The organism is Plantibacter sp. CFBP 8804, from assembly GCF_014841225.1.
Classification (GTDB): Bacteria; Actinomycetota; Actinomycetes; order Actinomycetales; family Microbacteriaceae; genus Plantibacter; species Plantibacter auratus.
The window spans coordinates 343199-400052 of the sequence record NZ_JACYTU010000001.1 but is presented as its reverse complement, the minus strand read 5'-3'; the positions used below and the strand labels follow the sequence as shown (position 1 = coordinate 400052).

51 protein-coding genes and 1 other RNA gene (2 of these 52 cut by a window edge) are annotated in these 56854 nt (G+C 70.3%); 27 read left to right on the top strand and 25 right to left on the bottom strand.

Annotated elements, in window-relative coordinates; translation table 11 throughout:
- Positions 1 to 196: the 3' end of a glycoside hydrolase family 13 protein gene (locus IFU11_RS01860; RefSeq protein WP_192018011.1), read on the top strand. 1493 nt of this gene lie to the left of the window's left edge; only the last 196 of its 1689 coding nucleotides appear in the window; its start codon lies off the left edge, out of view; the stop codon is at positions 194 to 196.
- Positions 197 to 226: 30 nt separating this feature from the next.
- On the opposite strand, the gene IFU11_RS01855 is transcribed toward IFU11_RS01860, so the two are convergent.
- The 9 genes from IFU11_RS01855 to IFU11_RS01815 form a co-directional block, all read right to left on the bottom strand.
- Positions 227 to 1117 carry a siderophore-interacting protein gene (locus IFU11_RS01855; RefSeq protein ID WP_192018010.1) on the bottom strand — a complete coding sequence of 297 codons (891 nt, stop codon included), beginning with the start codon at positions 1115 to 1117 and terminating at the stop codon, positions 227 to 229.
- Entirely contained in the window at positions 1114 to 2925 is a 1812-nt protein-coding gene (locus IFU11_RS01850) for an ABC transporter ATP-binding protein (protein ID WP_192018009.1), read from the bottom strand. The genes IFU11_RS01855 and IFU11_RS01850 overlap by 4 nt, the downstream gene beginning before the upstream one ends.
- On the bottom strand, positions 2918 to 4570 hold the full coding sequence (locus tag IFU11_RS01845; protein ID WP_199862092.1) for an ABC transporter transmembrane domain-containing protein: 1653 nt from the start codon (positions 4568 to 4570) through the stop codon (positions 2918 to 2920). Before IFU11_RS01845 ends, IFU11_RS01850 begins: the two co-directional genes overlap by 8 nt.
- Positions 4567 to 5355, bottom strand: a complete 789-nt coding sequence (locus IFU11_RS01840; RefSeq protein WP_085510797.1) for an ABC transporter ATP-binding protein — start codon at positions 5353 to 5355, stop codon at positions 4567 to 4569. The genes IFU11_RS01845 and IFU11_RS01840 overlap by 4 nt, the downstream gene beginning before the upstream one ends.
- Before the next feature lie 11 nt (positions 5356 to 5366).
- Positions 5367 to 6413 (bottom strand): FecCD family ABC transporter permease, encoded by a 1047-nt coding sequence (locus tag IFU11_RS01835; RefSeq protein WP_192018008.1) that lies wholly within the window; start codon positions 6411 to 6413, stop codon positions 5367 to 5369.
- The gene (locus IFU11_RS01830; RefSeq protein ID WP_192018348.1) at positions 6410 to 7447 is read right to left on the bottom strand and encodes a FecCD family ABC transporter permease; all 1038 of its coding nucleotides are present in this window, start codon (positions 7445 to 7447) and stop codon (positions 6410 to 6412) included. Before IFU11_RS01830 ends, IFU11_RS01835 begins: the two co-directional genes overlap by 4 nt.
- 68 nt (positions 7448 to 7515) lie before the next feature.
- Positions 7516 to 8577, bottom strand: coding sequence for an ABC transporter substrate-binding protein (locus IFU11_RS01825; RefSeq protein WP_192018007.1), 1062 nt, complete (start codon positions 8575 to 8577; stop codon positions 7516 to 7518).
- 161 nt (positions 8578 to 8738) lie between these two features.
- Positions 8739 to 9581, bottom strand: coding sequence for a helix-turn-helix transcriptional regulator (locus IFU11_RS01820; RefSeq protein WP_192018006.1), 843 nt, complete (start codon positions 9579 to 9581; stop codon positions 8739 to 8741).
- A complete protein-coding gene (locus IFU11_RS01815) occupies positions 9578 to 9958 on the bottom strand; it encodes a hypothetical protein (protein ID WP_192018005.1) in 381 nt (126 codons plus the stop codon). The genes IFU11_RS01820 and IFU11_RS01815 overlap by 4 nt, the downstream gene beginning before the upstream one ends.
- A 143-nt stretch (positions 9959 to 10101) precedes the next feature.
- Between IFU11_RS01815 and IFU11_RS01810 the strand changes: the two genes are divergently transcribed.
- Entirely contained in the window at positions 10102 to 10968 is an 867-nt protein-coding gene (locus IFU11_RS01810; RefSeq protein WP_192018004.1) for a DUF2510 domain-containing protein, read from the top strand.
- Positions 10969 to 11063: 95 nt separating this feature from the next.
- Positions 11064 to 11441 (top strand): thioredoxin, encoded by a 378-nt coding sequence (gene trxA, locus IFU11_RS01805; protein WP_086473368.1) that lies wholly within the window; start codon positions 11064 to 11066, stop codon positions 11439 to 11441.
- A gap of 20 nt (positions 11442 to 11461) precedes the next feature.
- On the opposite strand, the gene IFU11_RS01800 is transcribed toward trxA, so the two are convergent.
- The 5 genes from IFU11_RS01800 to IFU11_RS01780 are packed head-to-tail and all read right to left on the bottom strand — an operon-like array spanning position 11462 to position 19981.
- Positions 11462 to 13852, bottom strand: coding sequence for a glycosyl hydrolase family 95 catalytic domain-containing protein (locus tag IFU11_RS01800; RefSeq protein WP_192018003.1), 2391 nt, complete (start codon positions 13850 to 13852; stop codon positions 11462 to 11464).
- Positions 13852 to 15150 carry a glycoside hydrolase family 27 protein gene (locus IFU11_RS01795; protein ID WP_244631616.1) on the bottom strand — a complete coding sequence of 433 codons (1299 nt, stop codon included), beginning with the start codon at positions 15148 to 15150 and terminating at the stop codon, positions 13852 to 13854. The genes IFU11_RS01800 and IFU11_RS01795 overlap by 1 nt, the downstream gene beginning before the upstream one ends.
- The gene (locus IFU11_RS01790) at positions 15147 to 16682 is read right to left on the bottom strand and encodes an alpha-N-arabinofuranosidase (RefSeq protein ID WP_124769270.1); all 1536 of its coding nucleotides are present in this window, start codon (positions 16680 to 16682) and stop codon (positions 15147 to 15149) included. Before IFU11_RS01790 ends, IFU11_RS01795 begins: the two co-directional genes overlap by 4 nt.
- Positions 16683 to 16719: 37 nt before the next feature.
- Positions 16720 to 18930 (bottom strand): alpha-galactosidase, encoded by a 2211-nt coding sequence (locus tag IFU11_RS01785; RefSeq protein ID WP_192018002.1) that lies wholly within the window; start codon positions 18928 to 18930, stop codon positions 16720 to 16722.
- A gap of 52 nt (positions 18931 to 18982) precedes the next feature.
- Positions 18983 to 19981 (bottom strand): LacI family DNA-binding transcriptional regulator, encoded by a 999-nt coding sequence (locus tag IFU11_RS01780; RefSeq protein ID WP_192018001.1) that lies wholly within the window; start codon positions 19979 to 19981, stop codon positions 18983 to 18985.
- 258 nt (positions 19982 to 20239) lie between these two features.
- Between IFU11_RS01780 and IFU11_RS01775 the strand changes: the two genes are divergently transcribed.
- The 7 genes from IFU11_RS01775 to IFU11_RS01745 all read left to right on the top strand — a co-directional run bounded on the left by IFU11_RS01775 (position 20240) and on the right by IFU11_RS01745 (position 29847).
- Entirely contained in the window at positions 20240 to 21499 is a 1260-nt protein-coding gene (locus tag IFU11_RS01775) for an ABC transporter substrate-binding protein (RefSeq protein ID WP_192018000.1), read from the top strand.
- 82 nt (positions 21500 to 21581) lie between these two features.
- Positions 21582 to 22541, top strand: a complete 960-nt coding sequence (locus IFU11_RS01770; protein ID WP_079705845.1) for a carbohydrate ABC transporter permease — start codon at positions 21582 to 21584, stop codon at positions 22539 to 22541.
- Positions 22541 to 23434, top strand: a complete 894-nt coding sequence (locus IFU11_RS01765; protein ID WP_162852288.1) for a carbohydrate ABC transporter permease — start codon at positions 22541 to 22543, stop codon at positions 23432 to 23434. Before IFU11_RS01770 ends, IFU11_RS01765 begins: the two co-directional genes overlap by 1 nt.
- The gene (locus IFU11_RS01760) at positions 23431 to 25791 is read left to right on the top strand and encodes a beta-glucosidase family protein (protein ID WP_192017999.1); all 2361 of its coding nucleotides are present in this window, start codon (positions 23431 to 23433) and stop codon (positions 25789 to 25791) included. Before IFU11_RS01765 ends, IFU11_RS01760 begins: the two co-directional genes overlap by 4 nt.
- 2 nt (positions 25792 to 25793) lie before the next feature.
- Complete coding sequence (locus IFU11_RS01755; RefSeq protein WP_192017998.1) at positions 25794 to 28046, top strand: beta-L-arabinofuranosidase domain-containing protein; 2253 nt, start codon at positions 25794 to 25796, stop codon at positions 28044 to 28046.
- 49 nt (positions 28047 to 28095) lie between these two features.
- A complete protein-coding gene (locus tag IFU11_RS01750) occupies positions 28096 to 29106 on the top strand; it encodes a LacI family DNA-binding transcriptional regulator (protein WP_192017997.1) in 1011 nt (336 codons plus the stop codon).
- 36 nt (positions 29107 to 29142) lie between these two features.
- Positions 29143 to 29847 carry a cyclodeaminase/cyclohydrolase family protein gene (locus IFU11_RS01745; RefSeq protein WP_192017996.1) on the top strand — a complete coding sequence of 235 codons (705 nt, stop codon included), beginning with the start codon at positions 29143 to 29145 and terminating at the stop codon, positions 29845 to 29847.
- Positions 29848 to 29854: 7 nt separating this feature from the next.
- Here the strand turns inward: IFU11_RS01745 and IFU11_RS01740 are convergent, their stop codons facing one another.
- The gene (locus IFU11_RS01740; RefSeq protein ID WP_371742693.1) at positions 29855 to 30862 is read right to left on the bottom strand and encodes a diacylglycerol/lipid kinase family protein; all 1008 of its coding nucleotides are present in this window, start codon (positions 30860 to 30862) and stop codon (positions 29855 to 29857) included.
- Between the two features lie 79 nt (positions 30863 to 30941).
- Between IFU11_RS01740 and arfB the strand changes: the two genes are divergently transcribed.
- Both arfB and IFU11_RS01730 read left to right on the top strand, forming a co-directional pair.
- Positions 30942 to 31364: an alternative ribosome rescue aminoacyl-tRNA hydrolase ArfB gene (gene arfB / locus IFU11_RS01735; RefSeq protein ID WP_192017994.1), complete on the top strand. Its 423-nt coding sequence runs from the start codon at positions 30942 to 30944 to the stop codon at positions 31362 to 31364.
- Positions 31365 to 31475: 111 nt separating this feature from the next.
- Entirely contained in the window at positions 31476 to 32462 is a 987-nt protein-coding gene (locus tag IFU11_RS01730; RefSeq protein WP_192017993.1) for an NAD-dependent epimerase/dehydratase family protein, read from the top strand.
- Between the two features lie 12 nt (positions 32463 to 32474).
- On the opposite strand, the gene IFU11_RS01725 is transcribed toward IFU11_RS01730, so the two are convergent.
- Positions 32475 to 33806 carry an LLM class flavin-dependent oxidoreductase gene (locus IFU11_RS01725; protein WP_192017992.1) on the bottom strand — a complete coding sequence of 444 codons (1332 nt, stop codon included), beginning with the start codon at positions 33804 to 33806 and terminating at the stop codon, positions 32475 to 32477.
- Positions 33803 to 35158, bottom strand: a complete 1356-nt coding sequence (locus IFU11_RS01720; protein ID WP_137241734.1) for an O-acetylhomoserine aminocarboxypropyltransferase/cysteine synthase family protein — start codon at positions 35156 to 35158, stop codon at positions 33803 to 33805. Before IFU11_RS01720 ends, IFU11_RS01725 begins: the two co-directional genes overlap by 4 nt.
- A gap of 211 nt (positions 35159 to 35369) precedes the next feature.
- Between IFU11_RS01720 and IFU11_RS01715 the strand changes: the two genes are divergently transcribed.
- The 4 genes from IFU11_RS01715 (at position 35370) to IFU11_RS01700 (ending at position 38473) form a co-directional block, all read left to right on the top strand.
- Positions 35370 to 36029: a ThuA domain-containing protein gene (locus tag IFU11_RS01715; RefSeq protein ID WP_240043868.1), complete on the top strand. Its 660-nt coding sequence runs from the start codon at positions 35370 to 35372 to the stop codon at positions 36027 to 36029.
- A 177-nt stretch (positions 36030 to 36206) separates the two neighbouring features.
- A complete protein-coding gene (locus tag IFU11_RS01710; RefSeq protein ID WP_079705855.1) occupies positions 36207 to 36557 on the top strand; it encodes a hypothetical protein in 351 nt (116 codons plus the stop codon).
- A 50-nt stretch (positions 36558 to 36607) separates the two neighbouring features.
- Positions 36608 to 37651 carry an LLM class flavin-dependent oxidoreductase gene (locus IFU11_RS01705; protein ID WP_124769283.1) on the top strand — a complete coding sequence of 348 codons (1044 nt, stop codon included), beginning with the start codon at positions 36608 to 36610 and terminating at the stop codon, positions 37649 to 37651.
- Between the two features lie 45 nt (positions 37652 to 37696).
- A complete protein-coding gene (locus IFU11_RS01700; RefSeq protein ID WP_085510819.1) occupies positions 37697 to 38473 on the top strand; it encodes an SGNH/GDSL hydrolase family protein in 777 nt (258 codons plus the stop codon).
- Between the two features lie 24 nt (positions 38474 to 38497).
- Here the strand turns inward: IFU11_RS01700 and IFU11_RS01695 are convergent, their stop codons facing one another.
- On the bottom strand, positions 38498 to 40069 hold the full coding sequence (locus IFU11_RS01695) for a molybdopterin-dependent oxidoreductase (RefSeq protein WP_124769284.1): 1572 nt from the start codon (positions 40067 to 40069) through the stop codon (positions 38498 to 38500).
- A gap of 90 nt (positions 40070 to 40159) precedes the next feature.
- Positions 40160 to 40804, bottom strand: coding sequence for an FMN-dependent NADH-azoreductase (locus tag IFU11_RS01690; RefSeq protein WP_192017991.1), 645 nt, complete (start codon positions 40802 to 40804; stop codon positions 40160 to 40162).
- 71 nt (positions 40805 to 40875) lie between these two features.
- Between IFU11_RS01690 and IFU11_RS01685 the strand changes: the two genes are divergently transcribed.
- From IFU11_RS01685 to IFU11_RS01675, 3 genes are all read left to right on the top strand, one after another.
- Positions 40876 to 42174 (top strand): kynureninase, encoded by a 1299-nt coding sequence (locus tag IFU11_RS01685; protein WP_192017990.1) that lies wholly within the window; start codon positions 40876 to 40878, stop codon positions 42172 to 42174.
- Between the two features lie 10 nt (positions 42175 to 42184).
- Positions 42185 to 43111 (top strand): aldose 1-epimerase family protein, encoded by a 927-nt coding sequence (locus tag IFU11_RS01680; protein ID WP_192017989.1) that lies wholly within the window; start codon positions 42185 to 42187, stop codon positions 43109 to 43111.
- A 133-nt stretch (positions 43112 to 43244) separates the two neighbouring features.
- Positions 43245 to 43484: a hypothetical protein gene (locus tag IFU11_RS01675; protein ID WP_192017988.1), complete on the top strand. Its 240-nt coding sequence runs from the start codon at positions 43245 to 43247 to the stop codon at positions 43482 to 43484.
- 14 nt (positions 43485 to 43498) lie between these two features.
- Here IFU11_RS01675 and IFU11_RS01670 read toward each other — a convergent pair whose 3' ends face one another.
- From IFU11_RS01670 to IFU11_RS01660, 3 genes are all read right to left on the bottom strand, one after another.
- The gene (locus IFU11_RS01670) at positions 43499 to 43663 is read right to left on the bottom strand and encodes a hypothetical protein (protein ID WP_165766994.1); all 165 of its coding nucleotides are present in this window, start codon (positions 43661 to 43663) and stop codon (positions 43499 to 43501) included.
- 80 nt (positions 43664 to 43743) lie between these two features.
- Complete coding sequence (locus tag IFU11_RS01665) at positions 43744 to 44163, bottom strand: organic hydroperoxide resistance protein (protein WP_064293757.1); 420 nt, start codon at positions 44161 to 44163, stop codon at positions 43744 to 43746.
- A 63-nt stretch (positions 44164 to 44226) separates the two neighbouring features.
- Positions 44227 to 45123 (bottom strand): LysR family transcriptional regulator ArgP, encoded by an 897-nt coding sequence (locus IFU11_RS01660; protein WP_371742691.1) that lies wholly within the window; start codon positions 45121 to 45123, stop codon positions 44227 to 44229.
- 71 nt (positions 45124 to 45194) lie between these two features.
- Between IFU11_RS01660 and IFU11_RS01655 the strand changes: the two genes are divergently transcribed.
- From IFU11_RS01655 to rnpB, 4 genes are all read left to right on the top strand, one after another.
- On the top strand, positions 45195 to 45812 hold the full coding sequence (locus IFU11_RS01655) for a LysE/ArgO family amino acid transporter (RefSeq protein WP_192017987.1): 618 nt from the start codon (positions 45195 to 45197) through the stop codon (positions 45810 to 45812).
- A gap of 36 nt (positions 45813 to 45848) precedes the next feature.
- Complete coding sequence (locus IFU11_RS01650) at positions 45849 to 46664, top strand: Nif3-like dinuclear metal center hexameric protein (RefSeq protein ID WP_192017986.1); 816 nt, start codon at positions 45849 to 45851, stop codon at positions 46662 to 46664.
- A gap of 44 nt (positions 46665 to 46708) precedes the next feature.
- A complete protein-coding gene (locus IFU11_RS01645; RefSeq protein WP_192017985.1) occupies positions 46709 to 47446 on the top strand; it encodes a zinc ribbon domain-containing protein in 738 nt (245 codons plus the stop codon).
- Between the two features lie 70 nt (positions 47447 to 47516).
- Positions 47517 to 47883: RNase P RNA component class A (gene rnpB, locus IFU11_RS01640), an RNA gene on the top strand.
- A 57-nt stretch (positions 47884 to 47940) separates the two neighbouring features.
- On the opposite strand, the gene ppgK is transcribed toward rnpB, so the two are convergent.
- Positions 47941 to 48717 (bottom strand): polyphosphate--glucose phosphotransferase, encoded by a 777-nt coding sequence (ppgK, locus tag IFU11_RS01635; protein ID WP_085510829.1) that lies wholly within the window; start codon positions 48715 to 48717, stop codon positions 47941 to 47943.
- Positions 48718 to 48726: 9 nt separating this feature from the next.
- Positions 48727 to 49629: a type I methionyl aminopeptidase gene (gene map, locus IFU11_RS01630; protein ID WP_192017984.1), complete on the bottom strand. Its 903-nt coding sequence runs from the start codon at positions 49627 to 49629 to the stop codon at positions 48727 to 48729.
- Between the two features lie 34 nt (positions 49630 to 49663).
- Here map and IFU11_RS01625 point away from each other — a divergent pair, with 34 nt between their 5' ends.
- The 4 genes from IFU11_RS01625 to IFU11_RS01610 all read left to right on the top strand — a co-directional run bounded on the left by IFU11_RS01625 (position 49664) and on the right by IFU11_RS01610 (position 56389).
- Positions 49664 to 49849 carry a hypothetical protein gene (locus IFU11_RS01625; RefSeq protein ID WP_064293764.1) on the top strand — a complete coding sequence of 62 codons (186 nt, stop codon included), beginning with the start codon at positions 49664 to 49666 and terminating at the stop codon, positions 49847 to 49849.
- A gap of 104 nt (positions 49850 to 49953) precedes the next feature.
- Complete coding sequence (locus IFU11_RS01620) at positions 49954 to 51921, top strand: hypothetical protein (RefSeq protein WP_192017983.1); 1968 nt, start codon at positions 49954 to 49956, stop codon at positions 51919 to 51921.
- Positions 51922 to 52018: 97 nt separating this feature from the next.
- Entirely contained in the window at positions 52019 to 53374 is a 1356-nt protein-coding gene (locus IFU11_RS01615; RefSeq protein ID WP_064293766.1) for a glutamine synthetase family protein, read from the top strand.
- 21 nt (positions 53375 to 53395) lie between these two features.
- Entirely contained in the window at positions 53396 to 56389 is a 2994-nt protein-coding gene (locus tag IFU11_RS01610) for a bifunctional [glutamine synthetase] adenylyltransferase/[glutamine synthetase]-adenylyl-L-tyrosine phosphorylase (RefSeq protein ID WP_192017982.1), read from the top strand.
- Positions 56390 to 56464: 75 nt separating this feature from the next.
- Here IFU11_RS01610 and glnA read toward each other — a convergent pair whose 3' ends face one another.
- A protein-coding gene (glnA, locus tag IFU11_RS01605) for a type I glutamate--ammonia ligase (protein WP_056005986.1) crosses the window boundary here: on the bottom strand, positions 56465 to 56854 show its final stretch. 1035 nt of this gene lie beyond the right edge of the window; the window shows 390 of its 1425 coding nt (coding positions 1036-1425); its start codon lies beyond the right edge, outside the window — the gene reads right to left on this strand; it ends in the stop codon at positions 56465 to 56467.

Below are 56854 nucleotides of genomic sequence, written 5' to 3'. Positions count from 1 at the left end.
CGAGTGGGTCGAGACGGGGCGGACGGACGTCCTCCGATTCGTGCGGCCGAACGGTTGGCAGGTCCTGACCAACTTCGGCACTGAGCCGTTCCCGCTCGAGGCGGAGCACGATGCCGTCGTCCTGGGCGCCCTTCAAGCCGGCGCGGTTCCGGGGGAGTCCACGGTCTGGATCGCGCCGGTCGGCCTGCTGGGGTGATGGTGGCCGTGGGCACACGCCCCACCGCGATCAGAGGCCGAGGCGGTCGAGCTGCTCCTCGAACCGGATCTGCACGTCCTCCGGCTCGGCGTCCTCCTCGGTGCTCCAGATCGCGTCGAGCTCCTGTTGGACGGACGCCGGGAGGGCGGCGAACTTCTCGTCCCACGCGGTGATCGGCGTCCAGTACCCGACCACCTTGAAGCGGGTGGCGGGTAGCCCGAGCTCCTTGCGCAGATACTTGCGCACGTCACGGAGGGCCACCGTCTCACCCGCCACCCAGATGTAGCCCTGATCGAGCGGGAGGCGCTCGTCCACGACACTCCGGACGAGCCGACCCAGCGCACTCGGGCCGTGTCCGTTGCCGCCCACCACCCAGGTGACCGTCACGTCGTCGTTCGTCTCGACCGCGATCCGATCCCGCTCGCTCGGTACCTCGAGCACCACGCGGGTCCGCAGTCCGCGCGGAGTCTGTGCGACGATGCGCGTGACTGCGGGAAGACCGGTGAGGTCAGCGACGAGGACCTGCCAACCGATGTCGGCGGGCGGCGCGTACAGACCGGTGGGCGAGTTCAGGCCGAGCACGTGCCCGGGCTGGGCGCGAGCCGCCCACGGCCCCGCGACCCCGGCCTCGTGCACGACGAAGTCGATGTCGATCTCGACCGGATCCTGCCGCACGGCGCTGATCGTGTAGGTCCGCATCGGTGCCTGCGGGGAGCCCTCCGGCGTCTCCCACCAGTCGCCTGCCGGTACCGGGAGCGAGACCTCCGTCGGGTCGGCACCGTGGGGGAAGAAGACGCGGACGTACTCATCGCCCGTGCCGGTGCTGGCGAAGTCCTCGACGCCCGGACCACCGAGGGTGATGCGGATCAGGTTCGGACTCAGGGGTGTCGCTGCGGTCACGATGCCGCGGTGGATCTTCATGGCGTCTCGGCCTCTCGGGTCGGTTCGGTGTGCTGGGTCGGATGCGGCCTGTGGGCGAGCCAGGACTCGCGGTAGGGGCCTTGGGAGGCGAGGAGTTCCGCGTGCGTGCCGTGTTGGACGATCCGACCGTCCGCGAAGACCGCGATCCGGTCGGCGGTGGCGGCCTGCTCCAACCGGTGCGCGATCAGCAGCGCGGTCCGGTCCGTCCGGAGGACGGCGATCGCCGCTTCGACGGCGTCGCGATGGTGCAAGCCGACGTCGGCCGTCGCCTCATCGAGGATCACGATCGCCGGGTCCGCCAGGAACGCCCGAGCGACCGCGAGTTGCTGGATACGTCCCTCGTCCAGCGGCACGGGCGACTCCCTCGAGCCGGTCGGGTCCGCCGCCGGGTCGTCCTGCAACGCGGTGACCGCCCACTCGGCTCCGACGGCACGGAGCGCCGAGACCATCTCGTCCCGGCTGGCGTCCGGAGCCCCGAGCCGGAGGTTGTCGGCGATCGAGCCACGGAAGTGGTGGAGCTCCTGCGACAGGTAGTACGGGGTGTCGTCGACGAGCACCCGCCCGGACGTCGGCGGATGGTGTCCGGCGACGACCCGCGCCAGGGTGCTCTTGCCCGAGCCGGACGTGCCGACGAGCGCCGTGGTCGTCCCGGGCGGTACGTCGATGGTGACCTCCGCGATCCCACGATCCGTGGTCGGATACCGGAACGTCAGGTCGCGCACTCGGATCCCAGGCGCTGCGGCGACGCCGCCTGCGGCACCGCCGACGGGCGAGGGCGACTCCGGCACCGTGGACGACGCTGCTGCGAGGTCGATGACCCCGACGAGCCGAGCCAGCCCGACCGTGGCCCGCTGGATGTCGTCGAGCCCGAAGATGAGCCGGCCGACCGGATCGAACAGCCGGTGGAACAGGAGCGCGGCGGTGGTCACGAGTCCGACGGTGATCGTGCCCTGCAGGTTGAGGAGGAAGCCGGTCGCCAGGATCGCCGACAGCCCGACGAGCTCACCCGAGTTGATCCATCGGAACAAGCGGTTCGCGACGCGCACGCCCTCGATCTGCGCGTCGATGGAGGCGGCCGCGCGTTCCCGGACGCGTTCGAGCGCGTGGTCCGTGCCCGCGAACGCGGCGAGGGTCTCCGCGCCGTCGACCGCGTCCAGCACGGCCTGACTGCGCGATGCCTCGCGGATCCTGACCGTGCGGAACACCACTCGGGATCGCCGGAGGAACGCACGGGTCCCGAGGACGTAGCACGGCGCCGAGGCGAGACCGGCGAGCGCGAGCCACGGGTCGACGGCTGCCAGGGCGACGGCCGACACTCCGATCGCGAACCCGGCGGACAGGAGTGTCGGGGCGACGTTCCCGCCGGCCTCCGCGACCGCGTCGACGTCGCCGGTGACCCGGGACAGGAGATCGGCACGCTCGCCGTCGTCGACGGCGCTCACCGGGAGCCGCATGGCCGAGGCGAACACGTCCTCGCGCAGTTCGGCGAGGAGGTCCTGTACCAGCCCCGTGAGCACCCGAGTCGCCCACAGCGTCACCGCGACGGCCCCGACAGCGCCGACGGCGGCTCCGCCCACCCAGCCTGAGACGACGCTCAGCCCGGCATCGGAAGCGACGGCGTCCACGATCCGCCCGAGACACGCGGGCATCACGACGCCCAGTGCAGCTGCTGCGAGGAAGAGGACCACCACGGCGGCGGTCCGTCCGCGGTGTCGTCGGAGGAGGGCACCGACGACGGTTCGGACGCGGGAGCCGTTGGCGACGGGCAGCATCTCGGCGGTGGTGGGCTCCGTGGCGGGATCAGTCATGGCGGGTCTCCGAACCGGGAGTCAGCTCGACGACGCGGTCGCAGGCGTTCAACAGGACCGGCGAGGTGGTGATGACGACGACGGTGCCGTCGTGCGCCGCGAGCGCCCGGGCGATGCGGGTCTCCGTGAGGACGTCGACGGCCGACGTCGGTTCGTCGAGGACGAGCACGTCCGCACCGGCATGGAGCGCCCGGGCGATGCCGACGCGCTGGCGCTGCCCGCCGGAAAGCCGTCTGCCCGCCTCACCGACCGGTGACGACCAGCCGCCGAGCTGCACGACCGCATCGTCGAGCGCCGCCATGCCCACGAACATCGCGTCCGGGTCGCCGGTCACGTCATGACCGCGCACCGCCTCCGCCAGGGTGCCGCTCATGATGCGCTGGCCGTGCGGTGGCGCGACCACACGACGGCGGTACGCCACCGGGTCGAGGTCCAGCTGATCGACGAGTCTGCCGTCGACGGCGAGCGAGACGCTGCCGCGCTCGGCGGGGGTCCGCATGCCGAGCAGACGGGAGAGGGCGCGCGCCGTGTCGCTGTCGGGCGGCCGGACGCCGAGCAGTTCACCAGCACGGACATCTACCGGTCGGTCCTGGTGTTCGGGGTGGAAGGACAGCACGACGTCGGTCGCAAGGCCGGAGTCGGACGGCTCGTCCAGCCGACCGCCCGCTTCGAGCAGGTCGTCGGCGTCGACGACCGCGGCCAAGCGCTTGGCGGAGGCGAGCTTGTGGATCCAGTTGGACGGGAATGATCCCGCCTGTGCGAGGTATCCGCTGATGAACTGCGCGAGGCCGAGCACCGTCACGAGCTCGCCGATGCTGATCCGCCCCTCCGCGGCGAACCAGGCGGACAGGCCGACGAGTGCGGCCATGACGAATGCCGCCAGCGTGCCGCTCACGGCGTCGAAGAGGGCGAGGGACCGCCCGGCGGCCGTCGCTGCGCGTCGTGAGACGTCACTGGCGGCGTCATATCGCCGGACGGCTTCAGCACGCCCACCGATGCCCACGAGGACTCGGAACCCGCTCATGAAGTCGGCGGCCACGGCTCCGGCCTCGGTCGCCGCCCGTTGCTCGGCGAAGCCGCGGCGTTCCAACGGGCGTGACACGACGCGCATGACGAGCATCATCCCGATGGTCGACACGAACACCACGATCGTCGCCACGGGCGAGATCACCGACATCGCCAGCGCGGCTCCGATGATGGCCGCGATGGTCGCCGACTGCTGCGCGACCGACCAGGCGACGCCGGCCACCCGGTAGGTGTCGGACGTGACGACCGTCAGAGCCTCACCCGCCGAAAGGTTCTGTCGTGAGAGCTGCGGCCGAAGCATTCGGGAGAGTGTGAGGTGCCGGAGCGCCTGTTCGCCGTGCCCGTAGATCGACACCATGAGGCGCGACGCCGACTGGTAGCTCACCGTCAGGACGAGGAAGGTTCCGACCAGGACACCGATCCAGACCCCGAGGGCGACCGGATCGGACGGCACCACCGCGCGGTCGATGGTCGCCCCGATGATGACGGGGATCGCCGCCTCCGACAGGGCGTGCACGATGAGGAGGCTGGTCGCGGCGACGAGCATGGCGCCGCGACCGTCCGCTCCCAGCGCGATGCCGAAGAGGCGCCGCGGCGTACTCGTCGTCGTCCCGCTCACCGGCTCCGCCGTCCGAGCGGGAGCACCAGCGGGGTACCGGAGACGGGGTCGGTGATCACCTGGCACGGCAGGTCGTACACGGCCTCCACGAGGTCGGCGGTGATGATCTCCTGCGGATCGCCCTGGGCGACGATCGCGCCGTCGCGCATCGCGACGAGATGGGTCGCATAGCGGGCGGCGTGGTTGAGGTCGTGGAGGACCGCGACGAGGGTGGTGCCGCTGCGGTGCAGATCCGTGAACAGCTCCATCAGCTCGATCTGGTGCGCGATGTCGAGGAAGGTCGTCGGCTCGTCGAGCAGCAGGTGCTTGGTCTGCTGGGCGAGTGCCATCGCCACCCAGACGCGTTGCCGTTGACCGCCCGAGAGCTCGTCGACCAGCCGGCGGGACAGCTCCGTGACCCCGGTCGCGGCCATCGCCTCCGAGACAGCCGCTTCGTCGGCGCTGCTCCACGTCCGCATCGCGCTCTGGTGCGGGAACCGCCCACGCCCGACGAGGTCGGCGACGGTGATCCCGTCGGGGGCGATGGCGGATTGGGGGAGGAGCCCGAGTCGGCGAGCGGTGTCCTTCGGCTTCGACGCGCGGATGTCCGCCCCGTCGAGGAGGACGGCACCGGCGGTCGGGCGCAGGAGCCGTGCGAGTCCGCGGAGCAGGGTCGACTTGCCGCAGGCGTTCGGTCCGATGATGATCGTGAACGAGTCGTCCGGCACCTCGAGCGACAGCTCGGAGACGATCGGAGCATCGCCGTAGCCCAGGGTGAGGTCGCGGGCGAGGAGCGACGTGGTCATGGGAGTTCCTTTCACGTGCGGCGCACGAACTGGGCGGCCAGCAGGCAGGTCAGATAGATGCCACCGACCGAGAGCGTCACCACGCCGACCGGGACGGCGAGCAGCTGGGCGACGGCGTCGGAGACGACGACCAGGGCGGCGCCGGTGAGCATCACCGGCGCGAGGCCCATCGGGGTGTTCGAGCGGGTGAGCCGTTGAGCGATCTGCGGGGCGGCCAAGGCGATGAACGAGATCGGGCCGGCGGCGGCGGTGACGAGCGCCACGAGGGCCACACCGACCACCATGGCGATCAGCCGGGTGCGTCCTGGGCGCACTCCGAGGGCCATGGCGGTGTCGTCGCCCATCTCGAGCACGGGGAGCGATCGTCGGATTGGCCGCGCCAGCAGGGCGAACACGACGAACGCCGTTGCGGCGGGGAGCAGCTGGTCGAAGCCGAGCGAGGCGAGGGATCCGGCCCCCCACGTGGCCGCCATCATCGCCTGCTCGACGCTGACGGAGATGAGGATCCAGGAGGTGAGGGAACCGAGCCCGGCCGAGACGCCGATGCCGACGATGATCAGCCGGAAGGACGACATGGTGTGGCGGTTCGCGAGGAGGGCGACCAGTAAGGCGGTCAGCAGACCGCCGACGAGTGCCCCGGCGGCTTTGAACAGGTAGGTGTTGAGCCCGAGGACGAGCATCGTCAGCGTGACGCCGAACTGCGCGCCGACACCGAACCCGATGATGTCCGGTGAGCCGAGCGGGTTGCGGGTGAGCGACTGGAAGATGCCTCCGGCGAGCGCGAGTGCCGCTCCGCAGAGCACCGCGAACAGCACCCGCGGCAGTCGCCACTCGGTCACGACCTGGCGGACGTCCGGGTCGGACGCGGGGTCGACGATCGCCCGGATGACCGCGTCGAAGCCGATCTCGTACGCACCGATCGTCATCGCGAACAGCCCTGCTCCGATGATCACCACGACGAGTCCGAGGCACACGAGGACGGACCGCACGGGTACGAGCGTCGCGATGTGCGCGGTCTCCACGCGGATCAGTCGTCGTCCATGGTCGATGACGCTCACAGTCCGCTCACCCGCTTCCGACGCACCAGCATGATCAGGATGGGAGCGCCGAGGAGCGCCGTGACGATCCCCACCCGGAGCTCTCCGGACGGCAACACGATCCGGCCGAGGACGTCTGCGAGCAGCAGGAACGCGGGGCCGATCACCATCGAGTACGTCAGCACCCAGCGTTGGTCGGGGCCCGTGAACCACCGCACGACATGGGGGATCATGAGTCCCACGAAGGCGATGGGACCGGCGGCCGCGACGCCCGTACCCGCCAGGAGGGTGACGGCCACGACGACCCACACCCGGGTGCTGCGCACTCGCGCACCGAGCGCCTGGGCGAGCTCGTCTCCCAGGGTCAGAGCATTCAGTGACCGGGCGCAGAGCAGACCGATCACGAGGCCCGTGACGATCAGCGGAGCAGCCCACGTGAGCTGGTCGAGGGTGCGGCCTCCGATGGATCCCACGCTCCAGAAGCGCATGACCTGGAGGGTTCCTTCGTCCCGCAGCACGATCGCGGTGGTGAAACCGGTGCAGGCGGCACCGAGGGCGACCCCCGCGAGGGTCAGTTTCATCGGGGTCGCACCCGAGGCCCCGACGGATCCGAGCGCGTAGACGATCACCGTGAGGATGAACGCACCCGCCAGGGCGAACGGGACGTAGGTGCCGGGAGTCGTCAGTCCCAGGACACCGACCGCGAAGGTCACGGCGAACGACGCGCCGGCGTTCACCCCGAGGAGGCCCGGGTCGGCGAGCGGGTTGCGGGTGAAGGCCTGGATGAGCCCGCCGCAGACGGCGAGCGCCGCACCGACCAGGATGCCGAGCAGCGTCCGTGGGACGCGCAGCTCCATGACCATGAGGTGCAGGGGGTTCGCGTCGTCGTAGGCGACGAGCGCGCGGACGACGGTCAGGGGATCGATGGCCCGATTGCCGATGGCGAGTGAGGCGACGGCTGCGGCGATCAGCACCACCGTGGCGACGAGGAGCCCGACGGCGAGGGTCCCGGTGCGGTGGGGCGAGACGTCTGCGCGTCCGGCCCCACCGGGCATCGGGACGTCCGCCGCCCCGCCCGCAGCAGGCGCTGCTGACGGGGCGGCGGTCCGGGAGATCTCCGACGTCACTTGCCGTCGATGGTCGGCTCGCCCCGCAGTGCCGCTGCGAGGTCGTCGACGTAGCCGGGCAGGACGTACTGCAGGGACAGGACGGTCGGCGCGCTGATCGCCGAGGCCTTGGCGGCGTCGGCGTAGATCACGTAGGACCCGGCGGCGATCGGCGACCAGCGCGACACCACGGCGTTCTCGACCGTGTACGTCCCTTCCTCGGCACTTCCGCCCCATGCGGCGAACAAGTCGGCGTCCACGTCGTAGAGCTGTTCGAGGCTGACGCCGGTGTACCAGTTGTCGCCCTCGGCGCTCGCGAGGAAGCTGTCCATCGCCGAGGTCGAGGTGAAGCCGAGCGCTTCGGTGATGCGGACCCGCGGGTCGTACTCGAGGTAGACGCCGAGGTCCGTCCCGCCCTCGTTCAGGGTGAGGCCCCAGACGAAGCTCTTGTCGTCGAACTCGGGGTGTGCGTCGGCGAGGGAGGTGATGAGGTCCTCGGTCTCGCCGATGAGCTCCTCGGCCTTGGCCTCCTCCGACATCGCCTTCCCGACGGTGCGGGTCATGCCCTCCCAGGTGCCCGGGTTCCAGGGCCCCTCGATGTAGGGGACGGTCGGGGCGATCTCGGTGAGCCGCTCGTATTCGATGTCGGTGACACCGGAGTAGAGGCTCAGGATCAGGTCGGGCTTCAGAGACTTGATCGCCTCGTAGTTCGGGCCGTCGTCCGTGAAGGGGATGATCTCGGGCATCTCGCCGTACGCCTCGGAGACGTAGTCCTCGAACCAGGGCTGGTAGCCGCTCTCACCGGCACCCCAGACCTCTTCGATGCCGACGGGGTTGGTGCCGAGGGCGGCGACGATGTCAGGCGTCATCCACCCGAGAGCCACGATCCGTTCCGGCTTCTCCGGGATGACGGTCTCACCGTGGGCGTGTTCGATGACGACGCCGTCGGTCGATGCCGTCGTCGATCCGGTGTCGCCGGTGGCGGCCGAACATCCGGCGAGGGCGAGAGCGGTGGCGATGACGGCGGCGAGGAGGGTGGATCCTCGGCGGACGTTCGGGCGCGCGAAAGCGTGCGGCATGGGGCTCCTTTGAAGAGGGGGAGTGGGATCACCGCTGGCGATCCAGAAGTTAGGTAAGCATGTCCTAACAGAACGATCGTAGGGCGCTTCAAGGCATGACAGCGTCGAAGAACCGACGAGTTCTATCGCCGATCCGACACGACGATGTGTGCCCGGGTGGATCAGCGCCAGTAGAGCTGGTGGGCGGGGTCCGCCTGCACCCGTGCCACGTACTCCCGAGGGGTCATGCCGAACCGGGCTCGGAAGCTCGCGGAGAAGGCGCTCGAGGACGCGTACCCGCACCGGTGCGCGGCCGCCCCGATCGGCATGCCGTCGATGATCAGCCGCGCCGCCAGCGTCATCCGGACACCCGTCCGCCACCGGGCGAAACTCATCCCGGTGTCGTGCTGGAAGATCCGTAGCACGGTGCGCTCGTGGAGGCCGTGCACGTCGAACAGCTCGCGCGCGCCCCGGAGGTCACCCGGGTCGGCGAGGATCGCACGGACGAGCGGACGGACACGATCGTCTGACGGCATCGGGATCTCGCCCCAGCCGTCCGCCGTCTCCGGCGCGGGCTGCTGCAGCATCTCGATGAGGACCGCCTGCGCACGGACCCGGAGGTCGGTCGGCATGTCGTTGATCCCGAGGTGCAGCAACATCTCCTGCACCGCGCGCGGGACCAGGACCTGGGTGACGGTCTCGACGGGCGCGATCAGCGAGGTGGCGGGGAGGTAGGTGTAGCACCCGGTGGAGTCGCGTTCGTGGTGCGCGGTGTGCGGCGTGTGTGCTGGGATCCAGACGCCCTGACCCGGTGCGAGGCGCCACATCGCGTTCGGGAGATGCACCCACACGGTGCCGCGGTGGCACCAGGCGAGCATGGCGTCCGGATGACGGTGCGGTGGCGAGAGCGGGCGACTCCCGGTGTCCTCGTCGGTGACGACACCGGTGCCCATCAGATACGGTTCGGCGACGGATGACGGATGCTCGGGGCTCGCGTCCCAGTCGACCTGGCTGTACGGGCTCAACGAGCGCTCGTGCCGGCGTCGCCGATCAGCGGGAGGCCGTCGTCGTCGAAGCGGACGCCTTTCGCGGCCAGCCGGCGTTCCGCCTCGTGGTGGACGACGCCGCGCTTGCGCGGATCGGCTTCGAGGAGACGGAGCAGGAGCTCGTCGGTCGCGTTCGGGTGCAGCGCGATCTCGATGCGCGCACCCCAGAAGCGGTCCTTGAGGAAGAGCTCCAACGCCGCTGGGTCGGCTGCCGGGTTGTGCGCCGCAGCGGCGCGGATCGCCTGATTGGGGTCGTACGCGAGGACGGAGAACTCCTCGAACGTGCTTGCCGATCTCGCGAGCTCGTAGCGACGTTCCTCGTCGGCGATCTGCTCCGGCGTCTTGCGTCTGGCCACGGTGGTCCCTTCGTCGCGTCGCCGTCAACCTACCTGGCTCGCACGATGTTCGACAACGGCGGCTTGCCGCGATGACTCGCAGACGGGACACTGGGGGCGCTGCATGGACGTCATGAGCGTGATCTTCGGGGGAAGGAGCAGCGATGACCGCTGCACCGGGATGGTACGAGGCGGGGACGCCGGGCAAGCTGCGCTGGTGGGATGGAACGCAGTGGACTGCTCAGGAGGCCGACGCCGCGCCACGGGTGAAGCAGCAGGCGCCGACTCCCATGGTGTCGCCGTCGCAGCTGCCGTCCGGACCGCAGCTGGGCTGGTATCCGACGGGGCCGGATCAGCTCCGATGGTGGGACGGCTCGCACTGGACGGGGCTCAGGGTCAAGAACGGGAAGCCCGGGACCGATTGGGCGACCACCGAGCAGCCGAGCTTGGCCTGGGTGTTCGGCTCGGTCTTCCTCGTGTTGGCGATCGCGCAGTTCAGCCTCGGCGCGCTGTCCAGCCACCTGTCGTTCAACGGATTCCCGATGCTGCTCCTGACGCTGCTCTGGTTCGGTATCGCCGCCCAGACGACGGCCGTGCGGCGGATCCCGCAGCCGGTCGGCGCCCCGGTGGTCGTCGACGTGGTCCGTCCATTGCCGGGTGAGCAGGACGGTCCCGGTGCCGGTTGGTACTCCGTGTCGCCGCGGGCGACGAGGTGGTGGACCGGCTCACGCTGGGCCCAGTACGTCGGAACCCAGTACGGCATCCGGCCGACGTTCCATGGAGCGCGCGCGTTCCGCACCTATCTCGTCATGTCCTGGGTCGTCCTCGGGATCGGTGTGCTCGCCTTGGCCGTCGGCGTGGTCATCCTCGTCAACAGCAGCGGCGACGGCTACGGCTTCCTCGGAGGGGTCATCGGCGGCATCGTCGTCGGTGGCGGCGTCCTGTTCGCGGTCCTCGGCGGGGTGCTCCTGATCATGTCGCGGATACAGCGCCGGCTCCTGCTCCTCCCGGAGCAGCCGCCCGGGCACTGACCGCGGCGCGGCACAAGGGGAGGACGGCCCGTCGTCCGCGGGTAGGCTCGTCAGTCGGATGCGAAGCGTCCGACCACCGATCCGAAGGGCACACGATGACCACGCAGGAACTGACCATCTCGAACTTCGAGGACACCGTGTCGGCCGACGGCATCGTCCTGGTCGACTTCTGGGCCGAGTGGTGCGGCCCGTGCAAGGCTTTCGGCCCCGTCTTCGAGCAGTCGAGCGAGCAGCACCAGGACGTCGTGTTCACCAAGGTCGACACTGAGGCGAACCAGGAGCTCGCGAGCGGGATGCAGATCACGTCGATCCCCACGCTCATGGCGTTCCGCGACGGCGTGCTCGTCTTCTCGCAGGCCGGTGCCCTCCCCGCGCCGGCACTCGAGGACCTCATCTCGCAGGTGCGCGGTCTCGACATGTCCGAGGTGCACGCCGCCATCGCAGCGGCGAAGGCCGAGGCACAGGCCGAGTAGCCGACGTCCGGAGGAGGCGGTCAGTCCTCCGGATCGCCGGGCGGACGCGCGAACCCAAGCCGGTGGACACCGGGCTCGTCGAGCCTGATCCGCAGCCGCCCGGCTGGCGCGCCGTCCTCCAGCCGGGTCGGCAGTGCGCCGCCAGGGCCCGTGATGGCGATCGTCGAGCCGTCGTCCGGCAGCTCGACGAGCACGCCGCCGGCCGTGAGACGCAGGGTCGCCGCGACGGGGCGATGACGGCTCCACTCGACATCCGCGACGTGCCCACCCCGGACCCGGAACCCTCGGAACCGTCCCGCCGACCACTCGGCCGGGAGGGTCGGCAACAGCGACAGGACACCGCCGTGCCCCTGGACGAGCATCTCGACGACACCGGCCGTCCCACCCAGGTTGCCGTCGATCTGGAACACGTCGTCGAGGTCGCCCATCGGGTGCAGGTCGAGCAGCGAGGCCGATGACAGCGGACCGAGCAGCGTGTCGAGCGCCTCGGACGCGAGTCTGGGATCACGGAGTCGTGCGGCCAGGCAGAGGACCCAGGCCATGCTCCACCCGGTTCCGCCCCCGCCGTTCGCGAGTCTCCGTCGCAGTGCGCGTCGGGCTGCCTCGACGTGCTCGGGCGTGTCCGACTCGGTGATCCGGGTCCCCGGATACAGGCCGTACAGGTGGGAGAGGTGCCGGTGGCCGGGCTCGGTCGGCTCCCGCTCCTCGGCCCACTCCAGGAGTGTTCCGTCGCGGCCGACCTGCGGCAGTCGGAGGGTGGCCACGGTGTCGCGTGCTCGAGCCAGGACCTCGACATCCGCGATGCCGTCGCCGACCAGCTCCGCGAGGGCGAGGTACTCGCGGAGGCACTCGTGTACCAGCTCCTGGTCCATCGCCGCGCCGGCAGTCACCGCCGCCGTGTGATCCGCGTCGATCACGAACCGGTTCTCCGGTGAGGTCGACGGACTCACGACCAGCGATCCGGCGGCATCCGTGACGACCATTCCCAGGACGAACGAGACCACCGGCTCGACGGTCTGCAGGACGGCGACGCGTGCGGCGTGATCAGCACCGCCGTCGTCCAGACGGCGGTGGAGGTGCGCGACGAGCCAGGGGAGCGCGCTCGGCCAGTTCGCCCAGTGCGCGTCGAGCGGCACGGCGTCCGTGTGCCGCCAGAGGTCGCTGTTGTGGTGGGCTGCCGCCCCGTCGAGGCCGTAGGACTCGCCGGCGGTGCGCTGCCCGGCGTCCACCAGTTCGCCGATGAACCGGGTGAGTGGCTCGACCAGGTCACCCAGGCCGGTGCTCTCCGCCGGCCAGTAGTTCATCTGGAGGTTGATGTTGGTGGTGAAGTTCGCGCTCCAGGGCGGCCTGACCTGATCGTTCCAGACCCCCTGGAGGTTCGCCGGTTCGGTCCCCGGTCGGGAGCTGCCGATGAGGAGCGCCCGTCCGAGGTCGAAGTACCGCTCCGCGAGGTCGGCCGACGCGGACGCCGATGCCGAGAGGTCCAGATCGACGCGGTCGAAGAGCGACCGATGGTCGGCGACGTGCCGATCGAGCAGCGCTTGCCCGGTTCGCCGCAACGCACGCGAGACCGTCCCCTGGGTGTGCTCCAGCAGCGTCGACGGGTCACCCAGCGGTCGATCTCGCCACCCGCGGTGTCCGGAACGCGCACCGGCGACGAGGCGGAACCCGCCCGGGATCGGCTGCACCGCGATCGACAGCGCCCAGGCCATGCCTGCGTCGACGAGACCGTCGGCATCCGGGACGTCGGTCGGGTAACGGATGGCCTCGTCATCGTCACCGCCGAGATACGAGGGTCGCACGCTCGTCGGCGCACGGCCGGTCGCCCACCACCACCGGGTGTCGCCGACCGTGTGCTCCTCCGTCGTCGACGGGTGCGGCGTCGCGAACCCGACCCTCGGTTCACGGACACCGTCACCCAGCAGCTCGACGACCAGCACGTCGTCCACCGCCGACACGAACGCGTGGAGTGCGACCGCCTCGCCACCGCTCGCGGACGTCGTCTCGACGACGCCGCGCGCGAGATCGGAGGTCCGAGTCGAGCGCGAACCGCCGTCGGGCGACGCGTAGTCGATGGTGAGGCGGCCGAGCGGCTGGAAGGACTCGGTGAACGTGGTCCCGCGCAGTGCAGCCGAGCGGGCATCGGCCGCCACGGGATCGCCGTCGGCGATCGCCCGGCGCACGGACTCCAGAGGACTGGGAAGCGAGCGGCCCGCCGGCCCGTCGCCAGGACGTCGCGGACCTCCCGACCACAACGTGTCCAGGGAGAGGTCCATGCCCTCCCGTCCGGGCACGCCGTCGAGCGCCGCGCCCAACGTCCCGTTCCCGATGAGTAACCGATCGACGAACCGGGTGGCCGGTCCGTCGAGTTCGATTCGATGACGCTCGACGCGCTGCTGTCGGTGATCCATCAGTGGTCGAGTCGGAGCAGCACGGCACCATGCGCGGGCAGGGCCGTGTCGACGGCACCGTCGACGACCGGCAACGGCCGACCACTCCACAGCTCCGTGACGGACGATCGATCGGCGCAACCGAGATCGGCCAGGTGGACCCGCAGCTCGGTGTCCGCATCGCCGAGCCAGAACACCGCGCGCCACCGGGTCTCGCCGAGCTCAGCCGCCCAAACGACGAGGTCGCCGTCGCGAATGATCTCCCGGCTCCCGTCGCTGCCGAGCAGTGCGACCACGTCCGGGTTCGTCAGAAGCGCGAGCGTGTGCGCCGGGGTGTCCGGGAGGTGGCCGCCGAAGAAGAGCGGCGACCGGCCGATGCACCAGAGGGTCATGAGCGTCCGTTGTTCGGCCAGGGTGAGGCGGCTCAGCCGGTCCGAACCGACGTGGGCGCGGATGCCGATCCGCCCCAGCGGGAGCATGTCCGCATCGGCCCACGCCCCCGGACGCTGGAGGGGCGCCCAGCGGGCGAGGCGCTGGAACTGTTCGAGCACCGCCGACCAGTCGTCCCAAAGATCGTCGGAGATCCGCCACAGCTGCGCCGTCGATCGAAGAGTGTCGAGGTGCTCGGTCGAGAGTCGCTTCCCCGGGGACAGGCTGAGCACCATCGGTCGACCAGTCGCGTCGATCGCCCGCGAGATGGCCTCGATCTCGGCGGTCTGGATCGGTGGGTAGAGCACGTCGTCGAGCTTGATGAGGTCGACACCCCAGTCCGCGAGCTGTGCCATGACCGAGTCGTAGTAGGCCTGGGCGCCCGGGGCGGTCATGTCGACGCCGACGTTGTCGGGGTTCCACGAGCAGACGTTGGACGGATCGGCGATCTCCCCGCAGCGGGCGGTCGAACCGAGGATCGGTAGGTCGAGGTCGACGGCCAGACGCGGCACGCCACGCATGAGGTGCACCCCGAAGCGGAGCCCGAGCGCGTGGACACGGTCGGCGAGCGCGCGGAAGCCGCCCGACGCCGCAGACGGGAACCGGTTCGGAGCGGGTTGCGGTCGGCCCCAGGCGTCGAGCGTCGGCTGGGAGACGCGCTCGTAGTCGCCGACGCCGGGCGCCGGTTCGTACCACTGGATGTCGACGACCACCGTGTCCCAGCCGACGGGCAGCAGGTGCTCGGCCAGGAACGCGGCGTTGGCAACTACCTCGGCCTCTGTGACGGACCCTCCGAAGCAGTCCCAGCTGTTCCAGCCCATCGGCGGGCGGTCCGCCCGCGCCCGACGTGCTGCACGCACCTCGGTGACCGCGATCTCCACCTCGCTCATGGCGCGACGACCTGAGCCGTGATCGTGGCGAACGAGTGCGGTGGGAGCGTGACGCGAAGACCCGTCGGTGTGACGTCGAGACCCGTGAGCGGTCGCGGTGACACGGCGTCGGTCTCACCGGGACGGTTGTGGGCGTCGGGCCGCGCAGCGGTGAGCAGCCGGCCGTGCGGCTCGACCACGGACCCGCCACGGACGTCGACCTCGATGACGAGTGGCGCGTCGAGGTCGACGTTCGTCAGCGAGCAATGGAGGACGCCGTCCTTGACGCTCGCCGAGGCGGAGACGGTCGGGATGCCACCCGCGTGTGCGGCGTCGGCGTCGCGGACCGGCCCGACCACGTGCGTCGGGAGGGACGTGGCGTCCTGGTGCGGGCTGTTCATCTCGAAGACGTGGAAGGTGGGCGTCCGGACCATCTCGCCGCCGTCGGGATCGGTCAGGAGCATCGCCTGCAGGACGTTGACCGTCTGCGCGATGTTGGCCATGCGCAGCCGGCCCGCGAAGCGGTGGAACACGTCGAAGTGCCAGGCGGCCACCATGGCGTCGCGGATGGTGTTCTGCTGGAACAGATGCCCGGGGTGCGTGCCCGGCTCGACGTCCCACCAGGTGCCCCACTCGTCGAGCACCATGCCGAACCGTTCCTCCGGGTCGTACACGTCCATGACGGCGGCGTGCGACGACAGCAGCTGCTCGACGCCCTGTGCTGCGGTGATCGTGCTCCAGTACTCCGCAGCGTCGAACCCGGTCGCGCTGCCCTTCGCCTTCCAGCTGCCGCCGATCGTGTAGTAATGCACCGAGACGGCTTCCCAGGGGGTCGCCGAGAACGGGTGGGTGGCCACGTCGGCGACGACCTCCATCAGCGTCTTGGTCCAGGCCACGTCGAACCCGTCGGCGCCGGCGGCGACCCGGTAGAGCGGGACCTTCCCGCCGCTCTCGCAGAAGGTACCGAATTGGCGTGCCAGGTCCGCGTACGCGCCGGCGCGCAGGTTGCCACCGCATCCCCAGGGCTCGTTGCCCAAGCCCCAGAACGGGACGTCCCAGGGCTCCTCCCGGCCGTTCGCGCGACGCAACTCGGCCATCGGGGTCTCCCCGGCACCGGTCAGGTACTCGATCCAGTCGGCCATCTCCTGCACCGTGCCCGAACCGAGGTTGCCCGAGACGTAGGCGTCGGCACCGAGGAGCTCGCACAGCTCCATGAACTCGTGGGTGCCGAACGCGTTGGTCTCGCTCGTCCCGCCCCACTGCGTGTTGACGAGCTTCGGGCGGTCCTCACGAGGTCCGATGCCGCTCGTCCAGTGATAGCGGTCCGCGAAGCAGCCGCCCGGCCAACGGAGGTTCGGGATGCGCAGTTCGCGGAGCGCCTCCACGACGTCGAGCCGGATGCCGCCGACGTTCGGCACGGGCGAGTCCTCGCCGACCCAGAAGCCGTCGTAGATCCCGCGCCCGAGGTGTTCCGCGAAGTGGCCGTAGACGTGTCGGCTGATCGTGGGTCCTGGCCGGTCGAGGTCGACGGTGACGGTCGCAGTGGAGTCCATGGGTGATGTGGTCCTGTTCTGTGCAGCGGGTCGAGGGTCAGACGGCGGTCACGAGGATCGTGATCGCGCGGTCGGGCTGGAAGGTGGGGAGGTCGAGGCCGATCACGGCCAGCTGGCCACCGCTCAGCACGGGCGCCGCCACGAGCGTGGCCGGGTCGGCGTCGAGTGGCGGCGCATCCCGGAGCCACTGGGGGATCACCCAGCGCGGGCCGAGGGAGTCGTCCTGCGCGACGGCGAGGCGGTAGTGACCGTCCGGGCGGAGTCCGGGAAGGCGGACCCGACGACGGGAGTCGGCCGACCGCGGGGGAGTCACGAGGGTGTACAGCGCGGTGGTGCCGTCCTCCGCGACGACCCCGCGCAGGGTCGGAGCGTCGTCGTCCCACTCGCCGTCGCCGACGACGCGGCCGGTGGCGATGAGTCCGCGATGACGCGTGAACACGGTGATCCACCTGGAGAGGGTCATCCGATCCGCATCGTCGAGCTCGCGCAGATCCCACTCCACGCCGAAGTGCCCGAGGAGCGCGATCGCGCACCGGGTGTGGAGCGTGTGCGTGCGTCCGGTCGTGGCCGATCTGGCCGAGGCCACGTGCGACCCGAGCATCTCGGGCGGGACGAGGAGCCCCGTCCACCGGAGCATGCGGGCCCGCTCGATCGAGTCGTGGTTGTCGGAGGTGTGGACGCGATCGGACCGTCCGAGGATGCCGAGGTCGACGCGGCCTCCGCCCGACGCGCAGCTCTCGATCTCGAGGTGCGGGTGCCGTGATCGGAGCTCGTCGAGCAGCCGGTAGAGGGCTTCGGTCTGGTCGTGCACGGCCGCCCGCCCGGTCGACGGATGGCCGGCATCGACGAGGTCGCGGTTGTGGTCCCACTTCAGGTACGCGATCCCGAGCTCGACGACCAGCGTGTCGATCGCCTGCAGGATGTGGTCGAAGGCCGCCGGATTGCCGAGATCGAGCACCTGCTGGTGCCGGACGGGCGACGGGAGCTCGTCCCTCGCCCGCAGGATCCAGTCCGGGTGCTCGCGTGCGAGGTCGGAGTCCTCGTTGATCATCTCCGGTTCGAACCACAGCCCGAACTCCATGCCGAGTGATCGCACCCGGTCGGCGAGCGGCGCGAGACCGTCCGGCCAACGCTCGGGGTCCGGTGTCCAGTCGCCGAGGCCGCGGGTGTCGTCGTGACGTCCGCGGAACCATCCGTCGTCGAGCACGTAGCGCTCCACGCCGATGGCCGCGGCCCGGGTCGCCAACTCGGAGAGGACGTCGAGGTCGTGATCGAACAGGACAGCCTCCCAGACGTTCAGGGTGACGGGGCGCGGACGCCGAGCCGCCCGCGAGGTCGAGCGCAGCCAACGGTGGTACCGCGACGAGGCGGCGTCGAGGCCGACGCCGTAGGCCCCGTACACCCATGGGGTCCGGTGGTCCTCACCAGGGCCGAGTCGGACCTCGCCGGGCAGGAGCAGTTCGCCGCCACGGAACGCGAGGTGTCCGTCGGTGCGTTCGACGCCGATCGTGTGGTTGCCGCTCCAACCGACGTGGCACAGCCAGACGTCACCGGTCCGGCTGTCGAACCCCGGTGTTCCGATCGCGGTGACCCCGGTGGCGTCGAGACCGGGGCGACCGTGCCGCGACTCGCGGAGGTGTGTCCCGGTCGTGACCGGAAGCCGCTGCGGGAGCTTCTCGTTGCCCCACCGACCGGCGAAGTCGAGGATCTCCCGAGCCGAGGTCGGGATCGGGAGGGCCGGCACGACACCCTCGACCTCCAGGAGGTCGTCGCCCCGGTTCGTGACCGTCACGCGCGTGCGCAGCAGGCCGGTCGGTGTCAGTTCGATCGCCACGAGGAGAGCGATGCGGGTCTGGTCGTCGAGCGCGGTCACCTCGACCAGCGCGGCGCCGTACTGCCGCACCTCGCCGGCCGGGAGGGCCGCCCCGTCGACCTCGACCGAGGCAACGTCGAAGCGCGACGACCAGGCCGTCCCGGCGCGATGCGCGCGGAGGCCGGGGAGACCCGACCAGCCCGACGCGTGCTCGGGCAACAGGCTCGGCTCGTACGGCGCGTCCGATCCGTCGACGAGGTCGCCGCGCACGGTGGCTGCGGCCGCGGCCAGCCACTCGAGGTCGTCGGCATCGACGGCGGCACCCCAGTGCGCGATCGTCGGGAGGCGGGTGCCGTGCTGGACGAGGACGACGGAGACGCCGTCGCACTGCAGATGGACGACGCGGTGTTCGAACGTCGCTGAGAGGTCGGACATGGTTCCTCCGAAGCGGTCGGTGAAGCGGGTGTGACGGCCGGTGGGCCGAAGGTCAGGCTGAGTCCCGGACGACGAGCGTGGTGTCGAGCCAGCGCGGAGCGGTCGTCCGGCCGGCGATGAGCTCCATGACGAGTTCCGCGGCGACCCTGCCCATCTGCTCCAACGGCTGACGGACCGAGGTCAGCGGTGGCTCCGCGGTTGCCGCGACGACCGTGTCGTCGAATCCGACGAGCGCGATGTCGTCCGGGACCGTGCGTCCACTGGCCTCGAGGACGCGCATCGCGCCGACCGCCATGAGGTCGGAGCCCGCGAAGACGGCGTCGAGGTCCGGGTACCGGGAGAGCAACCGTGCCATGGCCGACGACCCGCTCGGCATGGTGAAGTCGCCTCGGGCGACCGCACGGGTGTCGAGGCCGCGTTCGGTGAGGACGTCCCGCCAGCCTCGGACACGGTCGCTGGACGCGGCCATGTCGGCGGGGCCCGAGATGACGCCGATCCGCGTGCGTCCGAGCGCGATCAGGTGTTCGGCCGCGAGCCGACCGCCGGCGTAGTTGTCGGAGTCGACGAAGGTGACGTCCTCCGTGTGCTCACCCATCGGGCGGCCGACGAAGACGATGGGGAGGTCCACCGAGGCGAGCGCCTGGGTGATGGTGCTGATCTCGTGCTGCAGGATCACCACCGCCCCGTCCACGTAGTGCGCCGCCAGGTAGGCGACGAGCGCGTCGAGTTTGCGCGGGTCGGCGAGGAAGAGCGCGGGCTGCTGGGCTGCCGACAGGAGCGCGGCGGTGGCGCCCTTCAGCGGTGCCGCGACGAACGATCCGGAGAACGGTTCGAGCTCGCCCGCCGCGAGGACGATCGCGACGGCGCCCGTCCTGCCTCCGGCGAGCGACCGGGCTGCGACGTTCGTGCGGTAGGCCAGTCTCGCGGCCGCTTCGCGCACGGCGACGACCATCGAGGCGTCGACCGTCGAGGCACCGGCGAGGACCCGCGACGCGGTCGCTCGGGAGACGCCGGCCTCTCGGGCGACGTCGACCAGGGTCGGTTTGCGCATCCTCGCTCCTTTGCGATCGTCCACCTGCCGGTGGTCTGGCAACGAGCATCGCAGAATCCGAGAGAGCGGTCTCCGAGTTGCGCAATATTGCCCTGGTGCCCTGGAACCCCGCTGCCTATGGTGATCACCACGCCCGAACGGTCCGGATGCTCCCCGATCCAGTCGACATCGGCGCGAGCCGGAGAGCGATCTCCGGCCGGTGACCGCAACGTAGCGCGACACCGCGGAACACGATCCCGCATAGGAGGGGGATTTCCAGTGAAATTCCGTCTTGCAGCAGCAGCAACCGTCGCCGTCATGGTCGGCGCCCTGGTCACCGGTTGTTCCGGGTCCGGCGGCGGCGATGACAAGACCTTCCAGTTCTGGTCCTTCACGGGCATCAACCAGAAGGCCGATGTCGAGAAGTACAAGGAAGCGCATCCCGACATCACCGTCAAGCTCACCGAGGTCGGCAGCACGCAGGAGACCGCCCAGGCCCTCACCGCGGCGTTGGCCGGCGGCAAGGTCCCCGACCTGGTGCTCATCCAGGGGGACGACATGCCCAACTTCGTCGCCAACCCCGACAACTTCGTCGACCTGAGCACGATGGGCGCCGGCGACATCTCCGGGGACTACCTGCCGTGGGTCTGGGACCAGGCGGTGGCCCAGAACGACGCCGTCATCGGGGTACCGACCGACGTGGGCGGGATGTCGATGGCGTACCGCGCCGACCTCTTCGAGGCCGCCGGCCTGCCGTCCGATCCGGACGAGGTCGCGGCGCTCTGGCCCACCTGGGACGACTTCATCTCCGTCGGCCAGCAGTACGTCGCCGCCACGGGGAAGCCGTTCCTCGACAACGCCGGCACCTCGGTCTTCTTCCAGACCGTGAACCAGGTCGACGAGAAGTACTACACGCCCGAGGGTGAGCTCGTGTACGACACGAATCCGCAGGTGAAGGAGGCGTTCGACATCTCGATCAAGGCGATCGAGGCCGGCATCACCGCGAACGTCCCCGCCTTCTCCACTGGCTGGAGCACGGGCAAGACCAACGGCGCCTTCGCCGCGATGGCAGCTCCCTCCTGGATGCTGAAGAGCATCAAGACGGACGCGCCCGACACCTCGGGCCAGTGGCGCGTGACGACGGTGCCCAAGGTCGCCGGCAACTGGGGCGGCAGCTACCTCGCCATCCCGAAGCGCGCGGCGAACCCGGAGGCGGCGTGGGCCTACATCAAGGAGATGCAGTCACCCGAGTCGCAGCTGCAGAACTTCACCGACACCGGCGCCCTGCCCAGCACGGTCTCCGCGTACGAGTCCACGGCGATCGCCGACTACACCGACCCGTTCTTCGGCGACTCGAAGATCGGTGCCGTGCTCGGCAAGTCCTTGCAGGAGTTCAAGCCGTTCTTCAACGGTCCGGAGACGGCGACGATCGGCTCCGCGATGATCAACACCGTGACGGACGTCGAAGCCGGCAACACCCCACCGGACAAGGCCTGGGACGTCGCGATGAAGGCCGTGAAGGACGCCCTCGGCGGCTGACCCGACGACCCCGTCCACTCGTCCGCTCCGACCCGGGGCGTTCCGGCCGAGCAACACGCCGGAACGCCCCTGAAGGATCATCGTGACCACGCACATCGCCCCACCTCGGCTGCTGCCGAAACAGTCGCCACCCGGTATCGGGACGCGGATCCGCAACACCCTGCCGGAACGCTTCGCCCCCTACGTCTACATCGCCCCGTTCTTCCTGATCTTCGCCGTCTTCGGCCTGATCCCGCTCCTGTTCACCTTCGTGGTGTCCCTCTTCGACTGGAACCCGATCGGTCAGCAGACCTTCATCGGCTTCGACAACTTCACCAGGCTCGCGGCCGACCCACGGTTCTGGAACGCGATGCTCAACACCTTCGCGATCTTCATCATCTCCACGGTGCCGCAGCTGGTCATCGCCCTGGGCCTCGCCCACCTGCTGAACCACGTCCGCCTGCGCTTCGCCACCGGGTTCCGGATGGCGATGCTCGTGCCGTACATCACCTCGGTCGCCGCGACCACGATCGTGTTCGCCCAGCTGTTCGACCGTGACTACGGGCTCTTCAACTACCTCATCAGCTTCTTCGGCGGTGATCACGTCGACTTCCTCAACGACAAGGTCGGCTCGTGGTTCCTCGTCGCGCTCATGGTGGTCTGGCGGTGGACGGGCTACACGACGCTGCTCTACCTGGCGGCGCTGCAGGCGATCCCTCGCGACGTGTACGAGGCGGCCGCCGTCGACGGTGCCGGCGGTTGGAAGCAGTTCGTCTACATCACCATCCCGTCGTTGCGTCCCATCATCGTGTTCACGATCGTCACGTCGACGATCGGCGGGCTCCAGGTGTTCACCGAACCACTGCTGGTGAACCCGGCCACCGGCCTCACCTGCGGTGCGGCACGACAGTGCCAGACGCTCACGCTGTTCCTCTACGAGCAGGGCTTCGGCCAGTTCGAGTTCGGATACGGCTCGGCGATCGGCGTCGCGCTGTTCGTGATCGTCGTCCTCGTCGCCCTGCTGAACTTCTTCCTGTCCACCCGCACCCGAGGAGGACGCTGATGTCCGAGACGCTCAACTCCACCCAGCTGATGGCGAGCGCGACCTCCGCCGGCCGGAAACGGAACGGCGGCCGGATCGGCCGCATCCCCTGGTACACCTACGTCCTCCTCGTGTGCGCCGTCATCGTGAGCATGTTCCCGCTGTACTTCATGTTCGTCGTAGCGACCACGGACTCGGCGACGGCGACCACCCTGCCACCGCGGCTGTACCCGGGCGACAACCTGTTCCACCTGGTGGGGCTCGTGCTCGAGACCGTGCCGTTCATCCAATCGATGATCAACAGTCTCATCGTCGCGCTGTCGATCGGCGTCGGATCGGCCCTGCTCTGCGCCCTGGCCGGGTTCGCCTTCGCGAAACTGGAGTTCCGCGGCCGGAACGCGCTGTTCATCCTCGTGGTCCTCACCATGACCGTACCGACGCAGCTCAGCGTGATCCCGCAGTATCTGATCATCTCCGCGCTCGACTGGGTGGACACGCTCCAGGCACTCATCGTCCCCGGCCTCGCGAGCGCGTTCGGCATCTTCTGGATGCGTCAGCACATCTCGAGTTCCGTGAGCGACGAGCTGCTCCAGGCGGCGAGACTCGATGGTGCCAACACCTGGCAGATCTTCTGGCGGATCGTCTTCCCGGTCATCCGACCGGCAGCGTTCGTCCTGGGACTGCTCGGCTTCGTCGGATCGTGGAACGACTTCCTCTGGCCGTTCATCGTCCTGAAGTCGCCCGAGATGTACACGGTGCAGATCGCGATCAAGGCCCTGCAGTCGCAGCGGTCGATCGACCTCGGCCTGGCGATGGCCGGGTCGTTCCTGGCCACCATCCCGCTGCTCATCGCGTTCATCTTCGTCGGCAAGCGCATGGTGACCGGGATCATGGACGGAGCGTTCAAGGGATGACCCTGCAACACGACGGTGTCACGCCGACCACGGCGGGCGTCGTCCGCGGCGTCTGGAACGACCGACGGGCGTCACCCGACGAGCGGGCGAGAGCACTCCTCGATGAGATGACCCTGGAGGAGAAGGTCGGCCAGCTCGGTTCGGTCTGGTTCACCGACACGGCGGGCGACTTCGCGCCGAGCGTGGACGGCTCCGACGACCCGGCTGCGCCGGGATCGGCGCCCACCGGCGACTTCACGGGTGGCCTCGGGCAGTTGACGCGCATCTTCGGGACCGAACCGGTGACGGTGGCCGAGGGCGTCGATCGCCTGCGGGAACGACAACGGCAGGTCGTGGCCGGCAACCGGTTCGGCATCCCCGCGATCGCGCACGAGGAGTGTCTGACGGGGTTCGCCGCGTACGGTGCGACCGCCTTCCCGACGCCGCTCGCCTGGGCCGCCTCGTTCGACGAGGAGCTCGTGGAGCGGATGGCGGAGGCGATCGGAGACGACCTCAGCTCGGTCGGGGTCCATCAGGGACTTGCGCCGGTCCTCGACGTCGTGCGCGACTACCGCTGGGGCCGGGTCGAGGAGACGCTGGGGGAGGACCCCTACCTCGTCGGCCAGCTCGGCGCAGCGTACGTGCGTGGGCTCGAGCGGTCCGGGGTCGTGGCGACGCTCAAGCACTTCGCCGGCTACGCCGCGTCCCGAGGCGCGAAGAACCATGCCCCGGTGAGCATGGGGCGCCGCGAGCTCGCCGATATCGTGCTTCCGCCGTTCGAGACGGCGATCCGGCTCGGGGGAGCGCGAAGCGTGATGAACGCCTACACCGATCTCGACGGCGTCCCCGCCGGTGCCAGTGTCGAGTTGCTCACCGACATCCTGCGCGACGACTGGGGTTTCGACGGCACCGTCGTCGCCGATTACTGGGCGATCCCGTTCCTCGCGACCATGCACCACGTCGCGAGTGACGCGGCGGAAGCCGGTGCGCTCGCCCTCACCGCCGGGATCGACGTCGAGCTCCCGGAGACCGCCGGCTACGGCGCCGGCCTCGTCGGGCTCGTCCAGGATGGGGCGCTCGACGAGCGGCTGGTCGACCGGGCCGTGCTCCGGCACCTGCGGCAGAAGATCGAGCTCGGCCTGCTCGACGGGGGCCCGCTCGTGCCGGAGCACGCCGCATCGACCGATCTCGACGGCCCCCGCAACCGCGCCATCGCGACGCGTCTGGCCGAGGAGTCGGTCGTCCTCCTCAGGAACCGCGCCGTGCTCCCGCTCCGGCCCCCAGCGCGCATCGCCGTGATCGGGCCGGCGGCCGACCAGTTCCGCAGTCTCGTGGGCTGTTACGCATTCCCCAACCACGTGCTGTCGAAGCACCCCGGGCACGATCTCGGCATCACCATCCCGACGATCCTGGACGCGGTTCGTACCGAGTTCCCCGCGGCTGACATCGTCGTCGAACCGGGATGCAGCATCACCGAGACCGGTCAGGAGGACGTTCCGGCCGCGGTCGAGGCCGCCCGTTCGGCCGACGTCGTCGTGCTGGCCGTGGGTGACATCGCGGGCCTGTTCGGCGATGGCACGTCGGGAGAAGGCTGCGACGCCGAGGACCTGCGCCTCCCCGGGGGCCAGCACGACCTAGTGCTCGCCGTCCTCGCGACCGGGACGCCCGTCGTCCTGACCGTGCTGTCCGGGCGACCCTACGCGCTGGGGGACTACGACCGAGCCGATGCCGTGGTCCAGGCGTTCTTCCCCGGTCAGGAGGGCGCGGCGGCCGTCGCGGGCCTGCTGTCCGGCCGCGTGCAGCCGAGCGGACGGCTCCCGGTGCAGATCCCTCGCTCGCCGGCCATGCCGGGCACCTACCTGCAGCCGCCGCTCGGTCTGGCGTCCCGCGGGATCAGCGTGCTCGACCCCACGCCGCTCTTCCCCTTCGGTCACGGCCTCACCGCCGGGGACGTCCGCTACCGATCGCTCACGAGCGCGACGGGCCTCGCCGTCGACGGTGAGGTCCTCGTCGACGTCACGGTCGAGAACGTGGGTGTCGAGGACGCCGTTGAGGTGATCCAGCTCTACAGCACGGATCCGGTGGCCTCGGTCGTGCGCCCGTCGGTCGAACTGCTCGCATTCGCACGCCTCACGGTCGCTGCCGGGACGTCGGCCACGGTGCGTTTCTCGGTGTCGGCCGACCGCTTGTCCTTCACCGGGGTCGACGGCCGTCGGGTGGTCGAACCGGGTACGTACGTGCTGTCCGCAGGTCCATCGGCCCTGGACCGTCAGCTCACCCACACGATCGAGGTGACCGGCAACCGGCGGGAGCTGGTCGGGCCGCGCGAGCTCCGAGTGGACTGGCGGCGTGTCGAAGCGGTCGCGAGGAAGGCCTGACCATGCCGTTCGTCCCGATCTCCCAGGTCACCCTCACGGGCGGGCCCCTGTTCCGGGCGCAGGAGGCCGACCGCGCCTACCTGCGAGCCCTCGAACCCGATCGCCTGCTCGCCCCGTTCCTCCGCGAGGCGGGTCTCGAGCCCCTGGCGCCGTCATACGACGACTGGGAGGTGCGCGGACTCGATGGCCACACCGCCGGACACTACCTCTCGGCCTGCTCCCTGATGGTCGCCTCGACCGGGGACGACGTCCTGCGCTCCCGACTGGAGTACACGGTCGCCGAACTGGCCCGCGCACAGGACCATCTGGGTACCGGGTACGTCGGTGGAGTCCCTCGGAGTGCCGAGCTCTGGGCCGAGGTCGCAGCGGGGATCACCGAATCGACGTTCCGCGCCGGCCGCTGGGTGCCCTGGTACAACCTGCACAAGCTGTACGCCGGTCTCATCGACGCGGCCAGATTGACCGGGAACCAGGTGGCACGGGACGTCGTCCTGCGCCTCGCCACCTGGTGGGAGGAACTCGCCGCGGGGATCGACGACGAGCACTTCCAGCTCATGCTCGAGACCGAGATCGGCGGGATGAACGAGGCGTACGTCGACCTCTTCGACCTCACGGACGACCCCCGCCATCTCACGATGGCAACTCGCTTCACGTCCACCGCCCTCAGCGAACCGCTGTCACGCCGGTCGGACGAGCTGACCGGCCTGCACGCCAACACCCGCATCCCGCAGTTCGTCGGCTTCGCCGCGCTCGCCGCGCGGAATGGTGATGCAGCCCTCTCCGGTGCGGCGCGGTTCGCCTGGGAGACGATCCTGACGCGGCGCACGGTCGCGATCGGCGGCAACAGTGTCCGGGAGCACTTCCACGCCGTCGACGACTTCACCCCGATGACCGAGGACCGGGAGGGGCCGGAGACCTGCAACAGCTACAACCTGATCAAACTCGGCAGACGCCTCAGCGCCGACGAGTCCGACCCGGCGATCTCCGACGCGCTCGAACGGATCCTCTTCAACCACCTCCTGTCATCGCAGCACCCCGAGCACGGCGGGCTCGTCTACTTCACCTCGATGCGGCCCGACCACTACCGCGTCTACTCCTCGCCGGAGCACAGCTTCTGGTGCTGCGTCGGGACCGGCCTGGAGAGCCACGCGAAACACGGTGAGTCGCTGTACCGATTCGACGACGACGCGGTGTCGGTCGAGCTCTTCGCGCCCTCGGTCGTGCGGATCCCGGAACTCGGTCTCGAGCTGGAGCAACGGACGGCCTTCCCGTCCGACGGCGTGGTCGGACTCACCCTCGGGCTTACGGGCCCGCGGCGGTTCCAGCTCCGCGTCCGCGTGCCCGGGTGGACGGTGTCGCCACCGGTGTTGCTCGTCAACGGCGCTCCGGTCACCGCCGAACTCGAACGCGCCCATCTCGTCCTGGATCGTGAGTGGAGCGACGGCGACACCGTGTCGTTCGAGCTCCCAATGGGCGGTCGTGCGGAACCGTACCCGGACGGCTCGGACTGGACGTCGCTCCTCTGGGGTCCGTCCGTCCTGGCAGCCCGTGGCGAGTCGCTGCCGACCGACGTGGTGCTGGCCGGCCGCGCCCATGCCCCGCACACAGCGGTCGGCCCGCTCACCCCGCTCGCCTCGGCACCGATCGTCCCGCGGTCGGCTGTGCCCTACCGGGACGCCGACGGGCGACTCCGGATCGACTCCGACCGAGGACCGATCCCGTTGGAACCGTTCGCAGGTCTGCACGACGCGCGGTACACCGTCACGTTCCCCGTGGCGTCGACGGCGGACGAGGACGCCGTCGCTCGGCGCCGCACCGCCTTGGTCGAGCGGGACCGACGTGCCGCGAGCATCGACGGACGGACGGTCGACCGGGTCGCTCTGGGCGAGCAGCAGCCCGAGGCGGATCACGGGTTCGAGGGGGTGGCCAGCGCCAGCGGCGCGGTGGGTGGTATCCGCTGGCGGAGCACGGCCGATCGTCTGTCCGTGACGCTCGTCGACCCGCATCTCCTCGGCCGGGTCGTCAGAGTGACCTGGCTGCACGACCCGGCGGGCCACGGTCTCACCCTGGAGATCGACGGCACCCCGGTCGCTCCGCAGGAGGGCGGGCGAGACGACGACCTGGAGTGGGCGGAGTACCCGCTGACGCCCACCAGCGCCGGGTGGGGTGTCCGGCGGTTCGCGCTCGTCGCGCAGCCGGATCACGAGACCCCGCGGTGCACCGAGCTCCGCGTGCTGATCGCCGAAGGCGCATGACCACCGGTGCCGATGCGCACGGCACCTCGGGATGCGGGACCATGGAGCCATGACGACGACGCCGGAGCAGGACGACCTCAGCGTGACGCTCGCGGACGTCGCCGCGAGGTCGGGGTGCTCGGTGTCGCTCGTCTCCCGGGTGCTCGCCGGGAAGCGCCATGCATCCCCGGACACCCGCGACCGCATCCTCGCTGCAGCGCACGACCTCGGCTACGACCGCGCAGCACAACGTCGCGGCCGACCTCGCTCGGTCCCGCGCCTGCTCGACCTGGCGATGAGTCAGTGGGACGACCCCTGGGCGAACACGGTCGTGACGAGTGTGCGGCGGGCGGCCGCTGCGGCGAACTACGACCTGGTGCTCACGCCGGAGAGCGAGTCGATGGTCGACGACTGGCCCAGTCGGGCACGTGCGCGGGGATCGGCCGGTGTCGTCGTGTGCCTCATCCGTCCCAACGTCTCCCAGCTCGACATCCTCGCCTCGGCCAACATCCCCGTCGCGCTCCTCGATCCGCGTGCGGAGCCGGCGCGGAGTCTGCCGAGCGTCGGGTCCACCGACTGGCAGGGCGGCTTCGACGCGGGTCGGCATCTCGCCCGGCGGGGGACACGGCGGTTCCTCATCATCACCGGCCGGCCGAAGTACCGGTTCGGCCGTGCGAGGGAGGCCGGTTTCCGAGCGGCGGTCGAACGGCACGCCGACGGAGCGACGGTCGAGGAGATCTCGTCGCCCTGGTCCTCGGAGAGCGCCTTCGTCTCCGTGCGCAAGCTCCTCAGGCAGGGCGGGCTCCCGATCGGCGTCTTCAGCTGCAACGACGAGATGGCCTACGGCGTCTACCGCGCCGCTGAAGAGCTGCAGCTCCGCATCCCCGACGACATCCGGGTCGTCGGCTTCGACGATCTCCCGCAGTCCAGGTTGATGCCGCCGCCGATGACGACCGTGCGACAGCCGATGCGCGCGATGGCCGCGCGTGCGGTCCAGCTCGTCCTCGAGGCGGAGCCCGGGACGGACCCGGGGGACCGCGCGGAGTTCCCGACCGAACTCATCGTCCGCGCCTCGAGCTGACGCGGACGCGGACGCGGACGCGGGAGAATGGTCGCCATGACGGGATCAGCGGACACCGACGAGGTGTCGACGGAGCACTCGAGCGTGTCGACGTGGATGCAGGCGCTCGGCACGGCGACCGGGAACCCCGGCGGCGGGGCCGCATCCGGACTCATGCTGGCGATCGCCGCCGGCCTCACCGCGATGGTCGCCGGCTACACCCGAGCCACGCACGCCACCGAGGACGCGCGCGGGCGGGACTCGGCCGAGGCCGAGGCGACGATCGCCGCACTCCGCGCTCGCGCTGAGGCACGCTCTGAGCTGGCGCTGCGTCTGGCCGACGAGGACGCCCACGCCTCGCGAGCGTTCGGCAGTGCCTTCCGTCTACCGGCCGGCGTCGGACGCGACGAGGCGATCCGTGCTGCGTCCATCGAGGCGGCCGCGGCCTCCGCGCGGCTGGGCGAGCATGCCGTCGACGCGATCGACGATCTCGCGTGGCTGACCGAGCACGGCAACCCGGCGTTGATCGCCGACGTGGCGGTGGCGATCGGTGCACTCCGCGCGGCGATCACGGGAGCGCGGACCAACGTCAGCTTCGATCTCGGTTCGGTCCGCAGCGCACACGGCTCCCTCGAGGAGATCCGCGCCGACGAGCCGCGCCTGTGGGAACTCGTCCCCGTGTTCGACCGCGCCCTCGAGCGGATCGACCGGCTCGCGGCGTCGATCGACCCCGAGGCCGCTCCCACCGACGCGGCGTCGTAGCCGGTGGTCAGCGCCCGCCGGGGCGCGCAGCCGGGCCGCTCGGAACCCGGACGATCAGGGCATGGTGCAGGTTCGTCAGCGAGACCGAGATCACCGAACCGTGCGAGTCGCCGTCCAGTTGGATCTCCTGCGGCTCCTCGAGTCTGAGGTGCATCGTCCGTGCCTGTGCGTAGCTGATCGCGCGTGCCTTGGGCGAGAGTCGTCCGACCAACCGGCCGAACCGCGTGCGGTGCAGCATCCGGTTGAACGTCAGGCGGTAGCCGATGTTCCCCCAACCCGGACCCTTGCCAGGGCGCAACATGACGGCATCGAGCAGGCCGTCGTCCACGACGGCCTCGGGGAGCAGCAGGACCCCACCGGTGAGCGTGCCGGAGTTCCCGACGATGATCGTGTGCGCTCGGGCAGCCGCCTCCGGACGGTCGTCGAGTCGATAGTGCAGGTCGAACTGCCGGTTGCCGATGATGCTCCGCGCGATCGGGTCGGAGTAGGCGAGCCAGCCGATCCGTCGCTTCAGCCGCTCATTGGTGTGGCCGGCCATGTGTGCGTCGAGGCCGATGCCGGCCATGACGAGGAAGACCTCGTCCCGGTTCGTGCCGTCGCTGCGCCCGAGACTGACCTGGCCGACGTCGACCACCTGGTCACGCCCTGAGCAGGCGATGTCGACCGACCGCTTGAGGTCCCCCAGCGGCAGGCCGAGCGCTCGGGCGAAGAGGTTCCCCGTTCCGGCCGGGACCAGCCCGAGGGGGATGCCGGTGGACGCGATGGCCTCGGCGGCGACCCGCAGTGTCCCATCACCTCCCGCGACCAGGATGACCGAGGGTGCCGAGGCGATCGCGGCCGAGGACGCACCCCGGCCGTCGTCGTCGGCGCTCGTCTCGTGCCAGGTGGAGGGTGCCAGTCCGTGCGTCGACTCCGCGGCTGCGACCACCGAGCGGAGGACCGTGATGTCGACCTTGGAGGGATTGACGACGACGGCTGCGCGTCGACGTCCGCGTTCGGCTGGTGCATCGTTCACAGCGTCAAGGATAGGAGGCACCGGCTCGGAACCAGCGGTGGACGCGAGCTGTGCCGCGGGTTCGTGAGACGCTTGCCCCATGGACCTCGAGGTGTCGCCCGGACTGATGATCCCGGCAGCCGAACTGCAGTGGCGTTTCTCCCGGTCGTCCGGCCCGGGCGGACAGCACGTCAACACCTCCGACAGCCGTGTCCAATTGACGTGGAGTGTGGGCGAGTCGGCCGTCCTCACCGATGAGCAGCGCGACCGACTGCTCGAGCGGCTCGGCGCCCGGCTGGTCGGCGGTGCCATCACCGTGACCGTCTCCCGCGAGCGATCGCAGCTCCGGAACCGCGAACTCGCACTCGAAGCGCTCGCGACACGTATCAGGTCGGCTCTCGCGCCGCCGGCGCCGACGCGCCGACCCACGCGTCCGACCCGCGGATCGGCGCGACGCTACCTCGCCGCGAAACAACAGCGGAGCGCCACCAAACAGCAACGACGCCGTCCCTCCGACGACTAGCGGGTCACACCGTCGCCTCCCGCAAGGGCGTGCGCCGGACGGTCCGGTCCATTAGCGTTCCCGGAGAGCGCACCCGTCGACGCCGTCGTCGTGCGCGAACGGAGGAACACCATGCGCATCGTCGTCATCGGCGGGACCGGCCACATCGGCACCTTCCTCGTCCCGCGACTCGTCCGGGCCGGCCACGAGGTCGTGAGCGTGAGCCGCGGCGATCGTTCGCCGTACACGGACGCGCCCGAGTGGGACCAGGTCGAGCGGATCCGGGCCGATCGGGAGGCCGAGGACCGGGACGGTGTCTTCGCGCGACGCATCGCGGACCTCGGCCCGGACGTCGTCGTCGACCTGGTCTGCTTCTCGGTCGCCTCGGCGACGGCACTCCTCGAGGGACTGCGCGGCAACACGGGCCAGCTGCTCCACTGCGGATCGATCTGGCGCTACGGTCCCAGCGCGTCCGTCCCCATCGTCGAGGGCTCCGCTACGGCGCCGTTCGGCGACTACGGCGTCCAGAAGGACCAGATCGCCCGGCTGCTGCAGCAGGAGACCGCCGACGGAGGACTGGTGACGACCTCCCTGCATCCCGGGCACATCGTCGGACCCGGGTGGGCGCCCATCAACCCGTTGGGCAACCTCGACCCCGGGGTCTGGCGGACCCTCGCACACGGTTCACCGCTGCGCATCCCCGGACTCGGTGCCGAGCTGCTGCACCACGTGCACGCCGACGACGTCGCGCAGGCCTTCGAGCTCGCCGTCGTGAACCGGGATCGTGTCGCCGGCGAGGACCTCAACGTGACCTCCGCCGCCGCGGTCACCGTCCGCGGCTACGCCGACGTCGTCGCCGGCTGGTTCGGACGCTCGGCCGAGCTCGAGTCGGTGACTTGGGAGCACTTCCGAGCCGAGACACCGACGGAGCACGCCGACACCACCTGGGAGCACCTGGTACGGAGCCACTGCGCGTCGATCGACAAGGCACGGTCGCTGCTCGGATACGAGCCCGCCTACACCTCGACGGAGGCGGTCCTCGAGTCCGTCCGTTCGCTCGTCGCCCACGGGGAGTTGGACCTGCCCGAACCACGAGCAGCCCTGAACACGAGCCGCTGACGACGCGATCCTTCAGAGGGCCTGCAACGAGCTCCGGAGTCCGTGCGGTGCGTCGACCTTCGGACGCTGAAGGATCCCGCGGCGTCGGAGGATCGGCACGAGTTCGTCGAGCATGCGGTGCACCGTCACCGGGTGGAGGTCGCCCGAGAAGATGAACCCGTCGTTGTCCGCCTCACTGCCGGCGCGTTCGATGTGGTCGGCCACCTCAGCCGCCGTGCCGACGACACCGCTGCCGTCGGTGATCCGCCCGAGTCGTGCCTTGGGCACGAGCAGCTCCCGGAGCGTCGCCGCCGCGAGGGACTCGTACGGTCCGCGTAACGCGTCGAGGCTGCCTCGCGACACGTGGTCGCCGAAGACGGCCGGGTCCACCGGTCGGTCGAGGTCGAGCGCGGTGAGGTCCGTCTCGAGGTCGCTCGACCACGCGAGTGCGACGGAGCGCAGCGTCTCGTCGTCCGGCTGTTCCGAGGCGGCGACGAGACGGTCGGCCTCGGCGCTGCTCGCCACGATGACGGGCTTGAACACGAACAGGATCGCGGGAGGGGTGTCCCGACCGACATCAGCCGAGGCGTCGAGGACCCGCCTCCGGTATGCACGGAGGCTTGCGATGTCGAGCGGTGCGAGGGCCAGCTGGACGTCCGACTGTCGCCCGGTGAAGGCGAGCCCTCGCGGCGAGGAGCCCGGCGACACGATGACGGGCTCGCCACCGGAGTCATCGTCGAAGGGGAGGGCGTTGAGCGGCCCGTCGAAGTCGTAATGTGCGCCGCGATGCTCGACGCGGTCGAGGTGGCGGCCGTCGGCGAAGCGTCCGGAGGCGGTGTCGCCCACGTACGCGCCGGGTCGCCAGCTCCGCCAGAGCGCACGCACGCCGTCGAGCCACTCCTCCGCCCGCTCGTAAGCGACGTCGTGCGGCACGACCGGCTCACCGAAGTGACGGCTGCTGCCGACGTCGGTGACCACGTTCACCCCGAACCGTCCGCGACTGAGGTGCTGCAGGGTCGCGAACTGCCGTGCCGCCTGGTACGGCGGAAGTTGCAACGGGTTCACCGTCGGGATGATGCCGATGCGCTCCGTCACTGCGAAGAGGAACGGGGCGAGGCTCAGCGGGTCGTGCTTCGGCCCGCCGTAGGCGCCGCGGATGCGGAGGTCGAGCGTCTCGGGGTTCCCCAGCGAGAGGGCGTCCTCGATGATCAGGAGGTCCAGGCCCGCCTGCTCGAGCTCGCGCGCGGCCTGCTGGTAGAGGGCGGGTTCCTGCCAGCGGTAGTCCCAGTCGAGGTACGGATGCCCCCAACCATGCGGACCGAACCCACGTGACAGGAACCAGCCGAAGCGTTGCCGGGCGCTCATGCGGCGACCGCCACATCCGCCGTGACGCTGGCGCCGGTGCTCGTCGACGGTTCCCGGGCGGGGAGCGCGTCGAACGCCGAGGCGAGGTCAGCGATGAGGTCGGCGACGTCTTCGATGCCGACGGAGATCCGCACGAGTCCTTGGCCGATGCCGCTCGCCGCGAGCTGCTCGGCCGAACGCTGGGCGTGCGTGGTCGAGGCCGGGTGGAGGATCAGTGACCGGACGTCGCCGAGGTTCGTCATCCGCGTGAACAGGCCGACGTGGTCGATGACCGTCCGCGCTGCGTCCCGTCCGCCGTGCAGGGTGAACGAGAACACCGATCCCTGTCCATCCGGCAGATACCGGTCCGCCAGGCCGCGGAACGGACTGTCACTGAGTCCCGAGTAGTCGACCGAGGCCACTTCCGTCCGTCCTGCCAGCCACGTCGCGAGAGCGAGGGCGTTCTCGCTCTGCCGTTGGACGCGGAGTGACAGCGTCTCGATGCCCTGTGCGATGAGGAACGCGTTGAACGGCGAGGGCGTCGGGCCGAGACGCAGTGCGATCGATGCCCGTGCGTAGGCGGCCAGCGCTGCACGCCCGCCCGCCTCGACGTGGCTGAGCCCGCCGAGTGCGGCGAGCGGCGAGGTGAGGTGTCGATAGCGGTCTGGGCGAGCTGCCCAGTCGAACGTGCCGCCGTCGACGACGACCCCGCCCAGCACGGTGCCGTGGCCCGCCAGGAACTTGCTGGCCGAATGGACGACGATGTCGGCGCCGTGCTCGATGGGACGCAGGAGGTAGGGCGTGGCGAAGGTGTTGTCGACGACGAGCGGGACCCCGTGCGCATGGGCCACGTCGGCGACGAGACGGAGATCCGTGAGGTCGTTGCGGGGGTTCGGAATGGACTCGACGAAGATCGCGCGTGTCTCGGGTCGGATGGCACGCGCCCAGGCGTCGACGTCGAGCGGATCGGCGACCTCGCTCGTGGTGATCCCCAGCCGACCGAAGTTCTCCGTGAAGAGGCTGCGCGAGCCCTCGTACAGACTCGGCGCGGTGAGCAGGTGGTCGCCGGCCTCGAGCAGGGAGAGCAGGGCGACGCCGACGGCCGCCTGTCCGGAGCCGAGGAGCAGCGCGTCCACACCACCCTCCAACGCGGCGAGACGGCGCTCGACGGCGTCGATCGTCGGATTGCCGACCCGGCTGTAGCTGTATCCACCGGGGTCCGGTCCGAACCGCCGCTCCGCCTCGTCGAAGTCGGTGAACACAAACCCGGCACTCGCGTAGATCGGCAGAGCCCGCGGCTGGAGCGGCGCATCGGGTGTACCACCGGCGTGCAGCTGTCGGGTGCTGAAGCCCCCTCGGTCCCGCTCGTGCATCGCCTCGTCCTCTCCGTCAGCTCGGCCGTCGTCGACGCCCCGGCGTCGGTGACAGGCACTCTACGGTCGGCACCGGGGCGGGCGCAGGTGACGACGACATGCGCGGACACAATCGGCGGGCGACGCAGCCGTCGGGGGAGGCCCCGTACCCTGGAGAGGCGTCGGCCGTGGAGACGGTGACCGGCGCCGACGGATCGGACGAGGGGGAACCGTGAAAGCACTCATCGCATCGGGGAGCGGTCGGTATGCGGATCCGTGGCACCCGTACGCGCGCACGAGCCCGCTCATCGCCGAGGTCCTGGAGACGGCCGGCTTCGCGGTCGAGATCGACGAGGACGTCGATCGTGCGATGACGAGACTCGACGGCGTGGAGCTCCTCGTGGTCAACGCCGGCGACCCGTGGCGGTCCGAGGACCAGGGCCGAACGCCTGCCGCCGCGATCGACGGCTTCGCGGAGGCGCTCGGTCGAGGTGTCGGTGTGCTCGCGATGCACGCCGCGCTCGCCTCGCTCCGCGACTACCCGGACTGGGCGCCGACGATCGGGGCACTCTGGCTGCCCGGTGTGTCCTGGCATCCGCCGATGGGCCCGACCGTCGTCCGCGGCCTGGCGTCCCCAGCAGGCGGACCGCTCGGCGACATCCCGGTGGACGACGAACAGTACCTACGGCTGCAACCGGTCGGTCGGAGCACCACCGTCGCCGAGCACGACGTCGACGGCGAGCGGTTCCCCGCGGTGTGGGTCCGCGAGGTGGGGCCCTCCCGCGTCGCCGTCGACGCCCTCGGACACGATGAGCGTTCCTACGCCTCGGCGGAGCACCGTGCCCTGCTCGCAGCGCTGGCACGGTGGACGGCCCGGGCACCGTCTGCGTGATCCGTCACGGATCCTCGACCGGCCTCGTCTGTGTCGCGACCCCCGTCGGCGCAAGCCCCCGTCGAACGGGAGTCGGGCGTCCTGAGCGGGTCTATGCTCCTGTTCGGGGCTGCGAGCGACCATGATCGCCGGCCGCGGCCCGCGTCAGGAATCGGAACCTCGAGAAAGCCGCACCACGTGTCACAGGACCTCATGTCACCTGAGAACAACGTCCAGCGCATCATGCGCACCGGAACCGTCTGGTTCGGCGTCGCGGTCGGGAGCACCGCGATCGTCCTCGGACTCCTCCTCAGCTCTGGCTGGCGGCCGGCCGTCCTCGCCGAGGGACTCCGCGTGGTGTGGTGGTGCTGCTCGGTCATCGTGGGTCTGAGCATCGGCCTGCTGGGCTGGTCCGGCTGTCCGATCCTCGAGGTGGACGTCCCGACCGCGTCACGGAACAAGTCGCTGACCATGCAGCTCGGAACGATGCTGTTCATCCTCGGAAGCCTCGGCGCCATGTTCACCGTGCTGGCCGGGTCGCCGAGCTGACACCCGCGGCGCGGGTACGTCCGGCTCCGGCGGAGTCGTAGAGTCGATGCATGGCCCGATCCTCAGCACCGCTCCGCAGACTCGGCTTCCTCACGATGGGCCTGTTCGACCCCGAGGAGCCGGCGGCGGGGCACGAGGCGACCCTGCAGCTCATCGAGCTCGGTGAACGCCTGGGGTTCGACAGTGCCTGGCTGCGGCACCGGCACCTGCAGTTCGGCATCTCCTCACCGGTCGCCGTCCTCGCCGCCGCGACGCAGCGCACGAGGCGCATCGCGCTCGGCACCGCGGTCACACCGCTCGGCGCGGAGAACCCCTTCCGGCTCGCGGAGGACCTGGGCACGGTCGACGTCCTCTCGGGAGGCAGACTGCTTCCCGGCTTCAGCACCGGGGAGCCGATGCGGTTCGACGCGTTCAAGCACGCGATCTATCCGTCGACGCTCGACCAGGAGGACCTCGGCTACGACCGCGTCCTGCGCCTCCGCTCCTTCATCCGCGGTGACGTCGTCAGTGACAGCGCCGGTCGTGAGGGCCAGGAGGACTACTCCTCACGGGTCGAGCCGCATGCCGACGGTCTGGCGGAGCGGCTCTGGTACGGAGCCGGCAGCCTGCGGTCGGCCGGTTGGGCCGGCGAGCAGTCCTTCAACCTGCTCACGAGCAGCGTCATCGCCGCCGAGGACGGCACGACGGACTTCGCCGCGAACCAGGCCGCCCAGGTGCGTCGGTTCCGAGAACTCCACCCGGCGGGTGAGCGGGCCCGCGTGTCACAGGGGCTCGTGGTCATCCCGACGGACTCCGCGACCGCGTCCCAACGCGCCCGGTACCACGAGTACGTCGACTCGAGACGGCACCGCGTCGGCGTCGCCCATGGGCCGCGGCGGATGCTCTTCGCGGAGGACCTCGTCGGCAGCAGCGCGGAGATCGCTGAGCGGCTGTACGAGCACGCCGGATTCCAGGAGGTCGACGAGGTCGCCTTCGCGCTCCCGTTCACGCTCGAACCGGACGACTACACGCAGCTGCTCACCGACATCGCCGGCGCACTCGGCCCCGCCCTCGGCTGGCGACCGGCCGCGGACGGGGAGTCCCGTCCGGCCTGAGCGGACCGGTCGGAGACGGCTTCCGGTCGCGCGTACAGTGCAGGTATGACGCAGCACGGGTTCAGACGGTACGTGGCCATCGGCGACAGCTTCAGTGAGGGCTACGGGGATCTTCGAGAGGACGGCACCCTTCGCGGGTGGGCCGACTTCGTTGCCCTCGGCCTCGCTCGGGCGTCCACGGAGACCGTCAGCTACGCGAACCTCGCCATCCGCGGGCGGAAACTCTTGCCGATCCTCGACGAACAACTCGACCGAGCGATCGCGATGGGTCCGGACCTCGTCAGCTTCAACGGCGGCGGCAACGACATCATGCGCCCGCGGGTGTCGATCGACGGTGTCGCCGACCGCTTGGACGGTGCGGTCGAGCGACTGCGTGCCGGAGGTGCCCACGTGCTGCTGCTGAGCGGGGCGAACCCCTCGGCCCACATCCCGATGGGTTCGCTCCTCGCCCGCCGCGGCGAGCAGCTGGCCCAGGCCGTCAGGGTGCGGTACCCGCGCGAGGGGGTCACCTTCGTCGACAACTGGGCCGATCGGACGCTCGCCGACCTCCGATACTGGTCGGTGGACCGCCTGCACCTCAACGCCCTCGGCCACGCCCGGGTGGCGAGCAACGTGCTGACGGCGCTCGACGTGCCGGTCCCGGAGGAGTGGGGGATCGACGACGTCGCTGCTGCGCCGCCCGGTCCGCGTCAACGTCGCACCGCGGCCTACTACCGCGAGCACGTGCTGCCCTGGATCGGGCGCCGCCTGACCGGACGTTCCTCCGGTGACGGCCGCGAACCGAAGATCGCCCAGCTGCAGCCGGTCGACACCCGCGGCTGACCGGCACCGGTCAGCCGCGGATCGTCAGCCGACGCGGACGAGCGTGCGCTGCCAACCGGAGGATCCGTTGGGAGCGATCGGCGCCTGCTCCTCGATCTGGAGGTTCCCGGCCTTGTCGGTCGCACGGACGGCGACGTAGTGCGTACCGGCGGTCGCCTCCCAGTCCATCCACCACTGCACCCAGGTGTCGTCGTTGATGGCGGTCGTGAGGTTGACGCTCTGCCAGTCGCCGTTGTCGATGCTGACCTCGACCTTGGCGATCCCGACCGTCTGCGCCCAGGCGACACCCGCGATCTTCGCCGGTCCGGCCGGCAGCTGCTTGTCGATCCGGGGCGTGTCGATCCGCGAGGAGAGTTTGATCGGCGCCTTCGCGTCGTAGCCGCGCGGGGTCCAGTAGGCCTCGTCCTTGTCGAAGGTCGTGACCGTCAGCTTCGTCAGCCACTTGGTCGCCGACACGTAGCCGTAGAGGCCCGGGACGACCATGCGAACGGGGAAGCCGTGCTCGAGCGGCAGGGGCTCGCCGTTCATCGCCACGGCGAGGATCGCGTCGAGGTTCGGGTCGGTGAGCGACTCGATCGGCGTGCTCGCCGTGAAGCCGTCGACGCTCGTGGACAGGACCATGTCGGCCTTCGAGTCGGGCATCGCCCGCTTGAGGACGTCACGCACCGGGATACCGAGCCATTTCGCGTTGCCCAGGAGGTTGCCGCCCACCTCGTTCGAGACGCAGGTCATGGTGATGACGTATTCGTCGAGACCCATGGCGAGGAGCTCCTCGAAGGTGATCTGCACCTGCTCGCCGACCATGCCGTCGATCGTGAGCGTCCAGGTGGCCGGGTCGACCGTCGGCACGGTCAGCGCGGTGTCGACGCGGTAGAACTTGTCGTTCGGCGTGAAGAGCGGGCTGAGGCCGTCGACGTCCGCCTCGGCTCCGTCGGGGATCGTGACGGTCGACTTCGGCGCCGGGAGCTTGAGGGCGTCGCGGACGGCCGTGATCGACGAGGTGGTGACGTTCACGAGGCGTGCGCCCACGCCGACGACGACGGCACCGGCCGCCGCGATGCCGGCCACGCGGAAGAAGCCTCGGCGGTCGAACGCCGCGCGCTCGTCGTCCGAGCCGTTCGTGGCCCGCTTCGGCAGGCGACGACTCAGGAGGACAAGGATCACGACACCGGCCGCCAGACCGAGGATCACGGGGACGACGGCGAGCGGGGTGGCACCGGCACGGGTGACGGTCGTCGCACCGGCGAAGACGCCGGCCGCGATGAGGACCACGACACCGAGCGGTGGACGGATCTGCTGCAGGACCCCGGCGATCGCCGCGGCGATCACGACGGCGACCCCGAGGCTCACGAGGAGGAAGATCTTGTCGTTGCCACCGAAGGTCTCGATCGCGAACTCCTTCGCCCACCGCGGGACGATGTCGATGACGAACGATCCGACGGTGAGGAGAGGACTGCTGCCTCGGGCGAACAACAGCGCCGCCAGCTCGGCGATCGCGAGGAACACCGCTGCTGCGACGATGCCGGACAGTGCTGCCGCGAACCAGACGAGGCGTCGTCCGCTCCGTGTGGTGCCGGTCTGGTGCTTCGATGGCATGTGCTTCTCCCTGATCGTGGCTCGACAGGAGTTCGGAGCACTGCCCGGATCAGACGGGTCGGATCCGTCGTCCGCCCGTCGTCTCGGCGTTCAGGCCGTCGAGACGGCCAGCCGCAGTCCCGTCTCGGACGCCAGCCGGACGGCCTCGGCGAACTCCTGCTCGCTCCGTTCGAGCTGCGCTGCGAGCGCCGGATCACGGTCGGCGAGGGTCAGACTCGTCGTAATGACGTGGACGTCCATGCCGAGCGCTCCGCCGAACAACGTCCGCAGCGCCGGCACCTCGTGATCCCAACCCTCGGTCGGGCTGCCCGCGTCGTAGGCGATCCCGCGGCTGGTGGCGATGACGACCGGCCGGCCGGTGAGCGCTCCCGTGTCCGCGGAGGTGACACCAGGCACGTGGATGTGGTCGATCCACGCCTTGAGCGACGATGGGATCGAGAAGTTGTAGAGCGGCGCGCCGATCACGACGATGTCGGCGCCGAGCAGCTCGTCGAGCAGGACGCGCTGGAGCGTCTCGGCCTCGGCGGGCGGGTTCGTACCGGGGCGGCGGTCGGCCGGCGCCCAGTGGAGACTCGCGTCGGCGAGGTGGGGGAGCGGATCCAGGTGCAGGTCGCGACGGACGACGACGCCGGTGGGGTCGGAGGTCGACCAGGCGTCCACGACGGCCTGCGAGAGCCGGCGGGACCGGGAGGTGTCGAGATCGGCGGAGGAGTCGAGGTGCAGGAGGGTTGGCATGCGGCAACGCTAGCAAGCCGGGTCCCGTCCGCTTCCTTGCGGCGCGCACCGGTGGCGGTTACCGTCGCAGGATGGTCGACGCCCCAGCCCCCACCACGTCCGCCCGCCAGGACGCACGCGTCCTCGACGTGGCCGACCCGCTCGCGGAACACCGCGCGGCGTTCGTCCCGGCCGAGGGCGTCATCGCCTACCTCGACGGGAACTCACTGGGGCGGCCGTTGCGGGCCACGGCGGAGCGGCTGCAGTCGTTCATCGCGGAGGAATGGGGGACGAGGCTCATCCGGTCGTGGGACGACCGCTGGTTCGAGCTGCCGCTGACGCTCGGCGACCGCCTGGGATCGGTCGTGCTCGGTGCCGCACCCGGCCAGACGGTCGTCGCCGATTCGACGACCGTGCTGCTGTACAAGCTGATCCGCGCGGCGGTCGACGCGATGTCCTCCGCCGGAGGGGCCGCTGGGCGCGACGAGCTCGTGATCGATGCGGGGAACTTCCCGACCGACCGCTTCGTGATCGAGGGGATCGCCGCTGAACGCGGTCTGCGCGTCCGTTGGATCGACGCCGACCCGGTCCACGGTGTCGCCGCGCACCAGCTGCGCGAGGTGGTCCACGAGCAGACCGCACTCGTCGTGCTCAGCCAGGTCGACTACCGGTCCGGAGCCCTGCTCGACGTCGAGGAGCTGACCGCGATCGCCCATCAGGCGGGAGCACTCGTCCTCTGGGACCTGTGCCACTCCGCCGGTGCGGTCCCGATCGAGCTCGACGAGTGGGGCGTGGACCTCGCGGTGGGCTGCTCCTACAAGTACCTCGGCGGCGGGCCCGGTGCCCCTGCGTTCGCCTACGTCGCGGCGCGCCATCAGGACCGGCTCCTCCAGCCCATCCAGGGGTGGATGGGCGCCGCCGACGTCTTCGCCATGGCCGACGCCTATCAGCCGGCCGTCGGGATGCGCCGGTTCCTCAGCGGGACACCACCGATCGTGGGCATGCTGCCGCTCGAGGACTCGCTGACGCTCATCGAGTCCGCCGGTGTCGCCGCCATCCGGGCGAAGTCCGTGGCGCTCACCGCGTTCGCGATCTCCTGGGCCGATGAGCACCTCGCGGGCTCCGGTGTCAGGGTGATGACCCCTCGTGACGCGGCGCGTCGCGGTGGTCATGTGACGCTCGGTCACCCGTCGTTCCGCGAGATCACCCCGCTGCTCTGGAATGCTGGTGTGATCCCCGACTTCCGGCACCCGGACGGTCTCCGCATCGGGGTCGCACCCCTGAGCTCCGGCTTCGCCGAGCTCGAACTCGGGCTGATCCGGATCGCCGAGGCCGTCCACCGGTGGACGGCGTCACACGGCTCCACCCCGCCTGGCGGACGTCCGTCGTAGGCTTGGCGGCATGCCCGCTGCCTCTGGAACCCAGTACCGTCTCCACCACGCCGGTCCGCAGGGCGAGGTCCGAGCGACGGTCACCGAACTCGCCGCGGGACTGCGCGAACTGACGGTCGGCGGACGCACCCTCGTGCAGTCCTTCGGTGAGGACGTCGTCGCCCCGATGGGTTGCGGGATGGTGCTCGTGCCGTGGCCCAACCGCGTCCGGGATGCCCGGTGGACGCTCGACGGTGAACCGCAGCAGCTCGACGTCACCGAGGCGGCGACCGGGAACGCCTCCCATGGTCTCCTGCGCAACACGGGATACCGGGCGGGGGATCACACCGATCACGCGGTGACCCTGCTCGCCTCGGTGTTCCCGCAGCACGGCTACCCGTTCCGCCTCGACACCTCGGTCGCCTACACCTTGGACGACGACGGCCTGCGGGTGACCCACACCATCGTGAACCGGTCGAGTCGCCCCGCGCCGGTCGCCGTCGGTGCTCACCCCTACCTGGCGCTCGGCGACGTACCGACCGCCGACCTCACCGTGACGCTGGCGGCCGACACCTGGTTCGAGACGGACGAGCAGCGCATCCCGGTCGTCTCCCGTCCCGTCGACGGGACCCCGTACGATCTGCGCTCGGGCGCCCGAGTGGGCGATCTCTCGATCGACGTCGGCCTGGGTTCGGTCCGGCAGGTCGACGGTGCCGTCCGACACCGGCTCACCGCACCTGACGGCGACACCGTCGAACTCTGGGCGGACGACGACTTCCGGTTCGTCCAGGTCTACACGCCGAAGAACTTCCCGGCGGCAGACGGACCGACGCAGGCCATCGCCATCGAGCCCATGACGGCTCCCGCCGATGCGCTGAACAGCGGGACCGGACTCCGATGGTTGGACCCCGACGAGCGGTGGTCGCTGTCCTGGGGGATCCGACTCACACGGGTGTGACCGGCACGCCGATCGGCGGACGGTCGACGGTCCCGCGGGCGGAGGAAGGTCAGCTCAGAGGATGACGCCGTGGGGGAGATGATCGCCCCGGCGTCCGATGTGCCGCCCCCGGGTGTCGACGGACACTGGTGGCATGACCACGCACCTGGACACCAGCCCGAATCTCTTCACCCTGTCCACGCCCCGGGTCGCGCAGACCGAACGGCTTCAGGTGGCGCGGCCGACGGCTCGACCGCGCGGACGGTTCGGGGCCTTCGTGGGCGTCCTCCTGGGGAACATCGTCCTCTGGAGCACGTTCTTCATCACGATCGGCATCGTGCTCGCGCTGCAACTCGGCATCGTCGGCGTCATCGCCGCGTCGATGTTGCGCTGAATTCGATCCCCGCGTCAAGTCCCTGAGCCGGCGAGGCCCGTACCGGATTCGTCTGCTGCGTCCTCGGCGGGCGCGTCGTCGTCCAGCGCCTCGTCCTCGACCACGGCGTCCGGGAGCCCGGGCAACATGGCCGCCGCGCCCTCGTCACGGATGCCTTCGACCGCCCCGAAATCAGACATGATGCTTCCTCTCGATCGTCGTGCCCGCCAGCGTAACCGGCGGACACGACGATCGACAGCCCTTGCGGGCGGGAGCTTCGTCAGTCGACGATCGACACCGTCACGTCGATGTTGCCGCGCGTGGCGTTCGAGTACGGGCACACCTGGTGCGCCTGGTCGGCCAGCTGCTGGGCTTCATCGTGCGTCACGTTCGGCACGTAGACGTCGAGCTCGACGGCCAGGCCGAAGCCGCCCTCACCGTTCGATCCGATGCCGACGCTGGCCGACACCTCGGCGTCCTTCGTGTCGAGCTTCGCGGTGCGCCCGACTGCGTGGAGGGCGCTGAGGAAGCACGCGGCGAAGCCGGCGGCGAACAACTGCTCGGGGTTGGTGCCCTCGCCGCTGCCGCCGAGTTCCTTCGGGGGACGGGTGTCGAAGTCGAGGAGGTCGTCCTCACTGCGGACGTGTCCGTCTCGTCCGCCTCCGGTGGCATGGGCAACTGCTGTGTACGCGATATCCATTGCTCCATCCTTGCACCGTCGTGGGTGCCCGGTGCACCTTCTCCGGGACCTCTCGGCAGTCGTTCAGTGCAGCGAGGATCGGGCCGCGTCGACCACCGCCGTCGTGACGAGCTCGAGCAGTCGGGAGTGGAGTCGCCACTGCTGCCAGAACAACGGGACGTCGACGCCGCCGGTCTCGTCGAGCACGACGAGTTCGCCCCTGCGCAGCGGCGCGTCGGACTGCGCGTCCGGGAGCATGCCCCAGCCGAGACCGAGGCCGACGGCGGTCGCGAAGTCCGCCGAGGCCGGAACATGGTGTCGCGGCGGGGTGGCGGGGTCGACGCCACGTCGTCGGAGGTAGGCGTCCTGGAGATCGTCCTTCCGGTCGAACACGACGACGGGCGCTGCCGTGAGCGCCTGAGCGGTCGCACCGTCCTCGAACCAGCGCGTCGCGAACGCGGGTGACGCCATCGGTCGGTAACGCATCCGACCGAGGAGCCGCACCGTGCACCCCTGGACGGGCTCGGCGTTCGAGGTGACCGCGGCCATGACGCTGCCCGCACGGAGGAGCTCCGTCGAATGGTCCTGGTCCTCGCGAGCGAGGTCGAAGACGACCGACTCCCGGGCGGCGACGTCCGCCAGCACCGGCAGCAGCCAGGTGGCGAGGGAGTCCGCGTTCACGACGATCGGGATCACCGCCGGGGTGGCGGGGGCGAGCGCGTCGTCGGCGTGCAACTCGAGCGCCGCGTCGTGACCGAGCAGGTGCACCGCGCGGCCGAGGCGGAGCACGATCTCACCTGACGCCGTGATGGTGATCGGTTTGGTCCGGAGCAAGAGGACCCGTCCGACGCTCTGCTCGAGGGTCTTGATGCGTTGGCTGATGGCCGACGGCGTGACCATCAGCTCCCGGGCGGCCGACTCGAAGGTGCCGTGGTCGACCGCAGCGACGAAGGCCCGCAGTTGCTCGAAATGGAAATCCATCATAAGAGGATCTTACGATTCATCAGAATATTGAACTGGATTCATCATGCTGCGCCTCCTACGGTCGGAGGATGACCTCCGCACTGCAGGCCGCGATCGCGGGCCTCGGCCTCGGCCTCTCACTCATCGTGGCCATCGGCGCCCAGAACGCCTTCGTCCTCCGGCAGGGCATCCGGCGCGAGCACGTCCTGCCGGTCGTCCTCGTGTGCGCACTCTCCGACGCGGTGCTCATCATCGCCGGTGTCAGCGGCATCGGATTCGTCGTGGAGCGGTTCCCCGTGGTCCTCGTCGTCCTCCGTTGGGCCGGCGCGGCCTTCCTGCTCGGCTACGGCCTGCTGGCCGCACGCCGTGCACTCGCCCCGTCCGGTCTCGCCGCCGACCGTGGTGGCAACAGCCTCTCGCTCAGGGCGGCGGTGCTCACCGTGGTCGGCCTCACCTGGCTGAACCCGCACGTGTACCTCGACACCGTCCTCCTCCTCGGCTCGATCGCGAACACGCACGGGGAGGTGGGGCGGTGGTGGTTCGCCGCCGGCGCGGTCCTCGGGAGCATCCTGTGGTTCACCGCTCTGGGGTACGGCGCTCGGTTGCTCCGCGGCGTCTTCGCGAAGCCCGTGGCCTGGCGCATCCTCGACGTCGCGATCGCGGTCGTCATGATCGCCCTCGCGATCATGCTCGTCCTGCGCCCCTGAGCGTGCTCGAGGGTGCCTGGTTAGGATTGCCGGGTGATGAGAACCCTGCGTGAGGTCAACACGGTCGTCGAGCGCCTCTGGCCACTGTCCGGAGCCGAGGACTGGGATGCCCCGGGGCTCCTCGTCGGCGACCCGGACCAGCCGGTCGGGCACGTGCTCCTCGCGGTCGACGCGGTCGGCGTGACCGTCGACGAGGTGCTCGAGCACCCCGACGGTCTGCTGCTGGTCCACCACCCGCTGCTGATGCGTGGTGTCACGACCGTGGCGGGCGACCGGTACAAGGGGTCACTCATCACGCGCCTGATCCGCGGCGGCGCCGCGCTCATCGCCGCCCACACCAACGCCGACGTCGTCGCCGACGGGACCTCGGACGTCCTCGCCCAACGTCTCGGCCTCCACGACCCGACTCCGATCGTCCCCGCCGCCAACGGCCTGACCGGGCTGGGTCGGGTCGGCGACCTCCCGGAGGAGACCACGCTCGGCGCTCTCGCACGTGCCCTCGCCGAGATCCTGCCGGCGACCGCCACCGGGATCCGTGCCTCCGGGGACTACGACCAGGCCGTCCGGAGGATCGCGCTCTGCGGGGGAGCGGGGGACTCGCTCCTGTCCCACCCCGAGGTCCGTGCGGCCGACGTGTACATCACGGCCGACCTCCGCCACCACCCGGCGTCCGAGGCCCGGGAACAGGCACTCCTCGGCGGCGGTCCGGCCCTCATCGACGTCTCCCACTGGGCGAGTGAGTGGCTGTGGCTGGAGGGGGCCGCCGACGCGCTCCGACGAGAGCTCCCTGGACTCGACGTCCGGGTCAGCGAACTGCGTACCGACCCGTGGGACTTCGTCGTCACCCAGTAGTCGGCGCGGCCGGTAGGGTGATGAGTCGAGAGTTTGGAACAGACGTGAAAGCCAGCCCAGCAGACCAGAAGACGTTGCTCACCCTGCAGAGCATCGACACCGGCGTGCAGCGCACCTCCCACCGCGCGGCGAACCTCCCCGAGGCCGCGCGCATCGCGCAGCTCCAGGCCGAGATCGAGACCGTGCGCCTCCGTCGCCTGGAGCGCGTCGGCGTCCGCGACGACGCACAGACCGAGCTCGGGCGCATCGAGTCCGACGTCGCCGTCGTCGCGGCCCGCATGAAGCGCGACGCCGACCGTCTCCAGTCGTCCACCTCCGTCAAGGACGTCGAGGCGCTGCAGAGTGAGATCGCCTCCTTGCAGAACCGGCAGAACAACCTCGAAGAGATCCAGCTGAACGTCATGGAGCGGGTGGAGGCCGCGGAGGACGCCGTCGCCCAGGTCGACGCCGAGCGCGCCGGACTCCAGGAGCTCCTCGACGAGGTCGTCGCCAAGCGCGACGCCGAACTCGTCGAACTCGAGGCCGAACGGGCACGACTCACCGCCGACCGCGAGTCACTCGCACCCGGCATCCCCGCCGACCTCCTGGCCCTCTACGACCAGCGCCGCGCCCGCGGCGGTATCGGTGCAGCGCTGTTCCGCGCTGGCACCTGCGGCGCATGCAAGATGTCGCTCACCGGCAACGACCTCCAGGCCGTCCGCGCTGCACCGTCCGAAGACGTCGTGCAGTGCCCGGAGTGCGCCGCGATCGTCGTCCGGACGGACGAGTCCGGCCTCGTCTGAGCCGGACGCGGGCTGCACCCACCGGCGGTCCGCGGCCGCTGTCACGGGCCGGTAGACTCGTCTCCGTGAACGGGCCGGCTAGACGGTCGCGTCACCGAGACCTCCGGGTGTCGGTGCCGAGGAACGTCCGGGCTCCACAGAGCAGGGCGGTGGGTAACACCCACCCGGGGTGACCCGCGAGACAGTGCCACAGAGAACAGACCGCCGTGGGCGACCACGGTCAGGGTGAAACGGTGGGGTAAGAGCCCACCAGCGACCGGGGTGACCCGGTCGGCTCGGTAAACCTCGTCCGGAGCAAGGTCAACAGGGAACGCTGAGGCTGCTCGCCAAGTTCCCGGGTAGACCGCTAGAGGGCGGCGGCAACGTCGTCCCGAGAGAGATGGCCGTCGAAACGCGCAAGCGTGGGACAGAACCCGGCGTACCGGTCGACCCGTTCACACCCCACTCCCACGCCGAGCGCTGCGACGGAACCGCCGCAGCGCGTGGCGCGGTCCTCAGGCGATGCGTTCGGCGGGGCCGGCGGCGAGAGCTGCTGCGCCGAGGATGCCCGCGTTGTTGCGGTGCACGGCGGGGATGATCGGGGTGTCGAGCTTCAGGAGCGGCAGGAAGTGGTCCGCGTGCTTGGACACGCCGCCGCCCACCACGAACTGATCGGGCGAGAAGAGGAACTCGAGGCGCTCGTAGTACTTCTGGAGGCGCTTGGCCCACTTCTCCCAGCTCAGGTCCTCGCGCTCCTTGACCGCGTAGGACGCCCGCGTCTCAGCGTCCTTGCCGTCGATCTCCAGGTGCCCGAGTTCGGCGTTCGGGATCAACGTGCGGTTGTAGATGAGCGCCGTGCCGATGCCGGTGCCGAGGGTCGTCAGGATCGTGAGGCCGCTGGCGCCCTTGGCCGCCCCGAACTCGGTCTCGGCGTAACCGGCCGCGTCGGCGTCGTTCACGAAGGTGATCTCGCGCCCAAGGCCCTGCTCGAACAGCTGCTCGGCTTCGAGGCCGATCCAGGCGTCGGAGACGTTCGCCGCGGACATCGTCCGGCCGTTCCGGACGATCGCGGGGAAGCAGACGCCGAGCGGGAGTCCGTCGGAGGCCGGGGACAGCTGCTCGAGCACCTCGCGCACCGTCACGACGATGTCCTTCGGCTCGCCACCCTTCGGCGTGGGGATCTTCACCCGATCGGTGAGGAGGGCACCCGTCGTGAGATCGACGACCGCACCTTTGATGCCGGTCCCTCCGATATCGATGCCGACGGCGGACCGGGGAGCTGCGTTCGTCATGCGTCCAGCCTAGAGCGCCGCGGGCGGTGCGGCGGTGTCGATCGTGCTCGGAAGGGTCAAGACCTCGGCCCCGCGTTCGGTGACGACGAGCGTGTGCTCGAACTGCGCGGTCAACGACCGGTCGCGGGTCGTGACCGTCCAGTCGTCGTCCCACTGCTCCCAGTCCTGGGAGCCGATCGTGAGCATCGGCTCGATCGTGAACACCATGCCCGGCTCCATCACCGTGTCGTAGAGGGGCGCGGCGTCGTAGTGGGGGACGATCAACCCCGAGTGGAAGGACCGGCCGACGCCGTGGCCCGTGAAGTCACGGACGACGCCGTACCCGAACCGCTTCGCGTAGGACTCGATCGCACGACCGATGACGTTGATCTGCCGACCGGGCGCGACGGCCTTGATCCCTCGGCTGAGGGCTTCGCGGGTGCGCTCGACGAGGAGACGTGTGTCGTCGGCGACGTCGCCGACGAGGAAGGTCACGTTGCTGTCGCCGTGCACCCCGTCGAGGTAGGCGGTGATGTCGATGTTGACGAGATCACCTTCGCGCAGAGCGGTGTCGTCGGGGATGCCGTGGCAGACGACCTCGTTGATCGAACTGCAGATCGACTTGGGGTAACCGCGGTACCCGAGCGTCGACGGATAGGCACCCTTGCCGATGACGAACGCGTGGCCGATGGCGTCGAGTTCGTCAGTGGTCACCCCGGGACGGACCGCCGCGCCGACGGCCTGGATCGCATCGGCGGCGATGGTCCCGGCGACCCGGATGCGCTCGATCTCCTCCGCCGAGTACAGATCGCCCCGGGTGTCGGTGGCCGGTGCGGCGCGGCCGACGTACTCGGGGCGGACGATCGTCTCCGGCACCGATCGGGGGCGGCCGACGCGACCGGGGATCAGGTGACCTGCGGTGTCGAAAGGCATAGGATCAAGCCTAACCGAGCAGGGGAGACGCGCCGTGGCGAAGGAACCATCCGAGCAGTACTGGTACAACACGAAGACCGGTCAGGTCGAGTTCGGCTTCGAGTCGAGTGTCGTCGACCGCGTCGGTCCCTTCGAGACGGCTGCGGAGGCCTCGCACGCACTCGAGCGACTGCGCGCCAACAGCGCGAAGTGGGACGCCGACGAGGCTGCCGAGGACTGAGCCACCCGGGTCGCAGCACGAGCGGATTGCGGGCAAGCCCTCTTCCGCAGGCGTGGTGTGATCCGCCAGGATGGGCCGAGCGATGAAGCTCGAGCGGGGGGAACATGCACAGGATCGACCGTCCGCGGAGGCGACCGATCGCCGTCGGACGAGGTGCCGTCGCGGCCCTCAGCCTCGTACTCCTCCTCATGCCGACGTCGCCGGCCGGCGCAGCGCCGGTGGTCGCCACCGAGGTCAGCGCAGCCGAGTGCGTCACCCCGGTCCCCGGTGGTTCCCGCTGCGGCGTGTTGACGGTGCCCCTGTCGCGGGCGGTGCCGGACTCGCCGGAGGCGACCCTGCCGTACGTGCTCGTACCGGCCGCCCTCGAGACCGGGCGACCGCCGGTCGTCTACCTCGCCGGCGGGTCGGCGCTCTCGACGCTCGACATCCAGCAGCTCGCGGTCGAGGGCGGGCTGGCCTCCGACCGCGACGTGGTGTTCGTCGAACGCCGGGGCGGTCGCGACGCCACGCCGTCGCTCGACTGTGCGCCGGCGACCGCGGCCATCCGCGCCTCGCTCGGCGCTGATGGGGACCGTGCAACCCGCGTCGCCGCGGTCGGCGCGGCCTTCGCCTCCTGCACCGCGGCCTGGCAGGAGGGCGGCGTCGTGCCGAGCGACTTCGGCGTCGCGCCTGCGGCGGCCGACCTCCGTGACCTCCGGCAGCAGCTCGGTTACGACCGGTGGACCATCCTGGCCGTGGGCTCGTCGGCCGGCGTGGCCCTCGCGGCGTCCGACGTCGATCCGGGTGGTGTCGACGGTGTCGTCCTCGACGGCCCCGACCTGGGTGCACCCGGGATCGTCTCCGCGGGCGGTGTGGCGGCCGCCCTGGCCGTCGTCCGTGCGCGCGGCGAGGAGCCGCAGGGTCCCGTTCCGTCCCCGCCGGCGGCACCACAGGCCGCCGCCGCTGAGCAACCGGCGTCCGCGACCCCGGACACCGCGCCGACCGAGGTCGCACGTTCGGCCGGGATCCTCACCGCCGCCACCGATGAGCTCATCGCCGAACCGCACCGCACCTCCGGACCGCGCCCGATCACCCTCGGTGGCGACGCGCTCTTGGCGATCGCCTCACACGCGTTGTCCGAACCCACCGCCCAGGCGGCACTCCCGGTGCTCCTGAGCTCGGTCGCGGACGGCGACAGCACGGTGCTGGATCCCGTGGCGAACGATGCGACCGCCCAGCTGGCCGACTCCGGTGGCATCCTCGACCGCGTGCTCGGGTGTTCGACGACCGGCTGGCCTGGGGCGATCGAACGCTCGGACGCGGAGGTCACCACGCCGACGCTGCTGGAGGACGTCGCGGCCGCTGCCTGCTCCTCGTTCGCCGTGAGTGCGACGCCGCCGCCGGGAGCGATCGGGACGTCGGTCCTCGTGCTCGGCGCCCCGGAACAGGCCGCCGCCCTCGCCGTCCCCGTCGCCGATGGCACGGCGAACGCCCTCGTGGCGGTCTTCCCCGGGTCGGGAGCCGTCCCATCGGTCAGCAGTGCGTGCGCACGGGTCGCGATGCGTGCGTGGCTCAGCGATCCGGCGAGCTATCGGGCGGCACTCTGCGACACCGACGACGCGGCCGTCACCGTCGTCGATCGAGCCGATGTCGCGGCGAGCCCACGGTGGGCCCAGCAGACCTCGTCGGACGCCGGTGGCAGGTGGTTGCTGCTGGTGCTGCCCATCCTGTTCGGGCTCCTGGCCATCGGATGGTCCGTGGCGTGGGGCTACCGGCTGATCACCCAGGCGCTTCGGCGCCAGCCGGTCCAGGACGGTCTCCTGCTGGGGATCGCTCCGGTGTTCGGAGCGACGTGGGCGATCGGCGGAGCCGTCGTGCTCGTCCGTGCGGCTGCCTCGAGTCCGGCGATCGCGCTCGTCGGGGTGCCCGCCGCCTTGCCGTGGCTCTCCATCGCCCTCCTCGTGAGTTGCCTCGGGTTGGTGCCCGTCTGGCAAGGGGCCCACCGCGGATCGCGGCTGCGGATCGCCGCAATCTCACTGCTGTGGGCGGCGACGGCCGGCTGGACCGCACTGTTCGTCCTCGCCTGGTGGTGAGCCGTGGATCGCCCACGCCCGCCGCGCGCTGATGAGCGGGAACGGGGACGGAGCCAGTAGCCTAGACACGGGCCGCCGGCCGAAGGAAGAGGGGCAGATGGATAAGCAGCGCGACTTCGTTCTCCGCACGATCGAGGAGCGGGGCGTCAAGTTCGTCCGGCTGTGGTTCACCGATGTCGTCGGGACCCTCAAGTCCGTCGCGATCGCCCCGGCCGAAGTGGAAGGCGCGTTCTCCGAGGGCCTCGGTTTCGACGGATCGGCGATCGAGGGGCTCAGCCGCTCCTACGAGTCGGACCTCCTGGCCCACCCCGATCCGACGACCTTCCAGATCCTGCCGTGGCGCGGCGAGATCGACCCGACGGCGCGCATGTTCTGCGACATCACGACGCCCGACGGCCAGCCCGCCGTCGCCGACCCGCGGAACGTCTTGAAGCGCACCCTGGCGAAGGCCGCCGACATGGGGTTCACGTTCTACACGCACCCCGAGATCGAGTTCTACCTGCTGAAGTCCTCGCAGTACGGCGTCGACGGACCGGAGCCGGTCGACTCGGCGGGCTACTTCGACAACGTCCCCGGTGGCACCGCTCACGACTTCCGTCGACGTTCCGTCCGGATGCTCGAAGACCTCGGGATCTCCGTCGAGTTCAGCCACCACGAAGCGGGCCCCGGCCAGAACGAGATCGACCTGCGGTACGCCGACGCCCTGACGACGGCCGACAACATCATGACCTTCCGCACCGTCGTGAAGGAGGTGGCGATCGAGCAGGGCGTCTACGCGACGTTCATGCCGAAGCCGCTCGTCCACCAGCCCGGCAGCGGCATGCACACGCACATGTCGTTGTTCGAGGGTGACTCGAACGCCTTCTACGAGGCGGGTGCGCAGTACCAGCTGTCGAAGACGGGCCGGCAGTTCATCGCCGGACTCCTGACGCACGCTCCGGAGATCACCGCGGTGACGAACCAGTTCGTGAACTCCTACAAGCGACTCTGGGGTGGCGTCGGACCGAACAAGCTGTCCGAGGCCCCGAGCTTCGTCTGCTGGGGCCACAACAACCGCTCGGCACTCGTGCGCGTGCCGCTCTACAAGCCCAACAAGGGGCAGAGCGCTCGGGTCGAGTACCGCGCCATCGACTCCGCCGCCAACCCGTACCTCGCCTTCTCGCTCATGCTCGCCGCTGGGCTGAAGGGCATCGAGGAGGGCTACGAGCTCCCGCCGGAGGCCGAGGACAACGTCTGGACGCTCTCCGACACCGAACGTCGGGCGCTGGGCTACAACGCGCTGCCCGCCAGCCTCGATCGCGCCGTCAGCCTCATGGAGGGTTCCGAGCTCGTCGCGGAGACGCTCGGGGAGCAGGTGTTCAACTACGTCCTGCTGAACAAGCGACAGGAATGGCACGAGTACCGGGCCCAGGTGACCCCCTTCGAGTTGTCCAGCAACCTGGAGATGCTCTAGACGAGGGGTCCGGTCGGTCGCATGGTCCGCGAGAACATCTCCCTGAGCACGCTCGCCCGACTCGGGTTCACCGGTCTGGGTGAGGCCCGGGACCGGCTGGACGAGCTCGCCGAGCTCGTCCGCCTCGACCCGGCGTCGCTGTCGCCGTCCTTCGCCGTCGCGGCCGACCCCGACGCCGCGCTGGTCGGCGTGCTGATGGTCGGTCGGAAGTCTCCCGCCGAACTGTCAGCCCTCCTGGCGGACCAGGCCTCGGCCGAGCGGCTGTTCCGACTGTTCGGCGCCTCCCAGGGGTTCATCGACTTCTTCCTCCGCCACCCCGACCAGCTGTCGGTGTTCGAATTGCCGGTCACCCGGGTCCCGACGCTGCAGGAGGCGCGTGACGAACTGCTCGCGAGCGTCGGTGCCGAGGACGGCTTCGCCGCGATCGTCGAGGAGCCGGCCTGGGACGCGATCCGCGTGGTCTACCGACGACTGCTCGCCGAGGTCGCGCTCTTCGACCTCTGCGCCCCGGATCCGATCGTCGTGCTCGACCGGGTCGCCAGTGCCCTCTCCGACCTGGCAGCAGGTGCGTTGGAGGCCTCCATCGCCGTCGCACGCACGCAGACGAGCGGCCCGAGGGCTCCCGGCGTGTACCCGCGCGAAGAGGTCGCAGCCACCCGCTTCGCCATCATCGGCATGGGCAAGGCGGGCGCACGGGAGCTGAACTACGTCTCCGACGTCGACGTCATCTTCGTCGGAGAGGGTTCGGGCGACGGCGAGGACGGGCTCGACAACGGGCGTGCCGTCGAGATCGCCACCCGGCTCGCGGTCCTCACCATGCGCGGTCTCGGACAGGCTGGTCTCGAGCCGAGCCTGTGGGAGGTCGATCCGAACCTCCGCCCGGAGGGGAAGGCCGGCGCCCTCGTCCGCACGCTCGAGTCGCATCTCGTGTACTACGACCGCTGGGCGAAGAGCTGGGAGTTCCAGGCGCTCCTCAAGGCACGGGCTCTCGCCGGCGATCCCGAGCTCGGTGCCCGCTACATCGAGGCGGTGCAGCCGAAGGTGTGGGGGAGTGCGTCCCGAGAGGGCTTCGTCGAATCGGTCCAGCGCATGCGCGAACGGGTCACCGAACACATCCCGGCGGAGGACGTCCACTACCAACTCAAGCTCGGCCCGGGCGGGCTCCGCGACATCGAGTTCACGGTCCAACTGCTGCAGCTCGTCCACGGACAGCTCGACGACTCCGTGCATCAACGCGGCACCCTCGCCGCCCTCGACGGCCTCGCGACCGCCGGGTACATCGGTCGCGCCGAGGCGCAGGAGTTCGCGCACGACTACCGCCTGCTGCGCGTGCTCGAACACCGCCTGCAGCTGACGCGCCTGCAGCGCACGCACATGATGCCGCGCGACGAGCCGTCCCTCCGATCCCTGGCCCGATCGAGCACGCTCGCGACGACCGCTCAGGCCCTCGTCACGCGATGGGAGAGCACGAAGCACGGTGTCCGGCAGCTGCACGAGCGGTTGTTCTACCGGCCGCTGCTCTCGGCGGTCGCGGCCTTGCCCGAGAGCGGTCTGAGTCTGACGAGCGGTCAGGCGGAGGCGCGACTCGCGGCGATCGGCTTCGTCGACCCGCGCGGCGCGCTCGCCCACATCGGGGCGCTCACCGCCGGCGTGTCGCGGCGCGCCAACATCCAGCGGCATCTGCTCCCCGTCATGCTCGGCTGGTTCGCGGACGGCGCCGATCCCGACTACGGATTGCTCGCGTTCCGTCGGCTCAGCGAGTCCCTCGGCGAGTCGCACTGGTTCCTGCGGATGCTCCGCGACTCCTCAGGCGCGGCCGAGCGGCTCACGCGGGTCCTCTCGGGGTCCCGGTTCATCGGCGAGCTCATGGACCGCATCCCCGAGTCGGCCGCTTGGCTCGCCGGAGACGAGGACCTCCTCCCGCGATCGTCGACCGCGCTCGGCGAGGAGATCGCCGCCATCCTCAGACGACACGACTCACCGGACACCGCAGCCGCCGCCATCCGCGCGGTACGGCGACGCGAAGTCCTCCGGCTGGCGATGTCGTCGACCGTCGGCATGCTGGACGTGCAGGGCCTCGCCGCCGGACTGACGGACGTGTCGACGGCGACGCTCGCAGGGCTCCTCGGCGCCGTCAGACGCATCGGCGGCCTCGGCGCGGACATCGAGTTCGCCGTCATCGCCATGGGCCGCTACGGCGGCGCTGAGCTCGGACTCGGTTCGGACCTCGACGTCCTCTACGTGTTCCGGCCGAAGGAAGGGGTCGACACCCAGAATGCACAGCGCCAGGCCGGAGCGATCGCCGCAGAACTCAAGCGTCTGAGCGAGGACGCCCGGCTCCCGCTCGACCTCGACCTCGACCTCCGTCCCGAGGGGAAGAACGGTCCGCTCGTGCGCTCCCTCGACTCCTACCGCAACTACTACGCGCGCTGGTCCCTCACCTGGGAGGCGCAGGCGCTGCTCCGCGCCGCCGGAGTCGTCGGCGACACCGAGCTCATCGAGGCGTTCACCGAGGTGGCGGACACGGTCCGCTACCCCGCCGCGATCAGCGAGCAGTCCGTCCGCGAGGTCAAACGGATCAAGGCACGCGTCGAGAACGAGCGGCTGCCGCAGGGCGCCGACCCGACGAGACACCTGAAGCTCGGGCGCGGCTCGCTCAGCGACGTCGAGTGGTTCGTGCAGCTCCTCCAGCTCGAGCACGGCGCGGCGGTACCGTCGTTGCGCACCACCTCGACGCTCCGAGCGCTCGACGCGGCGGTGGAGGCGGATCTCGTCGATCGGGAGTCCGCCGAACGACTCCGTGAGGCCTGGATCCTCGCGTCGCGGATCCGCTCGGCCATGACGCTGTGGTTGAACAAGACGCAAGACGTGCTGCCGAGCGATCGACAACAGCTCGAAGGCGTGGCGCGACTCCTGGAGTACCCGACCGGATCGGCGAGTCTCCTGGAACAGGACTACCTCGCGGCCACCCGGCGCGCCCGGACGGTCTTCGAGCACGGCTTCTACGGCATCTGAGCCGATCGCCTCGACGACACGGAACCGCCCGCCATCCGAGAGGATGACGGGCGGTTCGCGGTACAGCAGGTGTCGTCAGACGCCGTAGTACAGCTCGAACTCGAACGGGTGCGGGCGCTGGGCCAGCGGCTTGATCTCGTTCTCGCGCTTGTACTGGATCCAGGTCTCGATGAGCTCCGGCGTGAAGACGTTGCCGGCGAGGAGGAACTCGTGGTCCGCCTCGAGCGCCTCGAGGGCAGCGCCGAGCGATGCGGGCACCTGCGGGATGTTCTTGGCCTCCTCGGGGGGAAGCTCGTAGAGGTCCTTGTCGACGGGCTCGTGCGGCTCGATGCGGTTCTTGATGCCGTCGAGGCCGGCCATCAGCTGAGCGGCGAACGCGAGGTACGGGTTGCCGGAGGCGTCGGGCGCGCGGAACTCGATGCGCTTGGCCTTCGGGTTCGTGCCCGTGATCGGGATACGGATCGA

Excerpts from the sequence above, each read along its gene's own strand:
- IFU11_RS01755 (WP_192017998.1), top strand. The coding sequence starts at position 25,794 with ATGCCGTTCGTCCCGATCTCCCAGGTCACCCTCACGGGCGGGCCCCTG.
- IFU11_RS01690 (WP_192017991.1), bottom strand. The coding sequence starts at position 40,804 with ATGCCAACCCTCCTGCACCTCGACTCCTCCGCCGATCTCGACACCTCC.
- IFU11_RS01670 (WP_165766994.1), bottom strand. The coding sequence starts at position 43,663 with ATGTCTGATTTCGGGGCGGTCGAAGGCATCCGTGACGAGGGCGCGGCG.
- IFU11_RS01620 (WP_192017983.1), top strand. The coding sequence starts at position 49,954 with ATGCACAGGATCGACCGTCCGCGGAGGCGACCGATCGCCGTCGGACGA.
- IFU11_RS01665 (WP_064293757.1), bottom strand. The coding sequence starts at position 44,163 with ATGGATATCGCGTACACAGCAGTTGCCCATGCCACCGGAGGCGGACGA.
- IFU11_RS01850 (WP_192018009.1), bottom strand. The coding sequence starts at position 2,925 with ATGACTGATCCCGCCACGGAGCCCACCACCGCCGAGATGCTGCCCGTC.
- IFU11_RS01855 (WP_192018010.1), bottom strand. The coding sequence starts at position 1,117 with ATGAAGATCCACCGCGGCATCGTGACCGCAGCGACACCCCTGAGTCCG.
- IFU11_RS01830 (WP_192018348.1), bottom strand. The coding sequence starts at position 7,447 with ATGCCCGGTGGGGCCGGACGCGCAGACGTCTCGCCCCACCGCACCGGG.
- IFU11_RS01840 (WP_085510797.1), bottom strand. The coding sequence starts at position 5,355 with ATGACCACGTCGCTCCTCGCCCGCGACCTCACCCTGGGCTACGGCGAT.
- IFU11_RS01790 (WP_124769270.1), bottom strand. The coding sequence starts at position 16,682 with ATGGACTCCACTGCGACCGTCACCGTCGACCTCGACCGGCCAGGACCC.
- IFU11_RS01800 (WP_192018003.1), bottom strand. The coding sequence starts at position 13,852 with ATGGATCACCGACAGCAGCGCGTCGAGCGTCATCGAATCGAACTCGAC.
- IFU11_RS01655 (WP_192017987.1), top strand. The coding sequence starts at position 45,195 with ATGACCTCCGCACTGCAGGCCGCGATCGCGGGCCTCGGCCTCGGCCTC.
- IFU11_RS01615 (WP_064293766.1), top strand. The coding sequence starts at position 52,019 with ATGGATAAGCAGCGCGACTTCGTTCTCCGCACGATCGAGGAGCGGGGC.
- IFU11_RS01810 (WP_192018004.1), top strand. The coding sequence starts at position 10,102 with ATGACCGCTGCACCGGGATGGTACGAGGCGGGGACGCCGGGCAAGCTG.
- IFU11_RS01760 (WP_192017999.1), top strand. The coding sequence starts at position 23,431 with ATGACCCTGCAACACGACGGTGTCACGCCGACCACGGCGGGCGTCGTC.
- IFU11_RS01695 (WP_124769284.1), bottom strand. The coding sequence starts at position 40,069 with ATGCCATCGAAGCACCAGACCGGCACCACACGGAGCGGACGACGCCTC.
- IFU11_RS01765 (WP_162852288.1), top strand. The coding sequence starts at position 22,541 with ATGTCCGAGACGCTCAACTCCACCCAGCTGATGGCGAGCGCGACCTCC.
- IFU11_RS01650 (WP_192017986.1), top strand. The coding sequence starts at position 45,849 with ATGAGAACCCTGCGTGAGGTCAACACGGTCGTCGAGCGCCTCTGGCCA.
- IFU11_RS01700 (WP_085510819.1), top strand. The coding sequence starts at position 37,697 with ATGACGCAGCACGGGTTCAGACGGTACGTGGCCATCGGCGACAGCTTC.
- IFU11_RS01725 (WP_192017992.1), bottom strand. The coding sequence starts at position 33,806 with ATGAGCGCCCGGCAACGCTTCGGCTGGTTCCTGTCACGTGGGTTCGGT.
- IFU11_RS01685 (WP_192017990.1), top strand. The coding sequence starts at position 40,876 with ATGGTCGACGCCCCAGCCCCCACCACGTCCGCCCGCCAGGACGCACGC.
- ppgK (WP_085510829.1), bottom strand. The coding sequence starts at position 48,717 with ATGACGAACGCAGCTCCCCGGTCCGCCGTCGGCATCGATATCGGAGGG.
- IFU11_RS01705 (WP_124769283.1), top strand. The coding sequence starts at position 36,608 with ATGGCCCGATCCTCAGCACCGCTCCGCAGACTCGGCTTCCTCACGATG.
- IFU11_RS01825 (WP_192018007.1), bottom strand. The coding sequence starts at position 8,577 with ATGCCGCACGCTTTCGCGCGCCCGAACGTCCGCCGAGGATCCACCCTC.
- IFU11_RS01720 (WP_137241734.1), bottom strand. The coding sequence starts at position 35,158 with ATGCACGAGCGGGACCGAGGGGGCTTCAGCACCCGACAGCTGCACGCC.
- IFU11_RS01680 (WP_192017989.1), top strand. The coding sequence starts at position 42,185 with ATGCCCGCTGCCTCTGGAACCCAGTACCGTCTCCACCACGCCGGTCCG.
- IFU11_RS01610 (WP_192017982.1), top strand. The coding sequence starts at position 53,396 with ATGGTCCGCGAGAACATCTCCCTGAGCACGCTCGCCCGACTCGGGTTC.
- IFU11_RS01785 (WP_192018002.1), bottom strand. The coding sequence starts at position 18,930 with ATGTCCGACCTCTCAGCGACGTTCGAACACCGCGTCGTCCATCTGCAG.
- IFU11_RS01795 (WP_244631616.1), bottom strand. The coding sequence starts at position 15,150 with ATGAGCGAGGTGGAGATCGCGGTCACCGAGGTGCGTGCAGCACGTCGG.
- IFU11_RS01750 (WP_192017997.1), top strand. The coding sequence starts at position 28,096 with ATGACGACGACGCCGGAGCAGGACGACCTCAGCGTGACGCTCGCGGAC.
- IFU11_RS01730 (WP_192017993.1), top strand. The coding sequence starts at position 31,476 with ATGCGCATCGTCGTCATCGGCGGGACCGGCCACATCGGCACCTTCCTC.
- IFU11_RS01675 (WP_192017988.1), top strand. The coding sequence starts at position 43,245 with ATGACCACGCACCTGGACACCAGCCCGAATCTCTTCACCCTGTCCACG.
- IFU11_RS01780 (WP_192018001.1), bottom strand. The coding sequence starts at position 19,981 with ATGCGCAAACCGACCCTGGTCGACGTCGCCCGAGAGGCCGGCGTCTCC.
- trxA (WP_086473368.1), top strand. The coding sequence starts at position 11,064 with ATGACCACGCAGGAACTGACCATCTCGAACTTCGAGGACACCGTGTCG.
- arfB (WP_192017994.1), top strand. The coding sequence starts at position 30,942 with ATGGACCTCGAGGTGTCGCCCGGACTGATGATCCCGGCAGCCGAACTG.
- map (WP_192017984.1), bottom strand. The coding sequence starts at position 49,629 with ATGCCTTTCGACACCGCAGGTCACCTGATCCCCGGTCGCGTCGGCCGC.
- IFU11_RS01660 (WP_371742691.1), bottom strand. The coding sequence starts at position 45,123 with ATGGATTTCCATTTCGAGCAACTGCGGGCCTTCGTCGCTGCGGTCGAC.
- IFU11_RS01745 (WP_192017996.1), top strand. The coding sequence starts at position 29,143 with ATGACGGGATCAGCGGACACCGACGAGGTGTCGACGGAGCACTCGAGC.